Below are 57,671 nucleotides of genomic sequence, written 5' to 3'. Positions count from 1 at the left end.
TTATGAGCTAAAAGACAATGAAGTTGATTTAAAAGATGGTAGTGTAATTGATACTAGCTCAAATATTTTAAGAATTACTAACGATAAAATAACTTTAGCAAATATCACTAGAGCCTTAAATAAACTAGGTGCAAGCCCTGCTGATGTAATAACGATTATTAAAAATTTAAAACAAGCTGGAGCAATTAATGCTGAATTGGAGATTTTATAATGGATATATCAAAAATTTATGAAAATACATATAAAAATACTCTACCAAATACAAATACCTTAATAAAATTAAGCGAAGATAGTAAAAATAATTTTTCTAATTTATTAGAAAAAGAAATTAATAAAATAGAAAATAAAAAATCTCATGAAATTTTAAATTCTAATTTAATAAACCAGCCAAATACTGCAAAAGTAGATGAAAAATTGTTAAAAGAACAAACAGATGCTTTTGAAGCATTTATGATAAAAAGTGTCCTTGATATTAGTCTTAAATTAGAAAATCCACTATTTGGAAAAGACGCTGGAGATGATATTTATGGCTCAATGTATAATGATGCTATGAGTAAGGCTTTAAGTGGTGGGCTTGGATTTTCTGAAATGCTATTTAATTTTTTAAAAGAAAGGCTATAAAGTTTTTTAAACTAATTCCGATATAGTATGCAAATATTATAAAAAGGTTGAAAAATGTTAAACTCACTTAGTTCATCTATGGTATATTCAAGCCAAGATATTATGAAGCCAAAAGCTACAAAAAGTGAAAATGTTGATAAAACTGAAGTTAAAGAAACCAAAAGTTCTTTGAGCCCAAAAGCAGCTGCTATAGCTGAGCAAATTGCAAATGGAACTTATAAAATTGATTTAAAATCTACCGCAAATGCAATTGCAAATGAGTTATGCTAATGATAGAAAAAAGGCTAGCTACTGCTAATAATCTTTTATTAAAAATTATTAGCATAACAGAACAAGGAATAAGTGATATTAAAGAAGCTAGAAAAGACAGACTTGATACTCAAAATAAGGAAAAAGTAGAAGCACTTAATGCTTTTTTAAAAGAAAAACAAGCTTTAGATAATGCCTTACTTGAATTAGCTACTAAAAATAATGGTAATTTATCAGATTTATTAAGTGAAAAATCAAGCGATTTATTACAACAATTAAAATTTAATTTAAATTACTTATTAGCAAAAAACAAAGAATATGCAAAATATGTGCTAAGTGTTAAAGAATTTTATGATTCTTTACTTGAAGAAATGTTAAAAGATAGCATAGAAACTAACGGATACAAACAAGAATTTAAAAGCACAACAACACTAAATCATAAAATATAAATATCTTTTAAAAGATATTTATACAGCTGATTTGCTTTGCCATTTTTTACTTTTCCAACGATATGTATTAGCAAGTCCTCTTAAAAGTTCATCAACTACAAAAGCACTCCATATTCCAACCATGGCAAAATGTAAATGTATCCCTAAAATATAAGCTAAAGGAACGCTAACTCCCCACATAAAAACAATTCCAGCATAAAAAGGAAAAGCAGCATCCCCACTAGCCCTTAAAGAATTAACCATTACTATATTTAAAGCTCTTGAACTTTCTAAGAAAAAACTTATTATAAAAAGCGGTTTTATAATATTTATTAATTCATTGCTTAAACTAAGTGCTTGAAATATATAATCTTGAATTAAAAAAACAAAACTAGCATATACTAAACTACAAATTATTGCAATTTTTAATACTTTAAAACTTTGTTTATACGCTTTTTCAAATTCTTTTGCACCAACTAGCCTACCGATGATTATCTCATTAGCCACACTTAAAGCAGAGCTAGTAGTAAATATAAACATTGAAATTTGAAAAAATATACTTTGAATACTTAAAGCATCTTTTCCTAATAATCCAACAAAAGCAAAAATAACCATATATTGTGCTGACCATAGTAGATTTTCTCCTGCACTAAAGCCACCTATTGTCAAAATATTTTTTAATATTTTTTTATTAATTTTAAAAAATAGCTCAAAATAAATCTTAAGTTTTGCAATCTTAAAATATATATAAATTAGCATTGCAAGGCTTACTATCCTAGAAATTACACTTGAAATTCCCACTCCAAATAAGCCTAAATCATATTTATATAAAAATATAGCATTAAAAACAATATTAACTGCATTCATAATAAGCGATACAATCATTAATTCCTTAGCCTTAGCATAAGTTCTAATGACAGATGATAAAGCTATATTTAAGCAATCTAACAATATTACATAAGCTATAGTTTGTAAATATATTAATGAATAATCAAATATATCATTAGGAACATTTAACAACCTAAGCATATTGCCATCAAAAAAATTAATTATAAAAAATATCAAAATACCTAAAACCATATTAAAAGATATACTAATATGAGCTGACCTTATTGCTAAGTTTTTGTTATTAGCGCCTAAAGCTTGAGATATTAATACACTTGAACCAATTGAAAGGAATGAAAATATAGTTGTAGCTATTATAAAAATCTGATTTGCACTACTCATAGCTCCTATTAAAAACACATTGTATCTACTAATCATAATAGTATTTATGACAATAGAACTAAAACGAAGTAACATTTCTAAATAAATATTTAAAGATAATTTATAAAAATTAATTTCTTTCATAGCATTACTTAGGACTAAATGAAATTCTTAAAGAATTTCATTTAGGAATTATCTTCTTGATAAATAGTTTGTATCAAATTTATTGTTTATAAAATCAGGATTTTCCATCATAGAAATATGAAAATCTTTTGTAGTTTTAATACCACTTACTATTAATTCTTGTAAAGCACATTTCATCTTATGAATTGCCATCTCTCTTGTAGGAGCCCACACAACAAGCTTACCTATCATACTATCATAAAACGGAGGAACGCTGTATCCTTGATAAACATGGCTTTCCATTCTCACATTTGCACCTGCAGGAGCTGTATATCTACTAATTGTCCCAGGACAAGGTGTAAATGTTTTAGGGTCTTCTGCAGTAATTCTGCACTCAATTGAATGACCTTTAAAATTTATCTCTTCTTGTTTAGGTAGAGCTTTTCCTTCAGCTACATTTATCATATGACGAATAATGTCTTCTCCACTACACATTTCACTTACGCAATGCTCAACCTGTAATCTTGTATTCATTTCAATAAAATAAAAGTTTTGATAATCATCTAATAAAAACTCAAATGTCCCTGCACCTTCATATCCAATAGCTTTAGCTGCTCTTATAGCAGTTTCTAATAATTTTTCTCTAGTAGCTGGCTCTAAAATTCTAGCTGGACTTTCTTCTATTAGCTTTTGATGTCTTCTTTGCATAGAGCAATCACGCTCACCTATATGAATAACATTTCCAAAACTATCTCCTATAATTTGCACTTCAATATGGCGTGGATTTTTAATGTATTTTTCAATATACATTCTACCATCACCAAATGCACTTGTAGCTTCGCTTTCAGCAGACCAATATGCTTTTTCTAAATCAGCAGCCTTTTCAACCACACGCATACCACGACCACCACCGCCTGCAGCAGCTTTTAAAATAACAGGATAGCCCATTTCTTCAGCTAATTCTTTTGCAACTTCTACTCCACTAATAGCCCCATCACTACCTGGGATTACTGGAACACCTGCTCTTTTCATAACTTGTTTAGCTTTACTTTTATCACTCATAGTATTCATAGCTTCTACGCTAGGACCTATGAATTTAATATTATGACGCTCACAAATTTCTACGAAATTTTGATTTTCACTCAAAAAGCCATATCCAGGAAAAATCGCATCAGCACCACATAATTCAGCAGCACTAATAATTGATGGGATATTTAAATAACTCTCGCTTGATTTTGGACCACCAACGCAAATACTAGCATCACAATATTTTAAATATAAAGCGTCTTTATCAGCACTAGAATATATACAAATAGCTTCTTTACCCATTTCTTTAATCGTTCTAATAGCTCTTAGAGCTATTTCTCCACGATTAGCAATTAAAATCTTTTTAATCTCTCTCATTGCAACCTACTTATAGTTTTTCAACTGCAAATAATTCTGTTCCATACTCCACAGGTTGTCCATCTTCTACTAAAGCGCTTACGATTTTGCAATCAAATTCAGCTTCAATTTCATTCATAATTTTCATAGCTTCAATAATGCAAATTGTATCGCCTTTTCTCACTGTTTGACCAACTTTTACGAAACTAGCTGCCCCTGGACTTGGTGCTTGATAAAATGTTCCTACCATTGGGCTTGTAATTGCTGGATGAGTGTTTTTAGCAGGTTGTGCTTCATTTACTACATTTACATTAATTGGTGCTGGAGCACTTTGTGGCATTACTGCAGGAATTGGTGCGCATTCAACAACCGTTCCTTGCTTTTCTAAGCTAATTTCAAAATCGCCTTCTTTGATTTTGATTTTGCCTATATTTGCTTGAGCAAACATATCTATTAATTCTTTTATTTCTTCTCTTTTCATTTTCTCTCCTGATATAAAATTCTGACAATTTTAATGTTATAAATATAACAAAAATAAAATTATAACTTATAATAGCATATACTTTTAATTTCGTGTTTCAAATTCTCACATTTTTTAAAACTCATTAACAATATTTATTATGCTTTTAAATTCTTTTTCAATATTTTCACTAAAAGAAAAATTATGAATATAAATATGCAAATAATTATCTTTATAAAAAAGACTTATTTTGTGATTAATAAGTTTTGCATTATTACTAATAATATCTAATTTCTTAGGATTTAAGAATTTAAAAACTTCTAAATTATTATTAGAATACAATTTAAAATATTTATTAAAATCTACATTATCAAGTAAAATTAAAGGCTCTTTAACTCCTAAAATATCCTTAATATCGCTATTACTAACTATTATAAAATCTTTCATTTTTATATTTTTTTTACGAATATAAATTCCTTTAAAAATATCTTTTTCTCTTTTTTTATCTTTTTGTGTGTAGTAAGTGTTTTTAATATTAACCTTTAAAATATCTAAATCATCTTTATTATAAGCAAATTCTATATTTAAACTTTCACTATTTATTATGCCTTTTTTAATATCGCTTATATTTGATATTTCATTAAAATTATTGCTAATGAAAAATGGTTTGATTATATTTTTATACTGAATATAGCTAATAAAAAATGATGAAATTATAATAAATACTATCAAAATAAACATTATATAAATATTTTGAAATTGCCTAGCAATACCCCAAATTAAATATATTGCCAAACACACAATACAAATTATTCTAAAAACTTTTAAAAACTCTATCATTTTGCCTCATTAAATTCTTTTATAATTCTTAAAACACTTTTAAATTCATTCTCAATATTAGAAGAAAATAAAAAATTATGAATATAAATTTCTAAATATTCATCGCCATAAATCACACTAAATCTATGATTTATATATTTTGCAGCTGTTACGATATTTCTTAATTTTTTAGGATTTAAAAATTTAAAATCCTTAACCATATCGCTAGGATATAAAATAAATTTTTTATTAAATTCTACATTATCACTCAAATAACTAATCTTTTGATTAAATAAAATTCCATTATTAAAATATAAAAATAACAATCTCCTATTAGCAAAAATACCAAAATTATTATGAATTTTCTTCTTAACCCTTATATAAGTTCCAAAAAAATCAATGCTTAAATACTTAATCTTAACATCAAACATACCTATACTATCAACTTTTAAAAAAGAACAAAACAAAATATCTAAACCATTTTTTCTATAAGCATTAAAAATATAAGCCCTATCAGAAGCTATTAATGTATCTTTATATTTTTCCTTATCTTCAATCAAAACGAAATTATGTTTATAAAAAAACGGTAATACATATAAAAAAAGATTAAGAGTATAAATTAATAAAGCAAGTAATATTAAAGATACCATTAAATATAAAAAATGACTAAAATGAGTTAAATTCATATCCTTGCTAATATAATAATCATCTATTGCTAAACATAATTTATAAAATGCAAAAACAACTAAAACTATAAAAATAAGTTTTAATGTTTTAATCATTTAAATAAATCTTTTACATTAGGATTGCTTTTAATTTCATCTTTTACTTCATAAAAATCAGCTTTTATAAAATTAAAAGCATTAGCTATTAAATTATTTGGAAAACTCTCGCAATAATTGTTATAACTTGTAACTGCTGAATTATAAGCTCTTCTAGCAGCACTAATTTGCTCTTCACAATCTTTTAAAGCATTTAAAAGATTATTAACACTTGAGTTTGCCTTTAAATCAGGGTAATTTTCAAGTTTTATATTTAAATTCCCTAAAGCTTTGCTTAGTTCGTTATTTAAAGCAAATTTTTCTTTAGTATTATTTGAATACATAGCATTTTCTCTAAGTTTTACAATATTTTCTAAAGTATCTTTTTCGTATTCAAAATAAGCTTTTATAGAAGCTATTAAATTAGGTATTAAATCATATCTTTGTTGAAGTTCAACATCAATACTTGAATAAGTATTTTTTACATCATTTCTTCTTGCTATTAAAGAATTATAAGTAAAAATAACCATAATAATCACTAAAAACAAAATAGCCAAAATCACATAAATTATTTCCAAAACTAACTCCTTAAATATTTTTCAATTTCATTTTTAAATTCTTGTATCTTTTCATCTATGTTAAACTCATCAAAATACTCTAAATGAGCTATATTTACGCCCGTATAATTATAAATAAACTCATCAAGTCTAGTATCAATCTCGCCAATCATCACAACACAAACAATATCAAAACCATTATCTTGCAATGCTTTTATGCTTAAAATCGTATGATTTATCATACCCAAATAATTCCTAGCAGCTAAAATCACTTTACGCTTATGTTTTTTCATAAAATCAATCATAGTTAAATTATCATCAATAGGACAAAAAAGACCCCCAGCTAATTCAATAATCATTTTATCATCAATAGGCAAGATTAAATCATTTATAGAATATTCAATATTATCAACCTTTTTTGCTATGTGTGGTGATGCAGGAGTATTTAAAAATATCCCTTCTTTATGAACTTTTACATTCTTTACAAAACGCCTTAAAATATCGCTATCTTTATTACAACCTGCTTGAACTATTTTAAAATAAGAATAATTAAAAGCTTTACACAAAGCAACACATAAATGAGTTTTACCAGCGTCAGTATGAATGCCACATATATACATTTTTATCCTTTTTAGTTAGAATAAATTGTATTTTAACAAGTAAAGGATATAAAATGAAAGAAATATTTTTATGTTCAATTTGCAATGTAAAAAGTGGAAATTGTAGCGAAGATTGTGCGTATTGCACCCAAAGTAAGCATTATAATACAAATATTAATGTATATGATTATAAGGATATTAATACTATTTTAAACGAAGCAAAAATAGCTAGTGAAGCTGGTGCTTTAGGATTTTGCCTTGTTACTTCTGGTCGTGGAATTGATAGTAAAAAGCTAGATTTTATTGCAAGAGCAGCAAGTGCTATTAAAGAAAGTGGCTTGCATTTACACCTAATTGGCTGCAATGGAAGAGCTAGTTATAAGGATTTAGTATTTTTAAAAGAGCATGGAATAGATAGTTATAATCACAACCTAGAAACCGCCAAAAGCAATTTTAAAAATATCTGCACAACTCATACTTATGAAGAAAGATATGAAACTAATCAAAACGCTATAAATGCTGGGCTTGGCATTTGCTGTGGTGGGATTTTTGGCTTAGGCGAAAGCGATGAGCAAAGAGCTGAATTACTTGATGCTCTTGCGACTTTAAAGCCGCACACAAGTCCAATTAATTTTTATATAAAAAATGAAGCTTTAAAAATAAAAGCTAAAGAAATCACCAAAGAAGAAGCTATTAATATAATAAAACTTGCAAAAGAAAAACTACCAAATACAAGACTAATGGCTGCAGGTGGTAGAGAATTTGCATTTAAAGATGATTTTAAAGCTATGTTTGAAGCAGGGATAAACGCTATCGTGCTAGGAGATTATCTGACTACAAAAGGCGAAGAAAAACATAAAGATGTAGAACTCATCTTAAAAAGTGGCTATGAAGTAGCTAAGAGTTGCTAAAGTGTAATTATGAATTTTAATGATGTAGATTTAAGCAATTGGAAGAATGTAAATATTGATGTAAATAGCCTATGGCTTATACAAAATAGAGATAATTCTGGCAAACATAAAAATATATATCATGGCAATTTTATCCCACAAATTCCAAATCAGCTAATTAGGCGTTATACTAAAGAAAATGAGTTAGTAATAGATCCATTTTTTGGAAGTGGGACAACTCTATATGAATGTGAAAAACTAAATAGAAAATTTTTAGGAATTGATATTAACGAAAAAATGTATGAATATGTTTTAAATACTATGGGAAATGATTTTGATAATTTAAGATATAGCCTAATAAATTATGATAATACAAATGAAAATATAACTCATTTAATCCAAGGAAAATTACAAAATTTAAATTCAAAATCAGCACAATTTATAATATTTCATCCACCCTATTTAGATATTGTAAAATTTACAAATCACAACAACGACTTAAGTAATATAAGTGATTTAAAAACCTTTATAAAAACATTTTTAAAAACTTGCGAAAATACTTTGCAATTTTTAGATAAAAATAGATATTTTGCTTTAGTTATAGGAGATGTTTATAAAGAAAGTGAAGTAAAGCCTTTGGGATTTTTGCTTATGAATGAGATTAAAAAGCACTTTAAAGTAAAATTAAAAGGAATTATCGTAAAAAACATAGAAGGAAATCGTGGTAAATTAGGAGTTAATTCTATTTGGCAATATCGTGCAATTAGAAGTGATTATTACATCTTTAAACATGAATATATTTTTGTATTCAAAAAGGAGTTTTGATGACTAAAACAGAGCTTTTTATAGACCTTGCAAAACCAGATGAAAACGGCTTTTCTCGTTGGGTTAGCGTGAGTGAGTTTGTTGGTGTTTATAAAGATTTGCAACTTGGCAATGGTGGGAGTTGGTGTAGGGCGAGTAGCACATTAGCAAAAAAATACAATATAGAAACTGATAAAAGCGTTACAAAAGGTAATGGTATAGACAGAATTAGATTAAATGGCTTTAATCAAAAAACCATATTTAATCAAAATATTAGAAAAGATATAAAAGATTATTATAAAAATCAAAAATGCGTAATGCTAGGGATAAATGGCAATAGTGAAAATACAAAAATAGAAATTGACCATAAAGACGGAAGAAAAAACGACCTAAGAGTAAGCGATACTAAAACGCAAGATTTAAAAGATTTTCAACCATTATGCAAAGCTGCAAATGATGCAAAAAGACAGATTTGTAAAACTTGTAAAGATACAAATATAAGATGGAGTGCTAAAAATATAAAAGGTAATCCTTATGATTTTTATAAGGGTGATGAAAGATACACCGATGAATTAGGTTGTATTGGTTGCTATCAATATGACCCAGTAGAATATCGCTTAGAATGTGTAAAAAGATTAATCAATGAAGCTTCTAAATTAACGAGCGAATTTATTTTAAATAAACTTTATAAAGATGATGATTTATGAATTACATAGGTTCAAAATTAAAATTATCAAGCTTTATTTTTGATGAAGTTAAAAACACTATCAAAATGGATTTAAAAGATTACGTTTTTTGTGATTTATTTAGTGGGACAAGCATTGTAGCAAGAACTTTTAAGCCATATGTAAAACAAGTCATTTCAAATGATATTGAGTTCTATAGCTTTGTATTAGCTAAAAATTACATTGGAAATAACTTTGATAAAAATAGAGCAGATTTACTTATCAAGGAGCTAAACCAAGTAATTTTAAAAACTTCGTTAAAAGGGTTTATTTATGATAATTATTCAGAATTTGCAAATAGACAATATTTCACAAACGAAAATGCTACTAAAATTGACACTGCTAGAATAACAATAGAAAAATGGCTTAAAAACTCATATATTAATAATCAAGAATATTATTTTTTACTAACATCTTTGCTTGAAAGTGCTGATAAATTAGCAAATACAGCATCAGTTTATGGTGCATTTTTAAAAAAAATTAAAAAAAGTGCCTTAAAGGATTTAGTTATAGAAAAAGCTGATTTTTTACCCACAAATCAAAACAATTTAGTATTTAATAAAAATGCAAATGAACTTATAAAGACAATAAAAGGAGATATTTTATACCTTGACCCACCTTATAATTCTCGTGAATATGGAGCTAATTATCATCTACTAAATACCATTGCAAAATATGATGAATTTATTCCAAAAGGTAAAACTGGGCTAAGAGATTATATTCGCTCAAATTGGTGTAAAAAAGCTAAAGTTTATGATGAATTAGAAGAGCTTATTAAAAATGCTAATTTTAAATATATTTTTTTAAGCTATAACGATGAAGGTTTATTGAGTTTTGATGATATTAAAAATATCTTTTCTAAATACGGGGAATATTCTTATATAAGCAAGGATTATCAAAGGTTTAAAGCAGATAGCAATAGAGTGCAAAAACAAAATAATACTATAGAATATTTACATATTTTAAGTAGATAAACAATTACTAACACTAACGAAAATGGCGTGGTAGTTTAAGGTATTGTGGTATTTATCATTAAAGATTTTTAAATCATTTTTACTTAAAAACCACTATAAATCAAAGACTAGCAAAGCTATGTTTGAAGCAGGGATAAACGCTATCGTGCTAGGAGATTATCTGACTACAAAAGGCGAAGAAAAACATAAAGATGTAGAACTCATCTTAAAAAGTGGCTATGAAGTAGCTAAGAGTTGTTAAAAATTTTATGGAATTTGAATTTTAAATCCAAATTCCATAAATAATTTATATAAAAATTTTTATATTTTTTTTAAAAAATTCAAAATACTATTAAATTAATATTTATTTTATTTGTTACAACTTAAGATACCCCCCCCCCATTGACACATATTAAAGCATTGCTAGATAGATATTTAAAGGCTTAAGAATAAAAAGTAAATTTTATGCTAATATACGGAGCTTAATTTAGAAATTATTATCAATAGGAGAATGAGAATGAAAATATCTCAAAAATTAGCAATTATAATTGCTGTGTCTTTAGTGATTTTATGCTCTAGTATGATTTATTTATCAAATAGTGCGATGAAATCAATTAGCGATGATACTGATGTATCTATTGAAAAATTAGTCTTAGACGATGCTTTAAAAACTGCTCAAAGCGTTGTATATAGTGTAAATCATATGACAGACCAGTTATATTTAGATTTAAAAAGTAAAGGCATTAGTAAAGAAGTATCATACAATAACACCATAAAATACTTAAGCAATATGGATTTACATAATAAATTAGTGAATTTTTTCGCAATGGATGAAGATGGAACCTACCTAGTTCATTATGTTCAAGCAAGAATTGGTAAAAATCATATAAATGACAAAGATATTTATGGAAAATACTTTATTCAAGATTTAATCAAATCATCAGCAAACCCAGATGGTGGATATGTTAAAACTAAGTTTTTTGATTCTATGATTAACAAAGAAAGAAACGTATTAATATACGCTCAAAAAGATATAGGTATGGGAATTATCTATGCTTGCACCGTGGATTTAGATGAAGGAATGAAAGAAATACAAAAAATCAACGACGATATGAACTCTCATATAAATGAATTTGGAATTAAATTCATAACATACGCAGTGATTATTGGGATAATAATACTTGCGATATTGATATTTTTTGTATTATTTCAAATCTCTAAACCACTTAATTATCTTACAAATAGAGCTACTGAATTAAGTAGTGGAGATGGAGATTTAACTCAAAAACTACCTGTAAATGGTAAAGATGAAATAGCAGCAACAAGTAAAGCCATTAATGATTTTATAGAAAAAGTTAGATTATTAATCGTAGATGCTAAAAATATAAGTAGCGAAAATGCTAGTGTAGCAAACGAGCTTTCTCAAAGTTCTTTAAATACAGGTCAAAGTGTTGAGCAAAGCTCTGTGATAGTAAGAGATGTAGCTAATAAAGGAGATAGTGCAAACTCTACTCTAGCAATCGGAGTTAAAGCTGCAGAAGATGGTAAAAACCAATTAGTAAATGCTCTAAAATATATAAATAATGTAAATAAATCTATTTCAGAATTAAATACAAAAATTATGCAAAGTGCGAATTTAGAAGCTGAAGTATCAGATAAGATAGTAAGACTTAGTCAAGATGCTGATAATGTTAAATCTATTTTAGAAATGATAAATGATGTAGCAGACCAGACTAATCTACTTGCATTAAATGCTGCAATTGAAGCAGCAAGAGCAGGAGAGCATGGGCGTGGGTTTGCCGTAGTAGCTGATGAAGTAAGAAAATTAGCAGAAAGAACCCAGCATTCATTAGTAGAAATAAACGCAACAATAAGTGTTATAACACAAGGTATAGAAGATGCAAGTGGTCAAATGAGCCTAAATGCAAAAAGCATTGGGGAACTGACGAAATTAGCTGATAATACTCAAAAAACTATGAACGATATGAATGAAGCTATGAATAATGTAATAGGAATTTCAAATCAAACCGTAGATGATTATATAATCACTAGCAAGGTTATGGATGATATATTATCAGGAGTTAATAATATCAATAAAATAACTCACGAAAACGCAAGAAGCGTAGAAGAAATAGCAGGAGCAGCAAATCATCTTAGCAACATTACAGAAAAATTAAACTCAAAACTAAATGAATTTAGAACTTGAGTAAATCATTTGCTAGCACTAACGAAAATGGCGTGGTAGTTTAAGGTATTGTGATATTTATCATTAAAGATTTTTAAATCATTTTTACCTAAAAATACCCCGCTAAAGGCATTTACTCCACTAAGTTTTAAATGCCTAAAAAGCTCAATACTTGAGCTAAAATTTAGCTCATAATCTTTCTCAAAAATCTTTATATTTTTATAATACGGCTTTAAAATCCGCTCTATTTCATCAATATTTAAATACTCAAGCCCTACGCCAAAATGCTCTTTAATTTGCCAAAGATTATTCACTCCAAAAGTGCTAAAAAATAGCTTAGAATTTGATTTAGAAATTTCATTTATTAATTTTGCTAAATCAAGCCACTGAAAACACGCATTTGAAATAACTAAATCAAAATCCATTTTAGCTAAAAATGAGTTTTCAAAATCTCTTAAATCGTGCTTTACGAAAATAAATTCCTTGCCATAATCACAGCTAAAATCATTAATATCCACGCAATAAAACTCACTAAATTCTATCTTTTTAGCCACCATTTTACTAAACTCGCCCCTATTTGAGCCAAGCTCAAGCACCCTATCAAAACGCCCATTTATTTCGCTAAGTAAAACTTCTCTCATATCATTTTGCACGATAGCATTTTTAAAATAAGTATCTTTTGCTCTTAAAAAACTTTTCATATTTCATCCCAGCTTAAAAACTCATCAAAGCAAAAATGAGAAGCATTAATTTTATTAATATTTTTAAAGCTTTTTAAAAGTGCATTTTGTGGGAAAATTTTATCATCATTTGATGAGTATGCCAAATCATAATCTTGCCAAATACAAGGCTTTTTAGAAATTTCTATAATACTTAAAAGCTCATCTTTAGGATTTTGATTAAATGCCTTATTTATCCCGCCACAATTATTTAAAAAGCTTTCTTTATCAAATCTTTTAGCCGTAATTTTAAAAAGCTTTTCGCTAATTCCAAACTCATCATCAATACCTTTTATAGTGCCATTTATCGCTATTTTTTGCACGATATTAAGCGAACTTAAATCGCACTTGCAAGACACCATAACACCCATTGAAAAAGCGATTAGTTTAATGTTTTTATAAGTTTTACAAATCTCTAAAAATCCTAAATCAAATTCCAAATAATCATAAACCATTAAAACATCATTTTTAGAAGCTAAATTATAAGCACTCGGTAAAAAGCCAAAACCACCGAAAAATAGCACCAAATCACTAGAATTATTTTTATGTAAAAACTCAAATTTCATAAAAAGCCTTAGCAAAATTATCTAAATCGCTAAAATCCATACTAGCATTTATTGATAGTCTTATTCCTATATCTTTAGCAGCCACGGTTGGAGTTTTTATACTTGGAGCAAAAAAGCCTTTTTGCATAAGTTTTGCCGAGTAAAAATTAGCTTTTTCATTATCTCCTAAAACTATCATTTTTATGTAACTTTTGCCCTTTATTTTATCTTTTAGCAATTCATTTAAATATGAGCTAAGATTTTGTAAATGCTCTCTTAATTTATCAAAATTAGCCAATTTTGAAAATACAAAATGCGAATAAGCTACATTAATAGGCGGTAAAGCGGTTGAATAAATTAACCCCCTAGCCTTGTTTATAAAAAAATCTTTTGCTTCTTTTGAGCAAATCATCGCAGCACCCATACTAGCGATGCTTTTGCCAAATGTAAGAACTAAAAAATCAATATCTTTTAAATATCCAAGTCCAAGCCCATTAATGCCGAGTGAGCCAATACTATGTGCTTCATCAACATAAAGCATAATGTTTTTATATTTTTTCTTAAGCTCTAAAAGCTTATCAAGTGGTGCAAAATCTGCATCCATACTATATAAACTCTCGCAAATTATTATGATTTTTTCATAATTTAAATTCGTTTGCAATAATTTTTCTAAATCATTTATATCATTGTGTTTAAAGCGTTTAAAATTAGAATGCTTTATGCCATCAATGATACTTGCATGAACTTTTTTATCAGCTAAAAAAAGCGTATTTTTTAAAGTAGCTAAAGCACTTAAACAACTATAATTTAGCAAAAACCCACTGCTAAATAAAAGCGCTTCATTTTTATATAAAGATGATAAGTATTCTTCAAACAAAAAGTATTCATCTCCACCGCCACCAAGACTTCTACTAGCACTTGAGCTAAGTGCAAAATGATTTTTTAAAAACTCTCGTTCAAGCTCACCGCTACTTGCAATTCCTAAATAATCATTACTAGCAAAATTAAGCAGTCTTTTATCATTAAAAATCACAAATTTACCATCATTTTTAAATCTTTTTAGTTCTCTAAAATTATTTTCTTTTTTTAATTCATTTAATAAGTTTTGCATTTTTATCCTTTATAATAATTTTAATTAAAATTTATAAAGGAGTTATAAATGCAAGAAGAATTAGTAAAACTTGATTTAGCACATATTTGGCACCCTTGCACGCAAATGAAAGAGCACGAATTTGTGCCATTAATCCCTATAAAAAGGGCAAAAGGTGTGTATTTATATGATTTTAATGATAAATCATATATTGATTGCGTTAGCTCTTGGTGGGTAAATCTTTTCGGACATAGCAATGATTATATAAATAGCAAAATTTACGAGCAATTAAACACCCTAGAGCATATCATAATGGCTGGATTTTCTCACGAAAGCATTATAAGATTATCAAAAAGACTTACTGATTTACTACCGACTAAGCTTAATAAATGCTTTTATGCTGATAATGGCTCAAGTGCTGTTGAAGTAGCACTTAAGATGAGTTTTCATAAAAATCTTTTGCAAGGAAAATTAAAAAGCAAATTTTTATCACTTAGTAATTCTTACCACGGAGAAACGATAGCGGCTTTAAGCGTAAGCGATGTTGAGCTTTATAAAAAGACTTATAAACCACTTTTGCTTGAATGCTTAAACACTCCTGCACCAAGTGGGCTAGATTATGAAAATGAATTAAAAGAGCTTGAGAAATTGCTTGAAAAAGAGCATAAAAACATAAATGCCTTTATACTTGAGCCTTTAATTCAGTGTGCAGGTTCAATGAATATGTATTCAGCTAAGTTTATCAAAAAGGCTTGTTGGTTAGCAAAATCTTATGATATTGATATAATTTTTGATGAAATTGCCGTTGGATTTGGAAGAAGCGGGACTATGTTTGCTTTAGAGCAGTGTGAAATTGTGCCTGATTTTTTATGCCTTAGCAAAGGGCTTAGCGGTGGGTATTTGCCAATTAGTGTAGTAATTACAAATGATGAAATTTATAATGAATTTTATGCTCCATATAGCGAATACAAGGCGTTTTTGCATTCACATAGCTATACAGGAAATGCACTTGCTTGTGCTGCTGCGAATGCAACTTTGGATATATTTACTAAAGATAATGTTATAAATCAAAATAAAATTAAAAGCGAGTATATAAACTCACTTTGGCAAGGATTTGCTGAATTTAAGAGTGTGCGAAATGTTAGGCATCAAGGAATGGTGTTTGCATTTGATATAGAGCATTTTAATCCTAGATTTGGGCTTGAAGTGTATCTAAAAGCACTTGAATATGGGTTACTTTTAAGACCACTTGGCAATACGATTTATTTTATGCCACCTTACGTAATCAATAATGATGAGATAAATTATGTAATAAATAGTATAAAAGAGATTTTGAGATTTAAGAATTTGAAATGAGAATTTCAAATTCTTAAAATTGTTTTAATGTTTTACTTTAGAGTTTCACTCCATTCTATTTCGGTTAATTTTTTAAGACTTTTTGCCATAAAACCACTATAAGTTTTACCTAAAATAACGCCTATTGCATAGTCTTTTCCAACCGAACAAATGCTACCTTTATCATTGTATTTAAAAGGTTCGTTAAACTCAATTCCTTCAAGTCTTGCATTTAGTCTTTTTGCTAGGTATTTTCCCTGCTTACAAGCAATTTGTGCAGTAGGTGCGAAATTTGAAACAATCGCTAAATCTCCTAAAACATAGCAATTATCAAAATTAGGTGCCATTAAATACTCATTTACTAAAACTCTATTATTTTTGTGATTAAAGCCACTATTTGCAATCACTTCGCTACCCTTAATGCCAGCTGTAAAAATTATAGTTTTAGTTTCTATATAATTATTTTCATCGTTTAAGAATAATTTATCATCAACTTTTTTGATTATTTTATGAGAGCTTAGAACTTTTACGCCTAGATTTTCTAAATAATTTCTAGCTTTTTTAGCTAAATCTTTAGTATAAACAGGCAAAATCTCATCCATTGCTTCAACCAAATATAAATTAATGCTAATTCCTAGATTTTTGCAAGTTGTAGCGATTGAACCACAAAGCTCTACTCCGCTAAGCCCCGCACCACAAATAATTACATTTTTATTCTCATAAAGCTCAAGATTTTTATAAAGTGTTTCAGCAGTTTTTAAAGCGTTTTTATAATTTATAATATTTAAGCATTTATCAAGTCCATCAATGCCAAAGGTATTTACACTCGCACCAAGCCCAACATAAAGCTCATCATAATCATAATTTGCATTCTCGCAAATAACTTTGCCATTTTCAATACTTTTTACATTATCACAAATTAAAGTTATATCTTTAGGTAATATGCTTTTTAGATTTATTACTATGTCTTTTTCGCTTTCTCTTGCTGCTATTTTGTGTAATTCTGTCGTTTTATAATGATAAGAATTATTGTTTATTAGTATAAATTCTGCTTTTCTTAGATTTTTCTTTTTAATCTTTTTAATTAGACTTAAATTTGCATACCCAGCACCTAAAAATACAATTTTTTTCATAAACTCTCCTTTAAAAATATTTAATAAATATTAAAATATTTTTACTTTAATTCATATTAAATATTAATAAAGTTTAAAATAAAAATTTATATATTTTAAATTCCATCAAATAATTCAATTACAAAATTATCTAATTTAATTTGATTTGAATAATAAAAATACTTCGCTAAAACCAAAATACCAAGCAACTCTTCTATATTAGGATTTAAAAATTGTTGTATATATTCATTTTGATTTTTAATAATATTTTTTACTAATTTATCATTAGTTAAAGCATTATCCATTACATCTAAAATGTCGCTAAAATCATCTTTAATTAATAAAAAATGCTCGTTAGGAATTAATTTTCCTTCCATAAACCAAGTTTCATATTTTAATCTTGGAGTAATTGCGATAGAATTTGAACTCATTATCCATTTAAGATTTGTAGCAACATCCCAACCTTCAAGAGAGATTATAAATTTATATTTAAGCTGCTCTTCCTTGCTTAAATAACCTGACCTATTTTTCTTATTTACATTACCTAGATTTAGTCTTTTACAATCTTTAAATTTATTAATAAAATCTATTCTATTTTGCTGAACACAAGCACCCCTAAAAACAGCCAAATCCACTTTATCTTTAAAATCATTTTTATCATTTAAAAAACAAAAATGTCTTCTGCTATCAAGCTTTAAAATCACATTTTTACTATCAATTGGTCTTGATTTTGTTATGGTATTTAAAAACTCACTAGAACAATCATAAAAGAATTTATTTATCTTTAAATCTTTATGAAAATATTTGCTAACCTTGTAAAAATCAAAAGAATATGAAGTGTTTTTTAATAAATTTTCGCCTAATTTAGAATGCTCTACATTTTCTATCTTTTTTAACTCAAAAAAATCATTAATTTTATTGTAATAATTCAATCTATTTTTTATATGTAAAATCTCATCATTTTTTAACTTTTTTAAAGCATTTAATTTTGAAATTAATTGCATATTAAAAAACACTCTTGGAATACTTAAAGCACCAAGTCCTTTTAAATTCATAATTACTTTGCTAATAAATATTCCTTATTTTAAATTCTTATTTAGCTTTTCTATGCTTTTGCAAAGTGCGTTAATCAAATAATCAATATCGCTTAATTCATGAGTATAATGCAAACTTATTCTTAAAAATCCAGGCTTAGCATTGAAATTTTGATTATCCACATAATTTAATAAATCATGCGCATAAGGACCAGCACAAGCACACCCAGCACGAGTTTCTATCCCATAATCATCGCTTAAGACCCTAGCTAAATCATAAGGGCTAACGCCTGTAGAATTTAGTGAAAATATAGGCAATCTATCCTTAATATTTGCAGCGTATAGTGTGATTTTGTATTTAAATTGCACTTTTTTAATTGCGTTTAAAAAATATTCTTTTAAGATATTTTCCTTTTCTTTAATCACTCCAAGCCCTATTTCATCTCTAAGTCTAAAAGCTAATTCACTTTTAATAACTTGTAAAATCGCAGGGGTTCCACCCTCTTCAAGGCTTTCAGCATCGTCTAAAAACTCATAATTACTCCTACTAACATAGCCAACCGTCCCACCAGCTGCAAATGTAGGAATTTTGCCAATAAGCTCATTTTTAATAGCTAAAAATCCACTCGTGCCAACTCCACCTAGCATTTTATGTCCTGAAAAAAACAAAGCATCAAACGGAATTTCAATATTTTCATAAGGTATAGCCGAACTTGCATCAATTGCTAAAATCGCTTTATATTTTTTCGCAATTTCGCTGATTTTTGTAAGGTTTGCTCTAACTCCTGTGATATTGCTAACGGCATTAAAACTCATTATTATTTTTCTATTAGCGTTCTTTTTGCAAATTCTTTCAAGCTCGTATAAATCACTATTAAAATCCCTATGATTTAGCCTAATGCACTCGCATAAACCTTCTTTAAAACTAAGCTCATTTGAATGGTGTTCAATCGCACTAACAATTACTAAAGGCAAAGTATTTTTAGCAATATCATTAAAATAACGCTGTTTAATAAGCGGTGGAACATATATTCCTAATAATTCTTGAAATTTTTTAATAGCCGCAGTTGAGCCACTCCCACAAGCAATCAAGCTATAATTAGAATTTAATCCTAAGCTTTTTTTGATATAGCTTTTTGCGTCTTTATAGTATTTACTTGTTATTTTTGAATTTTTTGCACTATCTGAATGAGTGTTGGCGTATGTTTTTAAAATATTTTGCATTTTTAATTCAATTGATTTTAGTGCTAAAGCACTTGCTGTGTAATCAAAATATTTTGTATTTTCATCTAAAATTATGTCGCTTTTTAGCTCACTAATTTGCATTTTTGCCCTTTGTAAAAATAATTAAAGTAAAATTAGCACAAAAAAATTAAGGGGTAGTTATAGAATTTTTAGACTTTATTAAAAGATATCCGCATTTTTATTTAGACGAAGCGCTAGACTTTTATTCTGTGTTTGGAGATAAGAGTTTTAAACCTAGTTTAAATGATATTAATTATTATATACACGAGCTAGTAAATACATATAATCCTTACGAATTTGAAATAAATGAAAGCGAATGCAAGGCACTAATTCACTACGCTAGAAAATCTCGCTTGGAGTTTTCTATCAACAAATACGGCTCAAGATTTAAAGCTAGAAAGAGCTTTCACTCCTTGATTAATCGTGGTTTTTTAAGACTTGAATTAAATAATGATTTATTGAGTTTTAAGAGATTTTATCCACAAAATAAAGTTATTTTTAATTCTAATTACACTAGATTTTATTTTTATTTTTTAAAAGCAATGGAGAAAATAATTTTAAAAGATAAAGAATTAGCCTTAAGATTAATTAATGAAAAATTTTATGAATATCAGTCGTTTATTTACGAGCAAATTGCTTGTGAGTGGTGCGAGAAGAAATTTAATATAAAAGGCATTAAGAGTATTTGGGGCAAAGATTATGAATGTGATATTTTTTATGATAATTACGAAATATCTTTATTAGGCGAAGTGAAATTTAATGGCAAAAAAATGTGTATTAGCTCGTATTCAAAACTCATTCAAAAGGCTAGATATTTGGGTTTTGAGCCTGATTATTTTATACTTTTTAGTAAAAACGGCTTTAGTAAAAAACTTCTAGCTTTAAATGATAAAAGACTAATATTAGCTAATCACGAAAATTTTAAAGAATTTATATAAATTATTTACTCAAATATTTTTTTAATTCTTCGCTAATTGGGGATAGTTTGCCATCTTTTATATGAACTAATTTTATAAAAGCTTCAAAAATAGCTTTATCATCTTTATAAATTATTTGCTTTAATTCTAAACAATATTTATCAAATCCTACAAGAATATTTTTAACTTCTAAAATATCTCCTAATTTAGCAGGTGCTTTATAAATAGCCTTAATTTCTCTTAATGCAAAAGGATTTTCTTTTAATAAATCTTTTCCTTCATTAGCGAAAAACCATTCGCTCCTAGCTCTTTCACAATATTTTAAATAATTTGTATGATAGACAATCCCCATACAATCAGTATCTTCATAATAAACTCTAATTTGCATCCTAATCCTTAAAAGAGTATGGCTATAAGCCGGGTTTTGTCTTGGATAATCATTTATCTACTTACTATTTCACAATAGCACTCTAGCGAAGGGTTTAAAATATAAGATAAAAACCACCCCTTCTTGCTGCAGGTTGGGTTTATAAGCTGAATTGCTTTTACTCGCATAATCACTGGTGGGCTCTTACCCCGCCGTTTCACCTTTACCTAAAATTAGGAAGTTTATTTTCTGTTACACTTTCCCTTAGATTGCTCTAGCCATCTGTTAGATGGAACCTCATCTTATTGCAGCCCGGACTTTCCTCTTAATTAAAAGCGATTATCCACCATACTCTTACGCCATTTTAACTAAGCTTGTTTAAGATAAAGAAAATTAAAGGAGTAAAAAATGTATAAATATAATTTATATTATCCAGCGGGAAATACTACAGCTTTGGTTATTGGTATTAATAACTTAGATTTTAAAAGTATAAATAATGAGATTTTATCTAAGCATAAAGATGTTGAACAAGTTGGCTTTGTGCAAGATTATGAATTAAAAATGGCAGGTGGAGAGATTTGTTTTAATGCTTTAAGATGTGCGGGAAAGTATTTTTTAGATACTAATAATTTAAAAACTACAAAAATTAAGCTAAATGATAAAGATTATTTATGCGGCATTAGTAGTAGTGATTTTATAAAAGATAATAATATTAAAAAACTATATAAAGTTGATAATTTTTATTATTTAAGATTTAAAAATGAATATAAATTAAATAAACTTGATGATGATATATATTATGTAGATTTAGGAGATATTTTTCATATTATTTATACGAAAAAATTAAATTTATCTAAAATTAATTTAAAAGAATTTGCATATTCATATTTAAAAGATAATGATTTTTTAGACAAAAAAGCAAGTGGTTTTATGTATTTACAAGGTGATTGCCTTGAGCCTATTGTCTGGGTAAGAGATATTAAGACTTTATTTTATGAGAGCGCTTGTGGGAGTGGGAGTTTTGCTAGTTATTTATATTGCAATGAAATTTTAGGTAAAAATTATTTAGCACTAAAACAACCTTCAAATGAGTATTTGTTTTTAAGAGAAGTTGATGGCTTTATAGAAATTAGCTCAATTATTAAAGATATTTTGTAAATTAATATCATATTAACACATATTTTATATATCAATTTAATAACAAATATCAAATCTAAAGGATAAAAATGTTTAAAAATATATTTTTAAAAACTCTTTTAAATATATTTTTATTAAATTATAATGCAAGTTTAAGCACAGCAGATTTTTTTAAATTTTGGGGCATTTTACTTTTAATTTTAAGCTCTTATATATTTTTTGGTTTTTTAATGTTTAAAATGGGAGTAATTAAAAGTATTTTTACTTTTCAAGCATATTTTATAGATATATTGATACTACCATTTTTTAGCATATTATTTTTAAGTCTTATTTATAAGGCAAATTCTTGTAAATCTTGGTTATTTTATGCTGGTTTATTTTTGATACCTTTATTTGTTTTACTTGTATTTTTTGGGGTATTTTATATAATATTAATATTTATTTTATATGTTATTATTATGATTTTTAATACAAATTCTACAAATCTTAATATAAAATTAAATAAAAAATCTTTAATTTTTAGGCTTATAACTATTTGTTTTTTAATTTTTATAGCATTTATATTCCCGCCTGATATAAAATTTATAAAATATGGATACGGAATTGATTATATTAGTTTTTTAACTTTTTTAAATTTTGCATTTTTAATCCCTAGTTTTGCTACTATTTTGATATATTTTCTTAAAAATTATAAAAGTTTAAAATAAGTGAATAATTTAATATTTTAACTTTATAAAATATAGCTATATATTTGATAGTAATATATAATTAAATCCTAGATTTTAAATTGAATTAGAATTTAAAATACTTAGGAATTAAAATAACTTAAAATTTTTTCTTTGTTTAAAATAAATTCTTTATCAATCTCTGTCATTTTTAATTGTGAAAAATCAAATTCATCATAAGGAATTAAATTATCTTCATTTGCTAAATGAATACGAGATTTTTTCATTAACGGAAAATGAAGACTTATTATATTTTCTGCTTTTTTCCATTTATTTAAAGAATACAAAGACTCATAACCTTGATTATAATCCATATAAAAATGGGTATACTTATCTTTGTTTAATACCCAATGATCATCTCCTACTTTATAAAAATTCTTTAAAAAATATAATTTACCATCACTATAATGCATATTAAGAGCAGGCAAATAAATACTATCAATAATGTTTTTTGGCTGTAACAAGGCTTTACTTAATGCAATCTCATTATAAATATGGTCACAATCAATTTTAATCAACCAATTATTAAGTGGAATTTTATTAAGCACAAAATTATAATAAGTATCAAGTCTAAATTCTTTTGATATTTTTTGTTTATATTTTTCTTTCCCTGCAGGAATTACTTTGTAAGGATACTCTAAAGGAGTAAAATTTGGATTATTTTTGCAAAATTGTTTAATTACTTCACTAGTTCCATCATCTTTACCAAATTCATCTAAGTGATAGCCTAGAATTCCTCTTGTAATACCCCCCCCCAACTATTGTATTTAAGGTAATATTAATAGTTTCTATTTCATTATATGCTCTTATAAAAGCCCAAGGATTTATATCCTTTGGCTTTGGTTCAAATAATGATAAAAATTCATGCTTTCTTTTTAAGCAACTTCTTATATGTTTATTATAAATATTCATTTAATCTCCTTAAAACATCAATCCATCTTCTTCTTGTTGTTTTAATATATCATTTCTACTTGCTTTTGGTAAAGGTGATTTGTCTGTATAAAACCAAGTTTTACCATCAATTACTCTTTTTTCAACGCCTTTTGGTATATCAAAAGTTCTTTTAATATTTGGATTTTCTGCTAAATATTTTTGCATAAAATATCTAAATACAGGAGCAGCCGTTCTAGCACCACCTTCATAATATTTCATAGGCTTATTATTATCATTACCATACCAAGTTATTACTTGAATACTAGGCGTAAAACCTACAAACCAAGCGTCTATACTTTTATTTGATGTCCCTGTTTTTCCAGCTACTTCAAGTCCTGCAATTCTTGCTGCACCACCAGTTCCGGCTGCGACAACATTTTTCATCATATCAATCATTAAATAAGCTTGTTCAGGTTTTACAAATTCTTCTGCTTCTTTGGTTTTTAATTCAATTTCATTACCAAATTTATCAGTAACTTTTGTAATCAATCTAATAGGTTGTTTTGTTCCATAATTTGAAATAATGCTATAAAGTTCAGCGTAATTATAAGGACTAACACCAAAAGAACCTAATCCTATTGATAAATCTTGTGGAACATTTGTAAAACCAAATTTAGTAATTGTTTGATGAACAAAACTAAGGCTAGTATCAAGTAATAAGTTAATTGTAGCTAGGTTTCTACTTTTTGTAAGTGCTTCTTTAAGAGTGATTAAACCATTAAAATCTTTTCCATAATTTTTAGGCTTCCAAATCATTTTCTTACCCTGTGCATCACGAGTTTCAAATACTCTCGCAATATCAGCAATCTCGCTAGCAGGTGAATAGCCAAGATTTAAAGCTGTAAGATATACAAATGGCTTAAAGCTTGAACCCACTTGGCGATTACTCATAGTAGCACGATTAAAATTACTTTTATAATAATCAACCCCACCAACTAAAGCTAAAATATCCCCACTACTAGGCTCTGTAACTATCATAGCTCCATTGATTTGGTTTAAATCTATATCTTTATCTCTTTTGATAAGTTCATCATATCCGAACTTAATAGCTTCTTCAGCTATTTTTTGAGTATTCAAATCAACACTAAGTTCAACTCTATAACCACCTGTTTTAATGTCTTCAATTCCCATAGCTTGTAATTGTCTAATAGCTTCATCTATTACATAAGGAGCTTTATTTTGAGTTAAACTCTCATCATAAACAATTGGTTTTAAAGCTACATTTTGTTTATACTCAGCTTCACTAATCCAGCCTAAATCATACATTCTTTTTAAAACCGCATTAGCTCTTGAAAGCGATAAATCAATTCTTTTTGTAGGATCATATGTGCTAGGAGCTTTTGGTAAGCCAACTAGCATAGCCATTTCTTTAAGGCTAAGTTCGTTTAATTCCTTATGAAAATACCCAGCAGCAGCTGTTTTAATCCCATAATATCCATGCCCTAAAAATATAAAGTTTAAATATCTTTCTAATATTTGTTCTTTTGTTAGATTTTTTTCAATTTCATAACTAATTATTGCTTCATTTATTTTTCTTTTAATGCTTTTTTCACTTGTTAAATAATGATTTTTCACAAGTTGTTGAGTAAGAGTTGAAGCACCTTCTGCTAAGCGACCTTTTTGAATATCTTTAATAATTGCTCTAAAAATAGCATCAATATTAATTCCTTCGTGTTCAAAAAAACTCGTATCTTCAATAGCAATTAATGCTTCAATTAGTCTTGGTGGAATTTCTTCAAATCTAGCATAAGCTCTATTTTCGTTAAAAACATTTGCAAGTAAAGTGCCATTTCTATCATAAAATTGAGTTGTAAGGTCTAAATCAAATTCCTTATAATCAATATCTTTATTTTCAACAACATTTAAAAAATATCCTAAAACAACACAGCCTAAAATTCCACAAACAGCTATAAAATAAATAATGTATTTCAAAAAATCTCCTTAAATCATAGTGCTAATGAGTAAAGCAAATAGCACACCAATACAAGAAATCAAAATATTTAACGGGATAAAATAATAAACAATTAAAGCTATTTTTTCATTACAAACTAATAATTTATTTTCTTTTTCTTTCTCACATAAAATAAATTGATAATAAATATATAATAAATTTAAAGTAGCAAAAGCATAAAGCGACCATTGCGTAGATGCTAAAGTATTAAACAATGGGTCAGAACTATTATTAATCATTACATATATAGCACTAAAAGCCATAACAGCCATTAAAACAAAAAACGCATAAAGCTGCTTTTTTAATATCCTTAGTGCTTTTTGTAAATTCTCTTCATCTTCACATAAATAAAAACCAGCATTTGCTCTAATGCCTAAATGAAGACCAATAAAGCAAATACCAGCTAATAAATGTATATAAGGTAAAACTAAGCTATCAAGCCCTAGCATATTACCTTCTTGATTTCGTCTTTTGCTAAAGCTAAAGCTTCGTTGATTTTACTAATATCTTTTGCACCAGCAGTAGCAAAATCATCTCTACCGCCGCCATTTCCGCCTAAAAATTGAGCTACAATCTTAGCTAAATTTCCAGCCTTAACGCTAGTATTTTTTGAGCCAACCGCAATGCTTACTTTATCGTCTTTGCAAGTGATTAAAACAATAACAGCTTTATCAAATTTATTTTTAAACTCATCTATACCAGATTTAATATCAAGCCCGTTATATTCACTAACGCAAACATTAACGCCGTTAATAATCTCGCTATTTAAATTATTAGCACCATTTTTTAAAGCGTCTTTTAGTTCTTTTATTTCATTTTTTAAATTCTCAAAACTCTTTAAAATATCATTTGTTTTTAGACTTTTTTTGATATTTTCAAATTCCGCAATCAAATTCCTTGAGTATTCTTTAGCAGCCTTACTTGCTATTGCTTCAATTCTTCTAACACCAGCACTTACTCCGCTTTCTTTTAATATTATAAAATCGCCAATTACTGAAGTATTGCTAACATGAGTTCCACCACAAAGCTCAATGCTATCTCCTAAAGTTAATACCCTTACTTTATCGCCATATTTTGTATCAAAAAGCGCCATTGCACCACATTTTTTTGCACTTTCAATATCAGTTATTTGAATATTTGAATTTGTAGCTTTATAAATCATATCATTTACAATATCACTAATTTGCTTTAGCTCATCTTCATTTAATGCACGGGTAAAATTAAAATCAAATCTAATTCTATTAAAATCTACAAATGAACCTGCTTGAGTTGCATTTTCTCCTAAAACCTTTCTTAACGCATAATGAAGCAAGTGAGTAGCACTATGATGTCTTGCGATTTCTGCTCTTCTTTCGGTATCAATTTTGATTAATAATTCATCATTTACATTAAAATCACCTACAATTTCAACTAAAGCTAAATTAATATCAAAAAATTTCTCAACTTCAAGCACATTTGCAACTAATTTATCATTTTTATAAATACTACCTAAATCGTAATTTTGCCCACCACTTGTTGCATAAAGTGGAGTTTTATCAAACATTAGCCAAGCTTTTTTGCTTTTAATTCCAATTTTAAATTCTTCATCTAAAACAGCTAATAATTTTGCTTTAATTTCAGTATTTTCATATCCAACGAACTCATTTACACCAAATTTATCTAATAATTCTTTAAAATCTCCGTGAGTTGCTTTATCCCCACTACCTTTCCAATTTGCTTTAGCTAATTCTCTTTGCTTAGCCATTAGTTCATTGAATTTGTCTTCATCAATTTTAAGATTTTTTTCTCTTAACATGTCAAGAGTTAAATCAAGTGGAAAGCCATAAGTATCATATAATTTAAACGCAACTTCTCCACTAAAAACATTTTTAGTATTTTTAAGCTCTTCATTAAAAATACTCATTCCATTTTCAATAGTATTTAAAAATCTCTCTTCTTCGCTTAATAATTGCTCTTTTACAAAAGATTTTTTCTCATTTAAATATGTATAATGCTCTCCCATTAATTCACAAACAATATCTACTAATTTATACATAAATGCACTTTTAAATCCTAGTAAATATCCGTGTCTTAAAGCTCTTCTTACGATACGGCGTAAAACATATCCTCTACCTTCTTTATCAAATGTTACGCCTTGAGCTAGTAAAAATGTAGCTGAACGAATATGATCAGCAATTACTCTAAAGCTTGCTCCACTTTTATATTCATATTTTAGGTTTGCTAAACTTGCGATTTTTTCAATTATTGGCATAAATAATGAGCTATCAAAATTGCTAAATTTTCCTTCTTTAATAGCACTTACACGCTCAAGTCCCATACCTGTATCAATGCTAGGTTTTGGTAGTTTTGTCATAGTTCCATCAGGGTGTTTTTCAAACTGCATAAAAACTAAATTCCAAATCTCAAGGAATCTATCTCCATCTCCACCCATATAATCTTCATCGCTTTTAAAATTTTCTTCACCTTGGTCGTAAAAAATCTCACTACAAGGACCACATGGGCCAGTATCACCCATTTGCCAGAAATTATCTTTATCTCCAAATTTATAAATGCGTTCTTTTGCAATATGTTTTTGCCACATATTATAAGCTTCATCATCGTTTTCATGAACAGTTACATAAAGCCTATCTTTAGGTAATTTTATAATCTCAGTTACAAATTCCCAAGCATAAGCAATAGCTTGTTCTTTAAAATAATCACCAAAAGAGAAATTTCCTAACATTTCAAAAAATGTATGATGTCTTGCAGTATAACCAACATTATCTAAGTCATTGTGCTTTCCACCTGCACGAATACAAGTTTGACAGCTTGTTTTTCTAGGTGGATTTGGGCGTGGCACTTCACCTGTAAAAATACTCTTAAAAGGAACCATTCCTGCATTTGCAAAAAGCAAAGTCGCATCATCAGGCACAAGTGGGCTTGATGGGGTAATTTCATGACCTTTACTAGCAAAAAACTCTAAAAATTCTTTTCTTATATCCATTTTTATATCCTTGAAAATTTTTTAAATCATATCAAAAAGGTTTTAAACTAAAGATAATAAAGCTCTAATTTTTAGAGCTTTAATTTAGTTAGCATATCATCATAAGCTTTTTTTGTTCCTTGTCTTACTGGCTGTATCATTGAGCCTATTATTATAAATACTGAAGCTAGTAAAAATCCTGGTATTATTGAATAAAGTTCAAATATACCTTCTTTTGCAATATTAAAATAATCAATATGCTCCCATAAAATCACTCCTAAAGCACCAAAACTCATACCTAAAATCGCACCTAATCTACTCATATTTTTCCAAAATAAAGAAAAAATTATCACACTACCAAAAGAAGCACCAAAACCAGCCCAAGCATATCCAACAATATCAATAATACTAGTATTTTTATCAGCAGAAATTATAAAAGCAACAATAGCAACAACCAAAACACTAAGTCTTGAAACTCTCATTACTATCTTAGCAGGAGCACCTTTATTAAAAATTTTTCTATAAAAATCTTCTGCTAAAGTTGAGCTAGATACTAATAATTGCGAACTAGCTGTGCTCATAATCGCTGCTAAAATCGCACTTAATAAAATTCCAGAAATCCAAGGATTAAATAATAATTGGCTAGTTACTATAAAAATTCTATCCTTATCTAATAAGTCTATATTAAACTTATATAAATAAGCTATACCAATAAATCCTATTAAAATAGCTCCAATTAAGCTAATTACCATCCAAGAAATACCTACAAAAGTAGCAATTGGAATGTCTTTTGTGCTTTTTATAGATATAAACCTTACTATTATGTGTGGCTGACCAAAATATCCAAGTCCCCAAGCTAAAGAACTAATTATCCCTACTAAAGTTAGATTTTTACTCATAGAAATATAATCTTTTTGACTTTCTTCTCCAAGCTTAATTATTATATTAATAGCTTCGCTAAATCCGCCTATTTCATTAATCATAACCAATGGAACAATAATTAAAGCTCCCATCATCAATAAGCCTTGTATCAAATCAGTCCAACAAACTGCCTTATATCCGCCAACGAAAGTATAAACAACTATTAATATAGTTCCTGTAATTACTGCTTGTTCGTATTTAACTGAAAATAATTCTTCAAAAAGCTTTCCACCAGCTACTAAACCACTAGATATATAAATAGTAAAAAATATTAAAATCACAATAGCACAAATTATTCTTAAGGTATGACTATCATCGCTAAATCTAGTCTCAAAATAATCAGGAATAGTTATACAATCTTTTCTAACATCAGTATAAATTCTAAGCCTTTTAGCAACAAACATCCAATTAATTAAAGCACCAATACTAAGCCCTATTGCTATATAAGTTTTACCTAAGCCATATAATAAAACAGCCCCTGGTAATCCCATAAGAAGCCAACCACTCATATCAGACGCTCCAGCACTAAGTGCTGATACTATAGGACCCATACCTTTATCGCCTATAAAATAATCTTCTGAAGTTTTATTTTTCTTCCAAAAATAAAACCCAATTCCTAGCATTAATACGCTATAGAATACAAAATCTAAAATTATTGGCAAACTAATTTGCACCTTTTCTAATTCATTCATTTTTATCCTTTTATATAGACTAACTTTTAAAACTCTAGCACCTAAATTCCAATAATAATAAAATACTATAAAATAAGATTATTTAATAATTCAAATATTTTATTAATAAATAGATTTATTACTAGCTATAGTTTTTGAGTATTTGCTACTTGTTTATAAATAAAAGCTTTTAAATATCCTATTTTATCACATTCAATATCATTTTAAATAATTTTTATAAATTTATATTTTAAAAAAGCTTATTATAAAGATTACAATAAAGCCTTAAATAATTATGTATTAAATGAAAGCAAATACAATTAGCCTTTTATTTTTTAAGGATAATCAATGTTAGCATTCTGTGATTTAAAATCTCAATATTTAAAATACAAAAACGAAATAGATGAAAGAATTCAAAATATATTAAATAATACAAGTTTTATAGGTGGAAATGAAGTTGCTTTACTTGAAAGTAATCTAGCAAATTATACAAAAGCAAAATACGCATATTCATGCTCAAACGGAACTACGGCTTTATATGTAGCATTAAAAGCTTTAGGGATTAAAGAAGGTGATGAGATAATTACAACTCCTTTTACTTTCATTGCAAGTTCTGAAATGATAGCTTTAATTAAAGCTAAACCTGTTTTTGTTGATATAAGCGAAGTAGATTATAACCTTGATATAAGCAAAATTGAAAGCCTAATTACACCTAAGACTAAGGCTATTTTGGCAGTTTCAATTTTTGGTCAAATGCCTGATTTAAATTCCATAAAAAATATATGTAAAAAACATAATTTATACTTGATTGAAGATGCGGCTCAAAGCTTTGGTGCAAAAGATGATTTAGGCAATATCTCTTGTAATATTGCCGATATTAGCACTACAAGTTTTTTCCCTTCAAAACCACTTGGATGCTATGGAGATGGTGGGGCTATCTTTACAAATAACGATGAATTAGCAAAAAAAGTAAAATTACTTATAAATCACGGAAGCGAAATGAGATATAAACACGAAATAATAGGCTTAAATGCAAGACTTGATAGCATACAAGCTGCAGTTTTAAATGTAAAATTAAAATATTTTGATGAAGAAATTGCTAAAAGAAACGAAATTGCTAACATTTATACAAAAAACCTTAAAAACTGCATTACACCTAAGGTAAAACCAGGATATAAGAGCGTTTGGGCTCAATATAGCGTAAGGGTTAAAAATAGAGATTTAGTAGTAAAAAAACTAAGTGAAAACAATATCCCAACCGCAATTCATTATCCAATAGCGCTATATTCGCAACCTTGCTTTAAATATTTAGATTATAAAGCAAGTGATTTTAAAGTATGCGAAAATGTAACGAATGAGATTTTATCTTTGCCATTTTCTGCATTTTTAGATACACTAGACCAAGAAAAAATCATTGAAATTTTTAATAAAGGAGAATAAATGAGAAGATTAGATCAAGTAGGTTCATTCTTAAGACCAGCCAAATTAAAAGCTGCAAGAAGTGATTATGCAAACGCAAAAATCAGTAAAGACGAATTAAGAGCTATTGAAGATGAGTGCATAAAAGAACTACTCATTGAGTGTGATAAAAACAATGTTTATTATCTAAGTGATGGAGAATTTAGACGCTCTTGGTGGCATTTAGATTTTTATTGGGGATTTAGTGGAATTAGCAAAATTATTAAAGAAAAAGGCTATGTTTTTAAAGGTATAGAAACAAGAGCTGAAGGTATTAAAATAACTAATAAAATAGAATGTAAAGACCATCCTTTCTTAAAAGATTTTGCAAGTTTAGTAAACATTGCAAAAGAATTAGGCATTGATACAAATCGCTTAAAATTAACAATTCCTAGCCCATCAATGCTTTTATATATGTTATTTATCCGTGGTGGATTTAATGTAGAATTTGAATACTACGGAAAAGATTATGCAAAATTAAAAGAAGATATTTTAAAAGCCTATGCTGATTTTTATTTAGAATTTGAAAAATTAGGCGGAGTTTATTTACAACTTGATGATGTTAGCTTTGGCTCGTTTTGTGATGAAGATTTTAGAGCAAATCTAATCAAAAACAACTATAACGCCGATGATTGCACTAAAGAATATGTAGAGTATTTAAACAAAAGCCTAGCAACTATGCCAAAAACAATCACAAGTGCAATACATATATGTAGGGGTAATTATAGAAGCCATTTTAGTGCTAGTGGTGGATATAGCAAAGTTGCTAGCGAATTATTTGCAAATCTTAATATAAATAAATTCTTTTTAGAATTTGATGATGATAGGTCAGGAGATTTTGAACCATTAAAATATATTAAAAATCAAATAGTAGTAATTGGACTTTTAACTACTAAAACTAAGGAAAATCCAAGTATTCAAACTCTAATTAAAAGAGCAAAAGAAGCAGCTAATTTCTTAGATACAAAACAAATTGAGTTTAGCACCCAATGTGGTTTTAGCTCTACAGAAGAAGGTAATGAAATTGATATGAATACTCAATGGGAAAAAATCGCACTTTTAAATGAATTAAATAATACTTTAGATAAAGAAGGCTTTTAATGAATATAGCATTAATAGGTCTTGGTGTAATGGGTAAAAACCACTACACCGAACTTTGTAAAAAGGATATAAATTTATATTGCTTTGATTTAATTAAGCCTGATTGGATTGATGATGATAAGTATTTTTCTAATTTAGATGAATTGTTAAAAAATGATATTGATGGAGCGATAATAGTTGTTCCGACTAAATATCATTATGAAGTATTTTCTAAGATTAAAGATAAAATCAATTTTATTCTAATAGAAAAACCATTATCATTTAGCCTTGATGAAGCTTTAGCTATTAAAAATAGTGGAGTGAATGTAGCAGTTGGCTTTTGTGAGAGATTTAATCCTGTAAGCCTTGAGTTTTTAAAACATATCAAAAACGAAGAAATAAAATATGCAAGTTTTATAAGAGCATCTAAAAAACCAGCTAGAATTAGTGATGTTGGGGTTGATTTAGACCTTTGTGTGCATGATTTGGATTTAGCAAATTTCTTTGGGATAAAGGCTAGTTTTAAAATAAATCGCACAAATAATCCTTGCACGCAAATTAAGCTAAATTCTAATAATCTTGATATTTTAGCTTCTTGGGAATTTAATAGTAGGATTAGAAAAGCCTTTATAAATACAAATGTATCAAGCTATGAATTAGACTTTTTAAACTCAAAATTAATTAAAGATGAAACTACAATAACACTTCAAGCTCATTCAAGCCTAGCAAAAGAGCAAGATGAGTTTATTAATTATATCAAGACAAATGATTTAGGGCTTTTAGCAAGTGTTGATGATGCTATTTATACTCAAGAAATTCTAAAGAATTTGAATTAAGATATTAAAAATACCGACTTAAAACAAATTAATTAATCAATCCTTTAAAATAATTGCTAGAATAAAGCTTTTATTTAAAGGAGAGTAGATGAACAAGATTTTAGTTTTAGATGGAGTTAGCGATTTAGCTACTAAAATTTTAGAAAAAGATTGCAAAGTAAGTGAATATCCTAAAATTAGCGAAGAAGAATTGCTAAAAATAATTGGTGATTATGATGCAGTTATTTTAAGAAGTGCTACAAAAATTACAGAAAAAGTATTAGAACACGCTCATAGATTAAAAGTAATTGGTAGAGCTGGAGTTGGTGTTGATAATATAGATATAAAAGCAGCTACAAAAAAAGGAATAATAGTAGTAAATGCACCAAATGGTAATACAAACGCAGCTACAGAACATACTTTTGCACTAATGTTAAGCCTTGCTAGAATGATACCTAACGCACATGCTAGCGTAGTAAATGGTATTTGGGATAGAAAAAGCTTTTTAGGACTTGAATTAAAAGATAAAACTTTAGGGGTTTTAGGTTTAGGTAGAATTGGTGCTGGTGTTGCTAGTAGAGCGCAAGCATTTGGTATGAAAGTAATTGCGTATGACCCATATCTTAGCAACGAAAGAGCTATTCATTTACAAGTTAAAAAATGTGAATTAGATGAAGTTTATGCTGAAGCTGATTTTATTACATTACACCTTCCATTAACAGATGAAACAAAAGAAATGATAAATAAAAATAGCATAGCCAAAATGAAAAAAGGTGTAAGAATTATAAATGCAGCAAGGGGTGAATGTATTAATCTTGATGATTTAACAAATGCTTTAAAAAATAAAGATATTGCAGGAGCTGCTCTTGATGTTTTTGCTAATGAGCCATTAGGAAACCACGAGATTACAACTTTAAAAAATGTGGTTTTAACACCGCATTTAGGTGCATCTACAATAGAAGCTCAAGAAGGAGTTGCAGTTGATGTGGCAATTGCTATTAAAGAAGCGTTAAATGGTCAAATGGTTGCTAGTGCTTTAAATGCTGTGCCAGTTAGCCCTGAAATGCTAAATAAAATTAAGCCTTATTTTAATCTAGTAAAAGCATTAGGATTTATTGCGTGTGAAGTTAGCAATTCAGCAATTAAACAAGTTTTCATTGAATATTCAAATGCCTTTAAAGAGCTTGACACTAGAGCTTTAAGCCAAGTAATGTTATGTGGATTATTAAATTCTATATTGCAAGAAAAAGTAAATATGGTTAATGCACCAATTCTAGCTCAAAATAGAGGAATAAGCTTAATTGAGCAAAAAAGTGATGAAGTAAATAATCAAATAAAAGTAAAAATAGTAAGCGAATTAGGTGAGCACGAAATAAGAGGAGCTTTAATGAGCGATAAGAGTGCTTATGTTAGTGGTATTGATGAATATGATATTAAATTTGAACCAAGTGGAGTATTATTGTTAGTGCCACACGATAATGTGCCTGGTATGATAGGACAAATTGGAACTATTTTAGGCGAAGCAGGAATAAATATTTTAAGTATGCAAGTTAGCAAAACAAATACAAGTGGTGAAAACATAATGGCAATTAGTATTAATAAAAAACCATTAAAAACAGATTATAAAAAACTTTGTGAATTAGCTGGAGTTCATGGAGTTAAGATAATTGATTGCAGTGAGATTTGCGATGATTAATCTAATACTACTTAGACACGGACAAACTAATTGGAATAAAGAAGGTAGATATCAAGGTCAAATTGATACTGATTTAAGTGATTTAGGCAAGGAGCAAGCTAAGAAATTAGCCCTTGCTTTAAAAAATATACAAATTGATTTTTTTATAGCAAGTCCTTTAAAAAGAGCTTATGAAACAGCTTGTGAAAGTGCTAAATTTCACAATAAAGAAGTTTTAAAAGATGAAAGATTATTAGAGATAAATCACGGAACTTGGGAAGGTAAATTATCAAGTGAAATAGAACAAGATTTATTAAAAAAATGGAAGCAAACCCCACATTTAGTAAAAATGCCTAATGGAGAAAGCTTAGAAGATATTTTAAATAGAGTAAAACTTGCAATAAACGATTATATTACAAAATACGATGGAAAAACAATTGCAGTTTTCGCTCACGATGCAGTAAATAAGGTAATCATTTCTCATTTATTAAATGCACCACTTAGCTCATTTTGGAATATTACTCAAGATAATACTTGTATTAATGTCCTTGAAATATCTAATGATTTAGCAAAAATAATAACCTTAAATAACACCAATCATTTAGGATATTTATATTCTAAAGAAATTCAATTAGGTTTATAATGCTTATTTAAATTCTTATTTTGATTTTTACAAAATAAGAATTTAAAACAATTGCTTTACTAAATAATTCATCTTTAAAAATTATATAAATTTATATAATATGAAAACCATAAAATACAGCTTCAATTTGCTTTAAAATATTCTTACAAGATATATTAATCTAAAGCAGAATTTGTTGTAATGTCAATATTATTTAGCATATTATTTTTGCTATTTTACTTATATTCAGGTATTACCCACGCTAGAATAATCATTTTTACCTTGTTTTAAAATCTTATAATAAATATTATCTATTTAAATTTTAAAAGTAAAAAATTTTATAAAGCTATTTTTTATTTTATTACCAAATAACATATAAAATATTTATATGAAAAATAAAGAATTTAAATTAGGATAAAAGATGAATTTTAGACATATGCAACTATTTTTAAAAGTAGCAAAATTACAAAGCTTTACAAAGGCTGCAAATGAGCTTAAAATACCGCAACCATCATTATCTCAAAGTATTTTTGCATTAGAAAATGAGCTAAAAACCACGCTTTTTAATAGAAGCACAAATCCAATATCTTTAACCGAAGCAGGAGAAATATATTTAAAAAAAGCAAATCTAATAAAAGATATGATAGCAGAGCTTGATACTGAAATTTCAGCACTAAACAATGCCAAAACTGGCAAAATTCGTATAGCATTCTTACAAAATGGCTATAATATGATTCCAAATCTCTTGCCACAATTTTGCAAGCGTTTTAGTGATGCTAGTATTAAAATTTCTCAAATCTTTTCAACGCTTAAAATCAAACAAATGATTTATGATGATGAAATTGACCTTGGAATGCTAGTGTTACCACTTGATATAAAATATTTAAAATATGAAATAATAAAAAGCAGCAATGTTTTTCTAGCACTGCCATCTTTACACGAATTATCTTTAAAATATAAAAATAAAGAATTGCCAGAAATATCAATCAAAGAACTAAAAAATGAGAAATTTATTCTGCCAAAATCTTCTCAAAGAAGTAGATTAGATATTGATTTAATGTTTAAAAACAATGAATTTATTCCTAAAATTTTATGCGAAACTGAGACTTTTGATATTGCAAATTCAATAGTAGCAAGCGGTGTTGGTGCTACTTTTACTATTAGAGAATTAATAAAAGATGATAAAAAAGATAAAATAAAATTATTTAATATAAAAGATAATAATTTAATTAAAACATTAGTTATAGCTTATAAAAAAGATAAAAAACTCTCACATTTAGAGCTTGAGTTTATAAAAATGGCAAAAGAATTAGGGGCTTAGCCCCTAAAATTATGCTAATTTTGTAGCATCAATTATATTTAAATCAAGTCCTAATTGTTCGTTGCTAAGACCAAGTGCTAATCCTACTAATTGAGAAAGATGAATTATTGGCTTTCTAATTTCAGAACCCATTGCATCTTGATAGCGTTCTTGGTAAATATCAAGCTGCATTTGGCAAAGCGGACAAGGTGTAACAACGCAATCAGCACCATTTTTATCAGCACTACCAACAATTTGAGATGACATTTTTTGCACCGATTTTACTGCTGGATAACTAGCGTGAAAACCACAGCAATCTAAGCGTTTTTCAAATGGAACTATTGTCGCACCAAGCGCACTAACTACAGCTTCAAAGCTTTTTGGATTAGTTGAACTTTCTTTTGCGTTATATGATTTTTCAGGGCGAATACTATGACAACCATAAAATAAAGCTACTTTTAGATTTGAAAGTGGCTTAACAACTTTTGATTTTAAGGTATCTAAATTCTCATACAAAATCCATAAAAGGCTTGTTATTTCATTATTTCCTTGATATTTCATATTACCTTTTGCTAAATATTCATTTATGCGGTCTTTTGCACCTTTATCTAAAGCAGTTTTTGCACGAGTTAAAGTTAGCATACAAGTGCTACAGGTTGTTAGCATTGGCATATTCATATTCTCAGCTAATGCTATATTTCTAGCATTTGCTACAAGTGCTGCTATTGGGTCTACATCTTGTGCTTGAGATGCACCACAGCAACTCCAACCCTTAATCTCGTGTAAAGTTATACCTAGTATTGGAGCTATTGCTTCTAATGACATTTTTGATTCTTTAGCTGCTTGACTTAAAACACAGCCAGGGAAAAAAGCGAAATCTTTTTGTTGCATAACTTACTCCTTATTAGCAGCTCTAGCTGCTTCAATCATTTTTACTAAATCTTCATGACCTTCAATTTCTTCATCACCAAAAATATGTAATGGATTCATCTTACCTGCTTTCATTAGATTGTACGCAATATCTATTTTTGTAGTATTTGCTAAAACACCTTCAGAGCGAAGTGCTAAATAAATCTCATTTAATCTACCTGTATCTTCTAAGTCTTTTAAGAATGCTTCTGCGTGAGCTGGTCCTGTGCCATCTTTTAAACCTTTTTTCATAGCCATTACTCTTAGCATTGCTATATCATCAGCAGCACTAATTCCTTTAGGACAGCGGTCAGCACACTCTTGACAATGAACGCACATCCAAAGACCATTTGCAATAGATGGTTTTAAGTGTTTTAAAGCATCTTTTGAGCGTGAATCATAAGCAGCACGAAATGCGTGAGTAAATACAAATGGTTCCATATAATCACTTGAATCAGCTTCAAGTTTATTACATTCACTAGCACAACAACCACATAAAATACAATCCCATTGTTTTTTAATAGCATCAACTTCAGCTTGAGTTTGCACGCAACCTTTTTTATCAGAAAAGGCTTCTTTTGGTGTTATAGTTGGTTTTATTTTTCTTAAATTCTCAATACTTGGCTCCCAATCTACAACTAAATCCGAAAGAACTTTAAAATTTGCCAAAGGAGAGATTTTTAAGCTTTCAGGATTGTCATATTCTTTTAATAAATCATCCATTTTAGTATCACAAGCAAGGTATGAATGCCCATTCACACGCACACCACAAGCACCACAAATTGCCATACGACAAGCCGAAGTAAAATTTAGTGAAATATCTTGAGTGCGTTTTATATGTTGTAATAAGGCTAAAAGCGTTTTTCCCTTTACTTCATCTATACTTAAATCATATGCTTGAACAAATTTATCAACTCCATTAAAGCGGTCAATTAAAATTTTCATTAGTATTTCCTTTCTTCAGGTTTAAATTCTGTAATAACTACATCTTTATAACTAAGGCTTAATTTGTCATCTTTTAAAGTAACAAGGCTATGTTTTAAGAAATTCTCATCATCTCTTGTTGGATAATCTTCTCTAGTATGAGCCCCACGGCTTTCTTTTCTATTTAATGCACCAAGACAAGCACATCTTGCTAAAAGAATAAGATTTCCAAATTCTAAATACTCAATTAAAGCGGTGTTATAGAACATATTTGGGTTTGAAATTTTAAGATTATTATATTTAGCCCAAATCTCATCTAGGATTTTTATATGTTTTTCAAGCTTTTCTCCTGTTCTATAAATTCCCATATTATCCCAGTTGTATTGTCCAAATTCTTCTCTTAAATCATAAAGCTCGTTAGGTTTTGAATTGCCACTTGTTATATCTTTTAGCTTAATTCTCCATTTTTGAGCTAATTCTTCAGCGTGTTTGCCAGAGCCATAATTTTGTCTTTTATTTGCATACTCACCTGCACCCTCACCTGCAAGTTTGCCTGTAACTGCCGCATCAGCTAAGCTATTTCCACCTAGACGATTTGCTCCGTGAATTGAAGCACAACTTGTCTCACCTGCAGCAAAAAGTCCTGCTAAATGAGTACTCATATCATCAAATTTTGCAATTTCTATACCACCCATTGAATAGTGTGCTGTTGGACGAATTTTAATTGGTTCTTTTACTAAATCTATACCTTCAAATAAAAGTCCAATATGACGAATTTGTGGTAATTCATTCATAATTTGTTCTTCACCTAAATGTGTAACATCTAAAAGAACATAAGAACCCATTCCTTCTCCAAATCCATTGCCTAAACGAATTTCACTTTCAATTGAACGAGAAACAATATCTCTTGGAGCAAGCTCAAGGCGATTTGAGTATTTACTCATAAAGCGTTCGCCTTTATTATTAATTAATTTTCCACCAAGACCTCTTGCCGCTTCAGTAATTAATGCACCACCATTTCTAACTCCTGTTGGGTGAAATTGAAGCATTTCAGGGTCTTTAAACGCAAGTCCAGCTCTAAGTGCTGCAGCAATTCCATCTCCACTAGCATTAAATGGGGTTGAAGTGCGGTTATAAAACACACGAGTATAACCACCTGTTGCTAGAACCACTGATTTTGCTAATACAGGCACTACATCTCCTGTTTGCATATTTAAAAGAACTACACCTTCGCACTCATTATTATCAATCGCAATATCAAGTAAGTAATGGTCAAGCAAGAAATTAACACCATTTGTAATGGCTTCATCAAGACAGGTGTGCATCATAATAGAACCTGTTTTATCGGCTGCATAATTACAGCGTTCATATTTTGCACCACCAGCAAAACGCCTTGCAACCGTTTTATCTTGTTGTCTATTAAAAGGCATTCCTGCATAATCAAGTTCGTGAATTGCTTCAGTTGCTTTTTCGGCAAATTTAATAATTACATCTTGATCGCCTAAAAAATCACTACCTTTAACAGTATCATACGCGTGTAATTTGTTTGAGTCACCATTTTCAAAATCAATCACACCATTAATCCCACCTTCAGCCATACAGGTTGCATTTCGTGATGGCATACCTTTATTAACTACTACAACATTTAAATTTGGATGATTTTTTCTAACCGCAACAGCAGCTCTAAGACCAGCACCACCAGAGCCGATAACTAAAACATCTACGCTTGGTAGTGAGGTATTTTTACCACTTTTTTTAAGCTCACTTGCCATAATTGATACAGGGCTTGTGCTAGCTGCTACTGCACCAACACCAATAGTAGCTGATTTTATGAAATCTCGCCTATTGAATTTTTCTTCATTCATATAAAACTCCTTTAAATAAGAATTTTGGTATTAATCTTTATTTTTTTCTTAAAATAAAAAATTAATAGCAAAATATTATTCTAAATTACATTATAAGTCAAATATTATTTTTTTTATAATCTCATAAGATAAAAATTATAATATATAAAAAATCACGATTTTATGGTATTTTGAATTAGAGAATTTGTAATAAAATTAATATAAAAAATAAAATATCATCAATATTTATTAGCAATAAACTTATAAAAAGTTTCTTTTTTACTATTTTAATAATTAATAATTTTTCACATTGCTTATAAATCTATAGTATAAATTTACTAATATTTTAAATATTTAATTTGCCTTTATTTACGCTAATTTTGAATATATACTATTAAGCTTTAAATAGGCAAATTAACACCATTTAAGTAATTACTTTAATTTATAATAATTAGATGATATTTTTATATATTCTTAAAAAATAATTTTAATTTTTGAGTATAAAACTATGAAAGTGTTTTAATGCTTTTATAAGCGTCAATAATGTTTCTTATTTCTTCATAAAAAGATTAATATGATTAATAATTCACTAGTTATTAAAAAATTATATTAATGTTTTAAATTCTATTTGAGTAATAAAATAATCAAGCCCTAAAAAGGGCTTGAGATTATTCAGAAACGCTATAATCAGCTGCTGCTAAACGCTTTAATTGTCTATAGCGTCTTTGCGCATCTGCTTTGTTGCGAGCATATAGTTCTGCTGCTTCTTTTGGATTTCCTTTTTTTAGTGAGTTATAACGAACTTCTGCCATTAAGAACTCTTCATATAAATTCCAATCAGGTTCTTTTGAAGCAATTTTTAATGGATTTTTACCCTCTGCTTCTAATCTTGGATCAAATGTGTAAATTGGCCAATAACCACACTTAGTTGCGATTTCTGCGTGATCACCACTAGCACCCATTCCACCTTTAATTCCGTGAGCTATACAAGGGCTATAGCAAATAATTAAGCTTGGTCCATCGTAAGCTTCTGCTGCGATTAGTGCTTTAATAAAATGAGCATAATTTGCATTTGAATTTACTTGAGCTACGAAAATATTTCCATAAGTCATAGCAATTTGTCCTAAGTCTTTTTTCTGACTTGGCTTACCACTTGCAGCAAATTGTGCTACTGCACCTGTTCTAGTTGATTTTGAAGCTTGTCCGCCTGTATTTGAATAAACTTCAGTATCCATTACCAATACATTCACATCTTCTCCACTAGCTAAAACATGGTCAAGCCCACCATAACCAATATCATAAGCCCAGCCATCACCACCAAAAATCCATTGAGATTTTTTAGCTACATAGCTTTTTAGACCTAAAATTTCTTTAGCGCCTTCAAGCTCTGCGTGTTGTTCTAATAATGGAATTAGTCTATCTCTAACATCTGCTGTTATATCAGCATTTTTCTTATTAGCCAACCATTCGCCATAAAGAGCTGCAATTGCATTTGGAGCTTTATCTTTCGTATTAATCATAATATCTTCAATTCTATGGCGAATTGTCTCGGTAGCAACTCTCATACCCATACCAAACTCAGCATTATCTTCAAATAATGAGTTGCCCCAAGCAGGTCCAAAACCTTTATCATTTTTGCGATATGGAGTAGAAGGTGCTGAACCACCATAAATTGAGCTACAACCTGTTGCGTTAGCAATCATCATTCTCTCACCAAACATTCTAGTAACTAATGTAATATATGGAGTTTCACCACAACCTGGACATGCTCCGTGGAATTCAAATAATGGTTGTGCAAATTGAGCACCTTTTGTAGTATCTTTTGCTATAAAATTATCTTTATAAGTAACTTTATGGAATAAGTAATCAGCATTATCTTGTTCGCCTTTTTCTAGCTCTTCTTCAAGTGGAACCATAACAAGTGATTTTTCTTTACTTGGACATTCAGTTACACATAACTCACAACCTGTACAATCTAATGTTGAAACTTGAATTTTAAATTTAAGACTTTCGCCTTTTACACCTTTAGCATCAATTGAATGCTCTTTCACGCCTGCTGGAGCATTTGCCATTTCTTCATCATTAATTAAGAATGGGCGTATTACTGCATGTGGGCAAACTGATGCACATTGGTTACATTGAATACAATTTGCTTCAATCCATTTAGGAACCATAACACCAACACCACGCTTTTCATATTGTGTAGTTCCATGCTCAAAACTACCATCTTCATATCCAATAAATGCTGACACTGGTAAATCATCACCTTTTGCAGCGTTCATAGGTTTAACTATATTTTCAACAAAAGCAGTTCCTATGTATTTATCATCAGCTTTTTTCTCATCTATTACTAAATTAGCCCAAGCTGGATCAACAGTAACTTTTACTAAACCTTGTGCTCCAATATCAATAGCTTTATAGTTCATCTCAACTACTGCTTCGCCCTTTTTAACATAGCTTTTATATGCAAATTCTTTCATATATTTTTGAGCATCTTCATAATCAATAATTTTTGCTAATTTAAAGAATGCACTTTGCATAATTGTATTTGTTCTATTACCTAGTCCTATATCACGAGCAAGTTTTGTAGCATTTATGATATAAAAATTCACATTTTTTTCAGCTAGAACTTTTTTAACTTTATTAGGAATTTTTTCAATTGTAGTTTGTTCGTCCCAAATTGAGTTTAATAAGAAAGTTCCGTTTTCTCTAATACCTGCTAAAACATCATAAATGTCTAAATATGCAGCAACACTACAAGCAATAAAATGTGGGGTACTTACTAAATAAGTTGAAGTTATTGGCTTTTTAGAAAATCTTAAATGGCTTCTTGTATATCCACCTGATTTTTTACTATCATAAGCAAAATATGCTTGTGCATATAAATCAGTTTTATCTCCAATAATTTTAATTGAGTTTTTATTTGCACCTACTGTTCCATCAGCACCAAGTCCGTAGAATAAACATTCAGTTGTGCTTTCATCTCCTAATGAAATCTTTTTGCCTAGTGGTAATGAAAGATGAGTTACATCATCATTAATTCCAATTGTAAAATTATTTTTTGGTTTTTCTTGATTTAAATTCTCGTATACTGCAAGTAATTGTGCAGGGTCAACATCTTTTGAACTAAGACCATATCTACCACCTACAATTAAAGGCGCATTTTCTTTATCATAATATGCAGCTTTTATATCAAGATATAAAGGCTCGCCTATACTACCTGGTTCTTTTGTTCTGTCTAAAACTGCAATCTTTTTAACTGATTTTGGCATTTCTTCAAAGAAATATTTTAAGCTAAATGGTCTATATAAATGAACCATCATAACACCAACTTTTTCGCCTTTTTTGTTTAGATAATCAACCACTTCAGTTAAAGCTTCATTTACACTACCCATAGCAACAATTACACGAGTAGCATCAGCAGCACCATAATATACAAATGGTTTATAAGTTCTACCTGTAACTTTTGAAATCTCTTTCATATAATCAGCTACTACATCAGGTAAAGCATCATAAAATTTATTAGCTAACTCACGAGTTTGAAAATATATATCATCGTTTTGTGCAGTTCCACGAGTTTTTGGATGTTCAGGATTTAAACAGGTATCACGGAATGCTTGAACTGCATCCATATCAATTAATCTTTTAAATACTTCATAGTCCATTACTTCAATTTTTTGAATTTCATGAGATGTTCTAAATCCATCAAAGAAATGCATAAATGGAACTCTTCCTTTAATAGCACTAAGATGAGCAACACCAGCTAAATCCATAGCTTGTTGAACGCTATTTGAACATAGCATTGCAAAACCTGTTTGACGAGCTGCGTAAATATCTTGATGATCACCAAAAATTGATAAAGCTTGAGCAGCAATTGCACGAGCAGCAACATGTATAACACCAGGAAGCATTTGACCTGCGATTTTATACATATTTGGGATTTTAAGTAATAAACCTTGAGAAGCTGTATAAGTTGTAGTTAATGCACCAGCTTGTAACGAACCATGAACGCTACCAGCAGCACCTGCTTCACTTTGCATTTCAACAATTTTTACAGGCATTCCAAAAATATTTTTCTTTCCTTGAGAAGCCCAAATATCTGTATAATCAGCCATAGGTGAACTTGGAGTAATAGGATAAATTCCTGCGACTTCTGTGAACGCATAGGCAGCATATGCAGCGGCTTCGTTACCATCCATTGTTTTCATAACTTTTGCCATAATTTTTTCCTTTTTTATAGAATTTGTGTTTCAATTTTACTCAAAGCTTATAAATAAATGTTAATTTGATTCAAGTTTGTAAGTGCTAGAAAATAGGACATTTTTAGTATTGTAAATATTGTCAATCAAAAAAGTTACTGATTTAATTTTAGGGTTAATTATTTCATCATAATGAGTAAATAAACTTTCAAAAAATATAATATTTTCATTATTTTTTAAAAATGGTTTTATGATTTCTTTAAATTCTATAAAAATAATTTTAATTAAATCAAAATTTTCAATCTTAAACTCAATTTTTTTATTTCTTATTTTAAAACTAATTTTACTTGTATTTGAAAGATTGATTTGTAAATTAGTCGCTATTTTAGAATAATCAATTGCGTTATTTACAACACTATATTTTACTCTAAAATCTATACTAATATCATTTAACATATCAAGAATAGATTTATAAGCAGTTTTATTTAAATACCAAGATAAAAATGCTAAATCATCTTTTACATTGTCATTAAACTTCAGATTATCAACATTAAATTCAAATTCTGAACTCATATTAAACAAGCTAGTATCATCAAAATAATATTTATTTTTATCAAAATAATATTCTAAATTATTCTTTTCTATAAAAGAGTATTTTAAATCTTTAAAATCCTTTTCAAGTAATTGTAAAAAATTATAAAATGCAACTCTGTTTTTAATATAAATATTAGAGAATTTAAAATATTTAAAAACTCCATTTTCTATAAAACATTCAGTATAACTTGAACATTCCACCTTAGCTGCTATATATAATTTTTCAAGTAATTTTACTAGATAATCTATTTCTTGTTTTTGCTTGATTATATTTCTTTGTTCTTTTTGATAATTATCATACAAAAACACACTAGTTGTTAATACAACAACAAGTATGCTTAAAATTATTTTTTTCATAAATTAGCTTCGTTTAAAGCCTCTGATTGATAGTGAGCTATTAGTGGTTCAATGATTTCATCTAATAAACCATCTTGCATAATTATGTCTAATCTATGTAAAGTAAGATTTATTCTGTGATCACTTATTCTATTTTGTGGATAATTATAAGTTCTAATTCTTTCACTTCTATCTCCACTTCCAACTTGAGATTTTCTACTCTCTCGCTCTTTTGCTAATCTTTCTTGCTCTTGCATTTCATAAAGTCTTGCTTTTAAAACTTTTAAAGCACTTTCTTTATTTTTATGCTGACTTTTACCATCTTGATTAACAACAACTAAACCTGTTGGAATATGCGTAATTCTAACTGCAGAATCAGTAGTATTTACACTCTGACCACCATGACCACTACTTCTCATTACATCAATTTTTAAATCATTTGGATTTATTTCAATATCACTATCTTCTACTTCAGGCATAACTGCAACGGTTATAGCACTTGTATGAACTCTGCCTTGAGATTCTGTAGCAGGAACTCTTTGAACTCTGTGTGTGCCACCTTCGTATTTTAATCTTGAATAAGCTTTATCACCTTTAATTAATAAAATAATCTCCTTAAATCCACCTGCACTGCCTTCACTTTGACTAACTACTTCTATTTTATAATTTTTATCTTCAGCATATCTTGCATAAGCTTTAAATAAATCTCCGACAAATAAAGCAGCTTCATCTCCACCAGTTCCAGCTCTAATTTCTAAGAAAATATTCTTATCATCATTTGGGTCTTTTGGTAATAAAAGTATTTTTATTTCTTCTTCCAATTTAGGTTTTAATTCTTCTAATTCTTTTAATTCTTCTTTAGCTAAATCACCTAAATCAGAATCTTGCAATAAAGTTTTATTTTCTTCAATTGAATCTAGCGTATTTAAATATTTTTTAGCAACCTCAACTATATCTTCTAAACTTTTTTGTTCTTTTGATAAGGCTGTAACTTTTGCTAAATCTGTAGTATTTTCAATATTACTTAAAAACGCTTGAATTTCTTCATAGCGTTTTAAGAAAGGTTCAAGTTTGCTTGCTAGCATTAAAAATTATGCACCAATTTTATTTACTAAAAGTGCTAAACGACTTACTTTTCTTGAAGCTGTTTGTTTTTTAATAAAACCACGGCTTACCATTTCGTGAATTTTTTTATTAGCTACTTTTAAAGCTGCTGCTGCCGCTTCATTATCATTAGCTGCTGCTGCTTCACGAACTGCACGAGTAATGTTTTTAAGTCTTGTTCTATAGAATCTGTTTCTAATAGTTTTTTTAATTGTTTGTCTAGCTCTTTTTTCTGATGATTTATGATTTGCCATAAAAAATTCCTTCGTAAAAATTTTTAAAAGACTGATTTTAGTAAAGTTTTGTTAAAATAATCTTAATTCAAAATTAAAATCATACTGAAAGGCAAAAAAATGATATTTGGAACAGATGGAATTAGAGGTTTTGCAGGTAATGATTTAAGTGCTTTTAAAGCTCTTAAAGCTGCTATGGCTATTGGAATTTTTTTTAAAAATAAAGCATTAACAAAAAAAGTAATAGTTGGAAAAGATACTAGAAGAAGTGGTTATATGATAGAAAATGCAATCGTTAGTGGTCTTAATGCAGTAGGTTTTAATGTATTGCAAATTGGCCCTATGCCTACACCTGCTGTTGCTTTTTTAAGTCAAGATTTAAGATGTGATTTTGCTATTATGATAAGTGCTTCTCATAATCCTTATTATGATAATGGTATTAAAGTATTTGATGCTAATGGATTTAAATTAAGCGAAAGCGAAGAACTTGAAATAGATAAAATATTTAATGATGATAATTTAATTAATTCACATCTTGTAATAAAGGATAAAATCGGCTCTGCAAAAAGAATTGATGATGTAATAGGTAGATATATAGTTCATATTAAAAATTCTTTTCCAAAAGATACAACCTTAAAAAACCTTAGAATTGTGTTAGATTGTGCAAATGGAGCTGCTTATAAGGTTGCACCTGCTGTCTTTTCTGAATTAGGAGCTGATGTTATAACATTAGCTTGTGAGCCAAATGGAATAAATATTAATGATAATTGTGGAGCACTTCATCCAAATATGTTAGCTAAAGAAGTAAAAAGATTAAGAGCTGATGTTGGGTTTGCTTTTGATGGAGATGCTGATAGATTGGTTGTGGTTGATGAAAACGGAGAAATCATTAATGGAGATATTTTATTAGGGGTTTTAGCAAAAGCTTTAAAAGATAATAATAATTTAAGCGGTGTTGCAATTAGCAAAATGAGCAATATGGGATTTTTAAATTATCTTAAAAAACACGATATTTCTTATGTTACAACCGATGTTGGAGATAAATATATTCTACACGCAATGCAAGATAAAAATTATAATTTTGGTGGAGAGCAAAGCGGACATATAATTTTTAGCGATTACGCAAAAACTGGAGATGGTGTAGTAGCAGCACTTCAAGTAGCAAAATTATTATTAAATAAAAAAGCTAGCGAGATTTTTAGCGAAATTAAATTATTTCCACAAAGCCTAACAAACCTAAAAATCACAGAAAAAAAACCTTTAGATAAATTAGAAGGCATAGATAACTTATATGAAAAATTAAATAAAAATAATGTGAATTATTTATTTAGATATTCAGGAACTGAAAATTTAATGAGAATATTACTTGAATGTGAAAATGAAAAAACCTTAAAAAATATGGAAAATGAATGTATAAAATACTTTCAAAGTGTGCTAGTATGAGAAAAAAAATTATCATCTCAAGTCTTATAATAGCCATTGTAATAATCTTAGATAGACTTAGTAAAAATATATTTTTAGCAGGTTATGAATGGCATTTTACCCCTATTAGTTTTTATTTAGTTTTTAATGATGGGGTTGCTTTTTCAATGCTAAGTTTTTTACAAGAATATCTAAAATATATTCAAATAATGTTGCTTATAATTGCTGGAATACTTTTAGTTAAAGAAAAAAAATTCCTAAACGATAATTATTATGCCCTATCATTCATATTAGCTGGGGGCATAAGCAATATTTATGATAGGTTTTTATATCCTGGAGTTATTGATTTTATAGCTTGGCATTATTGGTTTAACTTCGCTGTTTTTAATATTGCTGATGTGTGTATTAACCTTGGCGTTATTATAATAATTTTAAAAGAAATTTTTAAGAAAAGGAAGAAAAATGGAATTTCTAGCTAACAATTATGATTGGATAAAATGGCTTCATTACTTAGCGTTTATTTCTTGGATGGCGACTTTGTTTTATTTGCCACGCCTTTATGTATATCATCAAGAACATTCACATAAAAAAGAATTTGTTGAAGTTGTAAAAATTCAAGAAGATAAATTGTTTTATTTCATAGGACAACCTTCTATGATAATCACACTACTTACTGGAATTTTAATGATTAGTGCTAATTCAACCTTGATGAAACTTGGTTATTTTCATCTTAAATTATTGTGTGTTGTTCTACTACTGATTTATCATTTTGATTGCTTAAGATACCTTAAACAACTAAAAAACGATACTTGTAAAAAAAGTGGTAAATTTTTTAGAGCTTATAACGAAGTGCCTACTATAATAATGATAGGTATAATTACTGCAATGATTATAAGACCATTTTAAATAGGAATATAACATATTCCTATTTAAACAATAATGTATATTATTAGTTTAAATTCTTTTAAAAACTAAATAATAATACTAAGCTAAAAAACTTGTAATTTTAAGAGATAATTAAGAAATATCTAATATATTAAAATATCTTACATAAATAGGAAAAATCTTGGATACTTTACATCAACCAACTTTAAGGGTTATTAAAATTTTAGAGACTTTAAAAAATTGTGATGAAGGTCTTAACATAACACAAATTTCAAAAGAATGTAAAATCAGTGTGGGAACTCTTCATCCTATTTTAAAAACACTTTGTGAATTAGATTATTTAAGTTTTGATAATAAAAATTATAAATTATCTTTTTGTCTAAATCCAGAACTAGAACAAAGGAAATCTACAAAAATTATAATTTATTATATGGATGAGCTAGCTAAAAAAATAAGATTAGCCGTGCAATTAGGGATTTTAAATGGTAAAAAAGTAATTTACTTACATAAAAGTGAAGGTAATGAAAAAATTATTCTAAAGACAAAAGCTGGAGATGTAGCCAATGCTAACGCAACTGCTCTTGGTAAAGCATTGTTATTTGATAAGAATTTAAATGAATTAAAAAGTATTTTCAAAAAACAAATTCTAGAGCAAAATACTGCAAGAACAATCAATAATATAAATGATTTATACGACAATATTCAGTATTGTAAAAATCTAGGTTATTCTTATGAATACGGGGAATATGATGATGATTTTTCTTGTTTTGCTGTGCCTATTTATAAAAACCAACAAATATTTGCTGCAATTAGTGTTACTATCTTGAAATTTCATATAAATGATGAAAAAAAGGATTTAATAACAACAGAATTATTAAAATATAAAAAAATTATAGAAGAGCAATTACAATAATTATTTTAATAGTATTTAATATTTATATTAAATATATTTTAATTATTGCTTTATCATTTTTATAATTTATATCAAATTAACAACTTTCAGTTAGAATAAATGAAAATTAATTTTAATTTTTATTACTTAATTTAAGGAGAAAATATGGAAAGTTTTGCAATTCTTAAAATTGCACTAGCGTTAATAGTAGTAATTGTTACTATTACACTTTTAATTAAACGCCACGAATCAAGAATGGTTCTATTTACAAGTGGTGTTGTTTTATGTATTATTGCAGGTGCTCCAATGGACGCACTAGAAGCTTTTACTAAAGCGATAAAAAAGGCAAACATTATTGAACCAATAGTTGCTGCTATGGGTTTTGCTTATGTTTTAAAGCTTACAACTTGCGATAAGCATTTAGTTCATGCTTTGTCAAAAGTATTAAAATATGCAGGTATTTTTCTAGTTCCTGGAGCTGTATTAATCACTGCATTTATTAATATTTCAGTAACTTCTGCTGCTGGTTGCTCTGCTGCTGTTGGTGCGGTTATTATCCCGCTACTTATGAGAATGGGGGTTCATCCTGCACTTGCTGCTTCAACCGTTTTATTAGGAACTTATGGAAGCGCAAATCTAAACCCTGGTTATCATCAGACAAATATAGTCGCTGAAGTTAGTAAAGTAAATGTAATGGAAGTAATTCATTATGAAGCGTTTTATTTTGGAGTAAGTGCTGTAATTTGTGCTTTTGGATTGATGATTGTTGGCTTACTTTTAAAAGAATATAAAGGTTATGTTCTTGAAGATGAAAGCAATGATGATAAAGATTTCAAAATCAATCCTATAAAAGCTATTGTTCCAATTGTTCCTGTTGCTATACTTTTAGTTCTTAGCAATTCGCATTTTAAAGAATGGTATGAAGCTACTTTTGCACTTAAAGTTCCAAAAGTTGGCATTGGTCATGCAATGATTATTGGCTCATTATTAGCATTTATTACTTGCTTTAAAGATGTAAAAGCCGGTGAAGTTATGAAGAAATTTTGTGCTGGTATGGGTGAAGGATTTTCACATGTATATGGAATCATTATTTGTGCGGGGATATTCGTTGCAGGGCTTGAAGCTATGGGATTTGTTCAACAATTAATTGATTTTATGAAATCAAACCCAAATATTGCAACTTTCATAGGTTCTGTTGGAACTTTTGCCCTAGCCTTAATAACAGGTAGCGGAGATGCTGCCGGAATAGCATTTAATCAAGCTGTAACAATAAAAGCAGCAGATATTGGACTAGACCCTATGCACCTTGGCTCTGTTGTAACTGCTGTAGCTGGACTTGGAAGAAGTATGAGCCCTATTGCAGGAGCTGCTATTATATGTGCTACTTATGCGAAGGTTAATCCAATTGAACTAGCTAAAAGAAATGCAATACCAACAATTATTGCAGCAATAGTATATGTATTAATCGCTATTTAAATTCTACATTGCAAAAGGAAAATTAATATTATTTCCTTTTGCAAAAGTTCTTTTAAAAATTACTACAATTATATTTGGAATACAAATTGCTTATTTATAAAAAACTTAATAAAGGTTATAAATGCAAGTTGTACAGAATTTAGAATCAATTAGTATAAATACTCAAGATTTTTTATTTTTTAAAGAAATGAAAGAAATAATTAATAAAAATTTTTCACAAAATATCGGAAAGAAAAGCAAATTAATATCATTTTATGTTGAAAATGAAATTCCACAAAGAAGATATTTTTTAAAATTACTATCAATATTGAATAAAAAATATAATAATGAACAACTTCAAAATATAAATACCGCATATTATAAAAAATTTAAACTAAATCTAGTAAGTGTAAATAGCCTAAAAGCAATGATAAATTGTAAGCTTGATTTTATGAGAAAAGATATAATTTTAAATTTCTCAAATCTTGAAAAAAATTTAATAATTTATCTTTCTAATTATTTTAAAGAGCACGATATAAAAATATTAAAAACTAAATTTATTATCACTTATAAAGATGAAAATACCTTAAGTTTATTAGATAAACTATGTGCTTGTAACGAGCATTTAAATTACTGCGTAAGCTTTAGTCTAAGCGAATTGGCTTATTTGCAATTTAAAAAAGAAATTAAAAATGAGCTGAAAAAAGACAATAGGTTTTTAAATGTTTGTATGCTTTTAGAAGAACATTTTAAAACATTGGGAGTGGAAGTAGGAGCTAGTTTTGATGTTGTAAGGAATAAATATCTTAAGTTAAGTAAAGTTTATCATCCTGATTTTCACTCGGAAAAAAGTGAAGAAGTAAAAAGAGTGTTAAAAGAAAAATTTGAAGAAATAAATATCGCATATGAAAGCCTAAAACCATTGTATAAAAATGTAAGTTAATATAATTGTTATAAATTTATAATAATTATCAGTTTCTTTAAAGGTTAATTGAGTATCATACTCAAAATTATTTTTAAGGAGAGTTTTATGTCAGTTTTGGTTATTGGTGCAGATGAGATTACCCCTATTAAAGCAGTTTTACATGACTTAGGTGCAAAAACAATCACTCATTGGGATGCTAGAAATGAAAATAGAGTAAATCGTCAAAGCATTCCACAAGATACTGGCTGTGTTGTTATGCTTACAAGTTTTTTAAATCATAACACTATGAAAAAAATAAAAAGTCAAGCTAAAAAAAGAAATATACCTTTAGTATGTGCTAAGCGTTCTGTTAGCTGTGTGTATTGTGAATACTGCAAGGTTTTGGGTTTAAATAAATAAGTTTTAAAATAGAATTTGAAATCAATTATTTAATTTCAAATTCTAAATATTTTAATTATTCAATAATTAAGCCAAAGCCACTTAAGGCTGCAAATTGTTCTTGATTGCCTAAAAATTTAAACTTATTAATGCCTAAATCTTTTAAAATCTGTGCTCCTATGCCATAGTTTTTATCATCGCTTTTTAAGCCTTCCATAAATACTAGCATACCACCTTCTTTACTTAAATCATCTATTGATTTTAAAGTTTCTTCTAATTTAGTAGCATTTAAAATATTAATATCTTTAGAGCTCTTATAAAACTTAATCAGACTTTTTTCATTTTTACCTGCAAAAGCAAAAATAGTGTGAATATCTCCTAAAAAATCTTTATATACAATCTTTTTAACATCTTTACATAGTAATTTGGTTTTTTCTTCACTAATTTTTGATACTAAGCTTTCATTTTGCAATCTATATTTAATTAAGTCTTCAATAGTTACTAATTTTATATTGTGCTTTTTGCCAAATTCTATTAAATCATCACGTCTAGCCATTGTTCCATCAGGATTCATAATTTCACAAATTACACAAGCAGGAGTAAGACCAGCTAATTTACACATATCAACCGTTCCTTCCGTATGCCCTGTTCTAACTAATACACCGCCATCTTTTGCTATTAACGGATTAATATGACCAGGTCTTACAAAATCACTTGCAACTGCATTTTTATTTGCAAATAATTTTATAGTAGCATCTCTTTCGCTAGAACTAACACCTGTACTTGCCGTTTTAATATCTACCGTAATAGTAAATGCCGTTTCATGATTAGAAGTATTTTTAGGAACCATTAGCGGTAATTCAAAATGCTCTGCAATTTTTTTATCTAGTGCTACACAAACAACGCCCCTAGCATGTGTTAATGTAAAATTCACCTTTTCTGGCGTGCTAAATTCTGCTGGAAAAATCAAATCACCTTCATTCTCCCTATCTTCAGCATCTAGCATTATCAACATATTTCCCTTTTTTAATTCTTTTATACCTTCTTCTATACTAACAAAAAACATATTTTTCCTTTTAATAATTATTTTAATTAAGTGTATGTAAAAATAATATATAAATGTTTAGAAATACAAAAAAATAAGTAAAAATTATTTTTTTAAAAATTTTACTTGACAAATATATTTTTTTGATATATAATCACGCTTTTAATTTGCATTGGGGTATCGCCAAGCGGTAAGGCAACAGGTTTTGGTCCTGTCATTCAGGGGTTCGAATCCCTTTACCCCATCCACTTTTATTTATCGCGAAATAGAGCAGTGGTTAGCTCGTCGGGCTCATAACCCGAAGGTCGGGGGTTCAAATCCCTCTTTCGCAACCATTTCAAGTAGGAAATGGGAATAAATGAAAAAAAATCTTAAAAAAGAAAGGATAATAAATGTTAAAAGGGAATTTAATAATATGTATTATCGTTCTTTTCACTCGTCAAATTATGGATTATACCTATACGAAAATAATCTAATTAAAGAAAAAATAAAAAACAACTCATCAAATATTTTAATCAAAAACGAATTCAAAGATAATTATAATTATTCTTTTTTCAACACTAAAAATAGAGATTTTAATATAAATTGCAAAGAATATCAAAAAATATTAGAAAAATATCATAAGCAAAAAATATTTTTAAAATATTCTTATTTAATTAATAAAAAAACTTTTGCAGTTAATAAAGAAAAAAATTTAATGAGTGTTTCATATAGTGCAAATCACTCTTTAAAATATTATTCAGAAATGCAAAATCTAATTGATTATTATAATTATACTAATGGCGTTTTAAGAAATTACATTCCTTTATTTTTAACAATTACTCTTGATGGTTGCTATCGTGATTTTTTAAATGGTGATTTTAGTCGCTTTAATGCCGAAAGAAATCATCACGAAATACCTAAAGACTTAAGGTATAAATATTCATTAAAGCATTCTTATAGTATTAATGATTTAGTAAAAGTTTTAAATTACCAACATAAAAAAATGCGAGATAGGTATTTAAATAAATATAAAGATATAAAACACGATTATATAAAAGTATTTGAACCACATAAAAATGGAGTTCCGCATTTGCATTGCTTATGGTTTATTCCTAATGATAAAGAATTAATTCAGTATTTAAAAAAAATATTTATTGAATGTTGTCCTGCCCCACAAAATAAAAGTAAAAAAGGCTTAGGCACAGAGCAAAATAAAAATGAAGAATTACAAGGCTTTCAAATAAGTATAAAAAACTCAAGTGCTTACATTATTAAATATATTCAAAAAACCTTTAGAGATGTAAAAAATAATTGTAAATTAAGCAAAATTAACGCTTGGTATATCGTAAATAAAGTTAGGCGTTTTACTCGTTCTAATATTATTACAAATAATAACCAATCTTTTCCATTAAAAATATGGAGAACTCTAGGGGGATACTTTCAAGATTATTTAAAAGAATATGAATATTTTTCAGATACTGGAAAAAGCTTTTATAGACCTATAAAACTTAATGAGTTTATTCAATACTTTGAATATGGTTCTAGTTATATTTCATATAATTTTAACACTAAAAAAGCACCTTTTTTTATTGATGTAGTTATTAATAATTTTAGGTTTTTTTATACTAAAAAAACCTTATTTATAACTAAGCTTTATCATAATAAAGAGAAGATTATACATAAACAAAAAAATAATTCTTATTGTGTTTTACCATATAGCAAAAATCATATAAGGGGTATAATATGATTTTTCAAGATTTATTTAATCAGTATCTAGTTTTAATAAAAGAACAAATCGCAGACCATTCTTATAAGTGTTATATATCTATATATAATAAATATATTAAAAATAATAAATTAGGCTTAACACTATGTAAGGATATAAATTACCCCCTAATACAAAACTTTATTAATGAGCTAATGCAGACAAAAGCACCTAAAACTGCTAAAAATGTTTTAAGCGTTCTTAATCAAGTTATAAAACTAGGAGAACAATTAGAATTAATAAATAAAAATCCTTGCAGATTAGTTAAAATCAAGCCATTTGATAATAAGCGTTATTTTAATCATTCTTTAGATATTCAAAAGAAAATTATAAGAAGTATTAAAGATTTTAACGACCCTTTAGCAGACTTTTTATTTTTTCTTATGCAAGGTAGGAGAGTTAATGAAATTAGGCTTATTAAATGGCGTGATATAGATTTTAAAAATAATGAATACACTATAATTTCAGAGCATTCAAAAGTTAGAAAAACAATGAAATTTTATTTAATTGAAGAATTAGCAGAAAGATTAAAAAATAGATTACATAACACCGATTTTTATAAGCTTGATGATTATGTTTTTACAAACCCACAAACAAAAACACATTATAGTGATTTTAGGCGTTTATGGGAAAGGTTTTTAAAAACTTATAATTTACCCAAGTTTAGAATACACGATTTAAGGCACTTAATTGGAACTTATAGTATTAATTATTTAGGTCAAAGTATTGAAAGTGTTATGCATACTTTAGGGCATACAAATATAAACACAACTAAACGATATATAACTCAACAAACTAAGCAATCTAAAGAAGTTATGACAAATATATTTTTAAGTATTTAGTATTTTATGTGGTTAGTGCTACCCACCCACTTGTAATAGTTATTTCTAGTTTTAAGCTCTTATTAAGTAGCACTAACTTATAATATAGCCAAGTTGTTTTAAAAAAGATTTTTCTATCTAGTGTAATTCACTAGATAGGATTATTAATATTAATATTATTAATAACACCTTATCCATTCAAAATCCTTAACCTATTACAAGCGGTAAGAAACTTAAAACGATACCATTATATTAATAAAAACTTAAAATATATTTATTTAATCATAATTACTTTAGTATTTCTTTATGGTGGGGGGGGTATGGGGGAGTCCCCCATATAGGCAAAAAGGTGTTACTTTTTGCCGTAGCCCCTTAAGTTAATGCGTTAGCATTAACACCATAAACGCAAAAAATACTTTTTATTTTTATAAACCATTTCAAACAATAATAACCATTTCTTATTAGGCTTTTAAATAACCTTAATTATTGTTAGTAGTCTTGCAAAGCTATATCTTAGAGTTTGATAAATCTAATACAAATTATTTAGATATGCAAAAAAGGGCGTGAGTTATGGCGGGGGG

Annotated in this window: 57 protein-coding genes, 2 tRNA genes, 1 other RNA gene and 1 pseudogene (1 of these 61 running past the window's edge); 32 read left to right on the top strand and 29 right to left on the bottom strand. The window is 28.0% G+C overall.

All coding sequences use genetic code 11. From position 1 onward, the window contains the following. The 4 genes from AVBRAN9331_RS03460 to AVBRAN9331_RS03445 all read left to right on the top strand — a co-directional run. Positions 1-211 carry the 3' portion of a flagellar basal body P-ring protein FlgI gene (locus tag AVBRAN9331_RS03460; protein ID WP_336612403.1) on the top strand. The gene continues 824 nt to the left of window position 1, outside the view, so 211 of the gene's 1,035 nt are visible here — the last part of the coding sequence; the start codon falls outside the window, past its left edge; the stop codon is at positions 209-211. 149 nt (positions 212-360) lie between these two features. Continuing rightward, the gene (locus AVBRAN9331_RS03455; protein ID WP_239803721.1) at positions 361-621 is read left to right on the top strand and encodes a rod-binding protein; all 261 of its coding nucleotides are present in this window, start codon (positions 361-363) and stop codon (positions 619-621) included. Positions 622-675: 54 nt separating this feature from the next. After that, positions 676-891: a flagellar biosynthesis anti-sigma factor FlgM gene (locus AVBRAN9331_RS03450; protein WP_214118801.1), complete on the top strand. Its 216-nt coding sequence runs from the start codon at positions 676-678 to the stop codon at positions 889-891. Then, a complete protein-coding gene (locus AVBRAN9331_RS03445) occupies positions 891-1,319 on the top strand; it encodes a hypothetical protein (protein WP_214118799.1) in 429 nt (142 codons plus the stop codon). The genes AVBRAN9331_RS03450 and AVBRAN9331_RS03445 overlap by 1 nt, the downstream gene beginning before the upstream one ends. Before the next feature lie 18 nt (positions 1,320-1,337). On the opposite strand, the gene AVBRAN9331_RS03440 is transcribed toward AVBRAN9331_RS03445, so the two are convergent. From AVBRAN9331_RS03440 to bioD, 7 genes are all read right to left on the bottom strand, one after another. After that, positions 1,338-2,648 (bottom strand): MATE family efflux transporter, encoded by a 1,311-nt coding sequence (locus tag AVBRAN9331_RS03440; RefSeq protein WP_214118797.1) that lies wholly within the window; start codon positions 2,646-2,648, stop codon positions 1,338-1,340. 48 nt (positions 2,649-2,696) lie between these two features. Then, complete coding sequence (locus AVBRAN9331_RS03435) at positions 2,697-4,031, bottom strand: acetyl-CoA carboxylase biotin carboxylase subunit (protein WP_214118795.1); 1,335 nt, start codon at positions 4,029-4,031, stop codon at positions 2,697-2,699. A gap of 10 nt (positions 4,032-4,041) precedes the next feature. After that, positions 4,042-4,491, bottom strand: a complete 450-nt coding sequence (gene accB, locus AVBRAN9331_RS03430) for an acetyl-CoA carboxylase biotin carboxyl carrier protein (protein ID WP_214118793.1) — start codon at positions 4,489-4,491, stop codon at positions 4,042-4,044. Between the two features lie 114 nt (positions 4,492-4,605). Then, the gene (locus AVBRAN9331_RS03425; RefSeq protein WP_336607841.1) at positions 4,606-5,310 is read right to left on the bottom strand and encodes a DUF3137 domain-containing protein; all 705 of its coding nucleotides are present in this window, start codon (positions 5,308-5,310) and stop codon (positions 4,606-4,608) included. Beyond that, positions 5,307-6,071 carry a DUF3137 domain-containing protein gene (locus AVBRAN9331_RS03420; protein WP_239803580.1) on the bottom strand — a complete coding sequence of 255 codons (765 nt, stop codon included), beginning with the start codon at positions 6,069-6,071 and terminating at the stop codon, positions 5,307-5,309. The genes AVBRAN9331_RS03425 and AVBRAN9331_RS03420 overlap by 4 nt, the downstream gene beginning before the upstream one ends. Then, positions 6,068-6,628: a LemA family protein gene (locus AVBRAN9331_RS03415; RefSeq protein WP_239803579.1), complete on the bottom strand. Its 561-nt coding sequence runs from the start codon at positions 6,626-6,628 to the stop codon at positions 6,068-6,070. Before AVBRAN9331_RS03415 ends, AVBRAN9331_RS03420 begins: the two co-directional genes overlap by 4 nt. A gap of 2 nt (positions 6,629-6,630) precedes the next feature. After that, the gene (gene bioD, locus AVBRAN9331_RS03410) at positions 6,631-7,227 is read right to left on the bottom strand and encodes an ATP-dependent dethiobiotin synthetase BioD (RefSeq protein ID WP_336612402.1); all 597 of its coding nucleotides are present in this window, start codon (positions 7,225-7,227) and stop codon (positions 6,631-6,633) included. A 53-nt stretch (positions 7,228-7,280) separates the two neighbouring features. On the opposite strand from bioD, the gene AVBRAN9331_RS03405 reads away from it, so the two are divergent. The 7 genes and pseudogenes from AVBRAN9331_RS03405 (at position 7,281) to AVBRAN9331_RS09855 (ending at position 12,784) form a co-directional block, all read left to right on the top strand. Continuing rightward, positions 7,281-8,117 carry a biotin synthase gene (locus tag AVBRAN9331_RS03405; RefSeq protein ID WP_214117065.1) on the top strand — a complete coding sequence of 279 codons (837 nt, stop codon included), beginning with the start codon at positions 7,281-7,283 and terminating at the stop codon, positions 8,115-8,117. A gap of 9 nt (positions 8,118-8,126) precedes the next feature. Further along, complete coding sequence (locus AVBRAN9331_RS03400; protein ID WP_336612401.1) at positions 8,127-8,921, top strand: TRM11 family SAM-dependent methyltransferase; 795 nt, start codon at positions 8,127-8,129, stop codon at positions 8,919-8,921. Next, positions 8,921-9,607, top strand: coding sequence for a restriction endonuclease (locus tag AVBRAN9331_RS03395; protein WP_336612400.1), 687 nt, complete (start codon positions 8,921-8,923; stop codon positions 9,605-9,607). Before AVBRAN9331_RS03400 ends, AVBRAN9331_RS03395 begins: the two co-directional genes overlap by 1 nt. Continuing rightward, positions 9,604-10,599 (top strand): DNA adenine methylase, encoded by a 996-nt coding sequence (locus tag AVBRAN9331_RS03390; protein ID WP_336612399.1) that lies wholly within the window; start codon positions 9,604-9,606, stop codon positions 10,597-10,599. The genes AVBRAN9331_RS03395 and AVBRAN9331_RS03390 overlap by 4 nt, the downstream gene beginning before the upstream one ends. 43 nt (positions 10,600-10,642) lie before the next feature. Next, positions 10,643-10,840 carry a hypothetical protein gene (locus AVBRAN9331_RS03385; protein WP_336612398.1) on the top strand — a complete coding sequence of 66 codons (198 nt, stop codon included), beginning with the start codon at positions 10,643-10,645 and terminating at the stop codon, positions 10,838-10,840. 249 nt (positions 10,841-11,089) lie between these two features. Further along, positions 11,090-11,926: pseudogene (locus AVBRAN9331_RS09860) on the top strand (HAMP domain-containing protein); the annotation flags it as partial. Between the two features lie 117 nt (positions 11,927-12,043). Beyond that, on the top strand, positions 12,044-12,784 hold the full coding sequence (locus AVBRAN9331_RS09855; RefSeq protein WP_442862290.1) for a methyl-accepting chemotaxis protein: 741 nt from the start codon (positions 12,044-12,046) through the stop codon (positions 12,782-12,784). Positions 12,785-12,789: 5 nt separating this feature from the next. Here AVBRAN9331_RS09855 and AVBRAN9331_RS03375 read toward each other — a convergent pair whose 3' ends face one another. From AVBRAN9331_RS03375 to AVBRAN9331_RS03365, 3 genes are read right to left on the bottom strand one after another with little or no spacing between them, the layout of a single operon-like run. Next, a complete protein-coding gene (locus AVBRAN9331_RS03375; RefSeq protein ID WP_336612396.1) occupies positions 12,790-13,464 on the bottom strand; it encodes a methyltransferase domain-containing protein in 675 nt (224 codons plus the stop codon). Beyond that, the gene (locus tag AVBRAN9331_RS03370; RefSeq protein WP_336608807.1) at positions 13,461-14,048 is read right to left on the bottom strand and encodes a pimeloyl-ACP methyl esterase BioG family protein; all 588 of its coding nucleotides are present in this window, start codon (positions 14,046-14,048) and stop codon (positions 13,461-13,463) included. Before AVBRAN9331_RS03370 ends, AVBRAN9331_RS03375 begins: the two co-directional genes overlap by 4 nt. Then, positions 14,038-15,138, bottom strand: a complete 1,101-nt coding sequence (locus AVBRAN9331_RS03365; RefSeq protein ID WP_336612395.1) for an aminotransferase class I/II-fold pyridoxal phosphate-dependent enzyme — start codon at positions 15,136-15,138, stop codon at positions 14,038-14,040. The genes AVBRAN9331_RS03370 and AVBRAN9331_RS03365 overlap by 11 nt, the downstream gene beginning before the upstream one ends. A gap of 48 nt (positions 15,139-15,186) precedes the next feature. On the opposite strand from AVBRAN9331_RS03365, the gene AVBRAN9331_RS03360 reads away from it, so the two are divergent. Next, a complete protein-coding gene (locus AVBRAN9331_RS03360; protein WP_214117087.1) occupies positions 15,187-16,473 on the top strand; it encodes an adenosylmethionine--8-amino-7-oxononanoate transaminase in 1,287 nt (428 codons plus the stop codon). A gap of 32 nt (positions 16,474-16,505) precedes the next feature. Here the strand turns inward: AVBRAN9331_RS03360 and AVBRAN9331_RS03355 are convergent, their stop codons facing one another. The 3 genes from AVBRAN9331_RS03355 to AVBRAN9331_RS03345 form a co-directional block, all read right to left on the bottom strand. Next, on the bottom strand, positions 16,506-17,585 hold the full coding sequence (locus AVBRAN9331_RS03355) for an NAD(P)/FAD-dependent oxidoreductase (protein WP_336612394.1): 1,080 nt from the start codon (positions 17,583-17,585) through the stop codon (positions 16,506-16,508). A gap of 95 nt (positions 17,586-17,680) precedes the next feature. Beyond that, positions 17,681-18,619: a glycosyl transferase family 90 gene (locus AVBRAN9331_RS03350; RefSeq protein WP_336612393.1), complete on the bottom strand. Its 939-nt coding sequence runs from the start codon at positions 18,617-18,619 to the stop codon at positions 17,681-17,683. Positions 18,620-18,643: 24 nt separating this feature from the next. Beyond that, on the bottom strand, positions 18,644-19,924 hold the full coding sequence (locus AVBRAN9331_RS03345) for an aminotransferase class V-fold PLP-dependent enzyme (protein WP_214117095.1): 1,281 nt from the start codon (positions 19,922-19,924) through the stop codon (positions 18,644-18,646). Between the two features lie 128 nt (positions 19,925-20,052). Between AVBRAN9331_RS03345 and AVBRAN9331_RS03340 the strand changes: the two genes are divergently transcribed. Further along, on the top strand, positions 20,053-20,781 hold the full coding sequence (locus tag AVBRAN9331_RS03340) for an ATP-binding protein (RefSeq protein ID WP_336612392.1): 729 nt from the start codon (positions 20,053-20,055) through the stop codon (positions 20,779-20,781). Position 20,782: 1 nt separating this feature from the next. On the opposite strand, the gene AVBRAN9331_RS03335 is transcribed toward AVBRAN9331_RS03340, so the two are convergent. Continuing rightward, entirely contained in the window at positions 20,783-21,148 is a 366-nt protein-coding gene (locus tag AVBRAN9331_RS03335; RefSeq protein WP_214150438.1) for a YbgC/FadM family acyl-CoA thioesterase, read from the bottom strand. Between the two features lie 9 nt (positions 21,149-21,157). Beyond that, an RNA gene (gene rnpB, locus AVBRAN9331_RS03330) (RNase P RNA component class A) lies at positions 21,158-21,482 on the bottom strand. Positions 21,483-21,535: 53 nt separating this feature from the next. Between rnpB and AVBRAN9331_RS03325 the strand changes: the two genes are divergently transcribed. Continuing rightward, on the top strand, positions 21,536-22,285 hold the full coding sequence (locus AVBRAN9331_RS03325; RefSeq protein ID WP_336612391.1) for a hypothetical protein: 750 nt from the start codon (positions 21,536-21,538) through the stop codon (positions 22,283-22,285). 68 nt (positions 22,286-22,353) lie between these two features. Next, the gene (locus AVBRAN9331_RS03320; RefSeq protein ID WP_336612390.1) at positions 22,354-22,971 is read left to right on the top strand and encodes a hypothetical protein; all 618 of its coding nucleotides are present in this window, start codon (positions 22,354-22,356) and stop codon (positions 22,969-22,971) included. A 101-nt stretch (positions 22,972-23,072) separates the two neighbouring features. Here the strand turns inward: AVBRAN9331_RS03320 and AVBRAN9331_RS03315 are convergent, their stop codons facing one another. From AVBRAN9331_RS03315 to putP, 6 genes are all read right to left on the bottom strand, one after another. Beyond that, positions 23,073-23,747 (bottom strand): hypothetical protein, encoded by a 675-nt coding sequence (locus AVBRAN9331_RS03315; RefSeq protein WP_336612389.1) that lies wholly within the window; start codon positions 23,745-23,747, stop codon positions 23,073-23,075. Beyond that, positions 23,701-23,901, bottom strand: a complete 201-nt coding sequence (locus AVBRAN9331_RS03310; protein ID WP_214119818.1) for a hypothetical protein — start codon at positions 23,899-23,901, stop codon at positions 23,701-23,703. Before AVBRAN9331_RS03310 ends, AVBRAN9331_RS03315 begins: the two co-directional genes overlap by 47 nt. Before the next feature lie 9 nt (positions 23,902-23,910). Then, a complete protein-coding gene (locus tag AVBRAN9331_RS03305; RefSeq protein ID WP_214150496.1) occupies positions 23,911-25,854 on the bottom strand; it encodes a transglycosylase domain-containing protein in 1,944 nt (647 codons plus the stop codon). 9 nt (positions 25,855-25,863) lie between these two features. Next, on the bottom strand, positions 25,864-26,322 hold the full coding sequence (locus AVBRAN9331_RS03300; RefSeq protein WP_214117112.1) for a hypothetical protein: 459 nt from the start codon (positions 26,320-26,322) through the stop codon (positions 25,864-25,866). Beyond that, complete coding sequence (gene alaS, locus AVBRAN9331_RS03295; RefSeq protein ID WP_336612388.1) at positions 26,316-28,856, bottom strand: alanine--tRNA ligase; 2,541 nt, start codon at positions 28,854-28,856, stop codon at positions 26,316-26,318. The genes AVBRAN9331_RS03300 and alaS overlap by 7 nt, the downstream gene beginning before the upstream one ends. A gap of 71 nt (positions 28,857-28,927) precedes the next feature. Then, positions 28,928-30,448, bottom strand: coding sequence for a sodium/proline symporter PutP (gene putP / locus AVBRAN9331_RS03290; RefSeq protein ID WP_214150494.1), 1,521 nt, complete (start codon positions 30,446-30,448; stop codon positions 28,928-28,930). A gap of 327 nt (positions 30,449-30,775) precedes the next feature. On the opposite strand from putP, the gene AVBRAN9331_RS03285 reads away from it, so the two are divergent. From AVBRAN9331_RS03285 to AVBRAN9331_RS03260, 6 genes are all read left to right on the top strand, one after another. Then, positions 30,776-31,867, top strand: coding sequence for a DegT/DnrJ/EryC1/StrS family aminotransferase (locus AVBRAN9331_RS03285; protein WP_239803562.1), 1,092 nt, complete (start codon positions 30,776-30,778; stop codon positions 31,865-31,867). Then, positions 31,868-32,986, top strand: a complete 1,119-nt coding sequence (locus tag AVBRAN9331_RS03280; protein WP_214117126.1) for a 5-methyltetrahydropteroyltriglutamate--homocysteine S-methyltransferase — start codon at positions 31,868-31,870, stop codon at positions 32,984-32,986. Further along, entirely contained in the window at positions 32,986-33,801 is an 816-nt protein-coding gene (locus AVBRAN9331_RS03275) for a Gfo/Idh/MocA family protein (RefSeq protein ID WP_336612387.1), read from the top strand. Before AVBRAN9331_RS03280 ends, AVBRAN9331_RS03275 begins: the two co-directional genes overlap by 1 nt. A gap of 88 nt (positions 33,802-33,889) precedes the next feature. Further along, positions 33,890-35,476, top strand: coding sequence for a phosphoglycerate dehydrogenase (gene serA / locus AVBRAN9331_RS03270; protein ID WP_214117130.1), 1,587 nt, complete (start codon positions 33,890-33,892; stop codon positions 35,474-35,476). After that, complete coding sequence (locus tag AVBRAN9331_RS03265; protein WP_336612386.1) at positions 35,457-36,098, top strand: histidine phosphatase family protein; 642 nt, start codon at positions 35,457-35,459, stop codon at positions 36,096-36,098. The genes serA and AVBRAN9331_RS03265 overlap by 20 nt, the downstream gene beginning before the upstream one ends. A gap of 400 nt (positions 36,099-36,498) precedes the next feature. Continuing rightward, entirely contained in the window at positions 36,499-37,398 is a 900-nt protein-coding gene (locus AVBRAN9331_RS03260; RefSeq protein WP_336612385.1) for a LysR family transcriptional regulator, read from the top strand. Positions 37,399-37,407: 9 nt separating this feature from the next. Here the strand turns inward: AVBRAN9331_RS03260 and sdhE are convergent, their stop codons facing one another. From sdhE to rpsT, 7 genes are all read right to left on the bottom strand, one after another. Beyond that, a complete protein-coding gene (gene sdhE, locus AVBRAN9331_RS03255; RefSeq protein ID WP_214142701.1) occupies positions 37,408-38,268 on the bottom strand; it encodes an 8-methylmenaquinol:fumarate reductase membrane anchor subunit in 861 nt (286 codons plus the stop codon). A 3-nt stretch (positions 38,269-38,271) separates the two neighbouring features. Next, on the bottom strand, positions 38,272-39,231 hold the full coding sequence (gene sdhB / locus AVBRAN9331_RS03250) for an 8-methylmenaquinol:fumarate reductase iron-sulfur subunit (RefSeq protein ID WP_214117140.1): 960 nt from the start codon (positions 39,229-39,231) through the stop codon (positions 38,272-38,274). Then, positions 39,231-41,075: an 8-methylmenaquinol:fumarate reductase flavoprotein subunit gene (gene sdhA, locus AVBRAN9331_RS03245; protein WP_214142699.1), complete on the bottom strand. Its 1,845-nt coding sequence runs from the start codon at positions 41,073-41,075 to the stop codon at positions 39,231-39,233. The genes sdhB and sdhA overlap by 1 nt, the downstream gene beginning before the upstream one ends. Positions 41,076-41,722: 647 nt before the next feature. Beyond that, the gene (nifJ, locus tag AVBRAN9331_RS03240; protein WP_214119808.1) at positions 41,723-45,274 is read right to left on the bottom strand and encodes a pyruvate:ferredoxin (flavodoxin) oxidoreductase; all 3,552 of its coding nucleotides are present in this window, start codon (positions 45,272-45,274) and stop codon (positions 41,723-41,725) included. A gap of 60 nt (positions 45,275-45,334) precedes the next feature. Further along, the gene (locus AVBRAN9331_RS03235) at positions 45,335-46,204 is read right to left on the bottom strand and encodes a hypothetical protein (protein ID WP_336612384.1); all 870 of its coding nucleotides are present in this window, start codon (positions 46,202-46,204) and stop codon (positions 45,335-45,337) included. Beyond that, positions 46,201-47,268 (bottom strand): peptide chain release factor 1, encoded by a 1,068-nt coding sequence (gene prfA, locus AVBRAN9331_RS03230; protein WP_336612383.1) that lies wholly within the window; start codon positions 47,266-47,268, stop codon positions 46,201-46,203. The genes AVBRAN9331_RS03235 and prfA overlap by 4 nt, the downstream gene beginning before the upstream one ends. Positions 47,269-47,274: 6 nt before the next feature. After that, on the bottom strand, positions 47,275-47,541 hold the full coding sequence (gene rpsT / locus AVBRAN9331_RS03225; RefSeq protein WP_214117154.1) for a 30S ribosomal protein S20: 267 nt from the start codon (positions 47,539-47,541) through the stop codon (positions 47,275-47,277). Between the two features lie 99 nt (positions 47,542-47,640). Between rpsT and glmM the strand changes: the two genes are divergently transcribed. The 7 genes from glmM to AVBRAN9331_RS03190 all read left to right on the top strand — a co-directional run bounded on the left by glmM (position 47,641) and on the right by AVBRAN9331_RS03190 (position 53,498). Further along, positions 47,641-48,963 carry a phosphoglucosamine mutase gene (gene glmM / locus AVBRAN9331_RS03220; RefSeq protein ID WP_336612382.1) on the top strand — a complete coding sequence of 441 codons (1,323 nt, stop codon included), beginning with the start codon at positions 47,641-47,643 and terminating at the stop codon, positions 48,961-48,963. Beyond that, positions 48,960-49,421 (top strand): signal peptidase II, encoded by a 462-nt coding sequence (gene lspA, locus AVBRAN9331_RS03215; RefSeq protein WP_214150231.1) that lies wholly within the window; start codon positions 48,960-48,962, stop codon positions 49,419-49,421. The genes glmM and lspA overlap by 4 nt, the downstream gene beginning before the upstream one ends. Next, a complete protein-coding gene (gene hemJ / locus AVBRAN9331_RS03210) occupies positions 49,405-49,848 on the top strand; it encodes a protoporphyrinogen oxidase HemJ (protein WP_214117160.1) in 444 nt (147 codons plus the stop codon). Before lspA ends, hemJ begins: the two co-directional genes overlap by 17 nt. A 160-nt stretch (positions 49,849-50,008) precedes the next feature. Further along, positions 50,009-50,740: an IclR family transcriptional regulator gene (locus tag AVBRAN9331_RS03205; RefSeq protein ID WP_214117161.1), complete on the top strand. Its 732-nt coding sequence runs from the start codon at positions 50,009-50,011 to the stop codon at positions 50,738-50,740. A gap of 144 nt (positions 50,741-50,884) precedes the next feature. After that, positions 50,885-52,195, top strand: coding sequence for a C4-dicarboxylate transporter DcuC (gene dcuC, locus AVBRAN9331_RS03200; protein ID WP_214117164.1), 1,311 nt, complete (start codon positions 50,885-50,887; stop codon positions 52,193-52,195). 121 nt (positions 52,196-52,316) lie between these two features. Then, positions 52,317-53,117: an adenylosuccinate lyase gene (locus AVBRAN9331_RS03195; RefSeq protein WP_336612381.1), complete on the top strand. Its 801-nt coding sequence runs from the start codon at positions 52,317-52,319 to the stop codon at positions 53,115-53,117. Positions 53,118-53,204: 87 nt separating this feature from the next. Then, entirely contained in the window at positions 53,205-53,498 is a 294-nt protein-coding gene (locus tag AVBRAN9331_RS03190) for a DUF2325 domain-containing protein (RefSeq protein ID WP_214117178.1), read from the top strand. A 55-nt stretch (positions 53,499-53,553) separates the two neighbouring features. Here the strand turns inward: AVBRAN9331_RS03190 and AVBRAN9331_RS03185 are convergent, their stop codons facing one another. Next, positions 53,554-54,543 carry a bifunctional 3,4-dihydroxy-2-butanone 4-phosphate synthase/GTP cyclohydrolase II gene (locus tag AVBRAN9331_RS03185; protein WP_336612380.1) on the bottom strand — a complete coding sequence of 330 codons (990 nt, stop codon included), beginning with the start codon at positions 54,541-54,543 and terminating at the stop codon, positions 53,554-53,556. Positions 54,544-54,695: 152 nt separating this feature from the next. Between AVBRAN9331_RS03185 and AVBRAN9331_RS03180 the strand changes: the two genes are divergently transcribed. The 4 genes from AVBRAN9331_RS03180 (at position 54,696) to AVBRAN9331_RS03165 (ending at position 57,111) form a co-directional block, all read left to right on the top strand. After that, a tRNA-Gln gene (locus tag AVBRAN9331_RS03180) sits at positions 54,696-54,770 on the top strand. A gap of 11 nt (positions 54,771-54,781) precedes the next feature. Further along, a tRNA-Met gene (locus AVBRAN9331_RS03175) sits at positions 54,782-54,857 on the top strand. 23 nt (positions 54,858-54,880) lie between these two features. Further along, positions 54,881-56,251, top strand: coding sequence for a rolling circle replication-associated protein (locus AVBRAN9331_RS03170; protein WP_336612379.1), 1,371 nt, complete (start codon positions 54,881-54,883; stop codon positions 56,249-56,251). Next, positions 56,248-57,111: a tyrosine-type recombinase/integrase gene (locus AVBRAN9331_RS03165; protein ID WP_336612378.1), complete on the top strand. Its 864-nt coding sequence runs from the start codon at positions 56,248-56,250 to the stop codon at positions 57,109-57,111. Before AVBRAN9331_RS03170 ends, AVBRAN9331_RS03165 begins: the two co-directional genes overlap by 4 nt. Positions 57,112-57,671: the final 560 nt, after the last annotated feature.

Source organism: Campylobacter sp. RM9331 (assembly GCF_020137685.1).
Lineage (GTDB): Bacteria > Campylobacterota > Campylobacteria > Campylobacterales > Campylobacteraceae > Campylobacter_E.
Note: the sequence above shows the minus strand (reverse complement) of the source record. Positions and strands in the feature narration are given on the sequence as shown.

Excerpts from the sequence above, each read along its gene's own strand:
- AVBRAN9331_RS03450 (WP_214118801.1), top strand. The coding sequence starts at position 676 with ATGTTAAACTCACTTAGTTCATCTATGGTATATTCAAGCCAAGATATT.
- AVBRAN9331_RS03445 (WP_214118799.1), top strand. The coding sequence starts at position 891 with ATGATAGAAAAAAGGCTAGCTACTGCTAATAATCTTTTATTAAAAATT.
- AVBRAN9331_RS03440 (WP_214118797.1), bottom strand. The coding sequence starts at position 2,648 with ATGAAAGAAATTAATTTTTATAAATTATCTTTAAATATTTATTTAGAA.
- AVBRAN9331_RS03435 (WP_214118795.1), bottom strand. The coding sequence starts at position 4,031 with ATGAGAGAGATTAAAAAGATTTTAATTGCTAATCGTGGAGAAATAGCT.
- accB (WP_214118793.1), bottom strand. The coding sequence starts at position 4,491 with ATGAAAAGAGAAGAAATAAAAGAATTAATAGATATGTTTGCTCAAGCA.
- AVBRAN9331_RS03425 (WP_336607841.1), bottom strand. The coding sequence starts at position 5,310 with ATGATAGAGTTTTTAAAAGTTTTTAGAATAATTTGTATTGTGTGTTTG.
- AVBRAN9331_RS03420 (WP_239803580.1), bottom strand. The coding sequence starts at position 6,071 with ATGATTAAAACATTAAAACTTATTTTTATAGTTTTAGTTGTTTTTGCA.
- bioD (WP_336612402.1), bottom strand. The coding sequence starts at position 7,227 with ATGTATATATGTGGCATTCATACTGACGCTGGTAAAACTCATTTATGT.
- AVBRAN9331_RS03405 (WP_214117065.1), top strand. The coding sequence starts at position 7,281 with ATGAAAGAAATATTTTTATGTTCAATTTGCAATGTAAAAAGTGGAAAT.
- AVBRAN9331_RS03400 (WP_336612401.1), top strand. The coding sequence starts at position 8,127 with ATGAATTTTAATGATGTAGATTTAAGCAATTGGAAGAATGTAAATATT.
- AVBRAN9331_RS03395 (WP_336612400.1), top strand. The coding sequence starts at position 8,921 with ATGACTAAAACAGAGCTTTTTATAGACCTTGCAAAACCAGATGAAAAC.
- AVBRAN9331_RS03390 (WP_336612399.1), top strand. The coding sequence starts at position 9,604 with ATGAATTACATAGGTTCAAAATTAAAATTATCAAGCTTTATTTTTGAT.
- AVBRAN9331_RS03375 (WP_336612396.1), bottom strand. The coding sequence starts at position 13,464 with ATGAAAAGTTTTTTAAGAGCAAAAGATACTTATTTTAAAAATGCTATC.
- AVBRAN9331_RS03370 (WP_336608807.1), bottom strand. The coding sequence starts at position 14,048 with ATGAAATTTGAGTTTTTACATAAAAATAATTCTAGTGATTTGGTGCTA.
- AVBRAN9331_RS03365 (WP_336612395.1), bottom strand. The coding sequence starts at position 15,138 with ATGCAAAACTTATTAAATGAATTAAAAAAAGAAAATAATTTTAGAGAA.
- AVBRAN9331_RS03360 (WP_214117087.1), top strand. The coding sequence starts at position 15,187 with ATGCAAGAAGAATTAGTAAAACTTGATTTAGCACATATTTGGCACCCT.
- AVBRAN9331_RS03355 (WP_336612394.1), bottom strand. The coding sequence starts at position 17,585 with ATGAAAAAAATTGTATTTTTAGGTGCTGGGTATGCAAATTTAAGTCTA.
- AVBRAN9331_RS03350 (WP_336612393.1), bottom strand. The coding sequence starts at position 18,619 with ATGAATTTAAAAGGACTTGGTGCTTTAAGTATTCCAAGAGTGTTTTTT.
- AVBRAN9331_RS03345 (WP_214117095.1), bottom strand. The coding sequence starts at position 19,924 with ATGCAAATTAGTGAGCTAAAAAGCGACATAATTTTAGATGAAAATACA.
- AVBRAN9331_RS03335 (WP_214150438.1), bottom strand. The coding sequence starts at position 21,148 with ATGCAAATTAGAGTTTATTATGAAGATACTGATTGTATGGGGATTGTC.
- AVBRAN9331_RS03325 (WP_336612391.1), top strand. The coding sequence starts at position 21,536 with ATGTATAAATATAATTTATATTATCCAGCGGGAAATACTACAGCTTTG.
- AVBRAN9331_RS03320 (WP_336612390.1), top strand. The coding sequence starts at position 22,354 with ATGTTTAAAAATATATTTTTAAAAACTCTTTTAAATATATTTTTATTA.
- AVBRAN9331_RS03310 (WP_214119818.1), bottom strand. The coding sequence starts at position 23,901 with ATGAATATTTATAATAAACATATAAGAAGTTGCTTAAAAAGAAAGCAT.
- AVBRAN9331_RS03300 (WP_214117112.1), bottom strand. The coding sequence starts at position 26,322 with ATGCTAGGGCTTGATAGCTTAGTTTTACCTTATATACATTTATTAGCT.
- alaS (WP_336612388.1), bottom strand. The coding sequence starts at position 28,856 with ATGGATATAAGAAAAGAATTTTTAGAGTTTTTTGCTAGTAAAGGTCAT.
- putP (WP_214150494.1), bottom strand. The coding sequence starts at position 30,448 with ATGAATGAATTAGAAAAGGTGCAAATTAGTTTGCCAATAATTTTAGAT.
- AVBRAN9331_RS03285 (WP_239803562.1), top strand. The coding sequence starts at position 30,776 with ATGTTAGCATTCTGTGATTTAAAATCTCAATATTTAAAATACAAAAAC.
- AVBRAN9331_RS03280 (WP_214117126.1), top strand. The coding sequence starts at position 31,868 with ATGAGAAGATTAGATCAAGTAGGTTCATTCTTAAGACCAGCCAAATTA.
- AVBRAN9331_RS03275 (WP_336612387.1), top strand. The coding sequence starts at position 32,986 with ATGAATATAGCATTAATAGGTCTTGGTGTAATGGGTAAAAACCACTAC.
- serA (WP_214117130.1), top strand. The coding sequence starts at position 33,890 with ATGAACAAGATTTTAGTTTTAGATGGAGTTAGCGATTTAGCTACTAAA.
- AVBRAN9331_RS03260 (WP_336612385.1), top strand. The coding sequence starts at position 36,499 with ATGAATTTTAGACATATGCAACTATTTTTAAAAGTAGCAAAATTACAA.
- sdhE (WP_214142701.1), bottom strand. The coding sequence starts at position 38,268 with ATGCAACAAAAAGATTTCGCTTTTTTCCCTGGCTGTGTTTTAAGTCAA.
- sdhB (WP_214117140.1), bottom strand. The coding sequence starts at position 39,231 with ATGAAAATTTTAATTGACCGCTTTAATGGAGTTGATAAATTTGTTCAA.
- sdhA (WP_214142699.1), bottom strand. The coding sequence starts at position 41,075 with ATGAATGAAGAAAAATTCAATAGGCGAGATTTCATAAAATCAGCTACT.
- nifJ (WP_214119808.1), bottom strand. The coding sequence starts at position 45,274 with ATGGCAAAAGTTATGAAAACAATGGATGGTAACGAAGCCGCTGCATAT.
- AVBRAN9331_RS03235 (WP_336612384.1), bottom strand. The coding sequence starts at position 46,204 with ATGAAAAAAATAATTTTAAGCATACTTGTTGTTGTATTAACAACTAGT.
- prfA (WP_336612383.1), bottom strand. The coding sequence starts at position 47,268 with ATGCTAGCAAGCAAACTTGAACCTTTCTTAAAACGCTATGAAGAAATT.
- rpsT (WP_214117154.1), bottom strand. The coding sequence starts at position 47,541 with ATGGCAAATCATAAATCATCAGAAAAAAGAGCTAGACAAACAATTAAA.
- glmM (WP_336612382.1), top strand. The coding sequence starts at position 47,641 with ATGATATTTGGAACAGATGGAATTAGAGGTTTTGCAGGTAATGATTTA.
- lspA (WP_214150231.1), top strand. The coding sequence starts at position 48,960 with ATGAGAAAAAAAATTATCATCTCAAGTCTTATAATAGCCATTGTAATA.
- hemJ (WP_214117160.1), top strand. The coding sequence starts at position 49,405 with ATGGAATTTCTAGCTAACAATTATGATTGGATAAAATGGCTTCATTAC.
- dcuC (WP_214117164.1), top strand. The coding sequence starts at position 50,885 with ATGGAAAGTTTTGCAATTCTTAAAATTGCACTAGCGTTAATAGTAGTA.
- AVBRAN9331_RS03195 (WP_336612381.1), top strand. The coding sequence starts at position 52,317 with ATGCAAGTTGTACAGAATTTAGAATCAATTAGTATAAATACTCAAGAT.
- AVBRAN9331_RS03190 (WP_214117178.1), top strand. The coding sequence starts at position 53,205 with ATGTCAGTTTTGGTTATTGGTGCAGATGAGATTACCCCTATTAAAGCA.
- AVBRAN9331_RS03185 (WP_336612380.1), bottom strand. The coding sequence starts at position 54,543 with ATGTTTTTTGTTAGTATAGAAGAAGGTATAAAAGAATTAAAAAAGGGA.
- AVBRAN9331_RS03170 (WP_336612379.1), top strand. The coding sequence starts at position 54,881 with ATGAAAAAAAATCTTAAAAAAGAAAGGATAATAAATGTTAAAAGGGAA.
- AVBRAN9331_RS03165 (WP_336612378.1), top strand. The coding sequence starts at position 56,248 with ATGATTTTTCAAGATTTATTTAATCAGTATCTAGTTTTAATAAAAGAA.